58 protein-coding genes and 1 pseudogene (1 of these 59 cut by a window edge) are annotated in these 48,885 nt (G+C 60.2%); 39 read left to right on the forward strand and 20 right to left on the reverse strand.

Annotation, left to right across the window (positions count from 1 at the left end; translation table 11 throughout):
- From J1N02_RS31165 to J1N02_RS31240, 16 genes are all read left to right on the forward strand, one after another.
- Nucleotides 1–216, forward strand: partial view of a hypothetical protein gene (locus tag J1N02_RS31165; protein ID WP_421148267.1) — the 3' portion only. The gene continues 27 nt to the left of window position 1, outside the view; 216 of the gene's 243 nt are visible here — the last part of the coding sequence; the start codon falls outside the window, past its left edge; the stop codon is at nucleotides 214–216.
- A 126-nt stretch (nucleotides 217–342) separates the two neighbouring features.
- Complete coding sequence (locus J1N02_RS31170; RefSeq protein WP_421148268.1) at nucleotides 343–987, forward strand: hypothetical protein; 645 nt, start codon at nucleotides 343–345, stop codon at nucleotides 985–987.
- Nucleotides 988–989: 2 nt separating this feature from the next.
- On the forward strand, nucleotides 990–2,063 hold the full coding sequence (locus J1N02_RS31175) for an ImmA/IrrE family metallo-endopeptidase (protein WP_421148269.1): 1,074 nt from the start codon (nucleotides 990–992) through the stop codon (nucleotides 2,061–2,063).
- 108 nt (nucleotides 2,064–2,171) lie between these two features.
- Complete coding sequence (locus J1N02_RS31180) at nucleotides 2,172–2,495, forward strand: DUF2388 domain-containing protein (RefSeq protein ID WP_421148270.1); 324 nt, start codon at nucleotides 2,172–2,174, stop codon at nucleotides 2,493–2,495.
- A gap of 81 nt (nucleotides 2,496–2,576) precedes the next feature.
- A complete protein-coding gene (locus J1N02_RS31185; RefSeq protein WP_421148271.1) occupies nucleotides 2,577–3,050 on the forward strand; it encodes a hypothetical protein in 474 nt (157 codons plus the stop codon).
- Nucleotides 3,051–3,282: 232 nt separating this feature from the next.
- Nucleotides 3,283–3,693: a VOC family protein gene (locus J1N02_RS31190; protein WP_421148272.1), complete on the forward strand. Its 411-nt coding sequence runs from the start codon at nucleotides 3,283–3,285 to the stop codon at nucleotides 3,691–3,693.
- A gap of 171 nt (nucleotides 3,694–3,864) precedes the next feature.
- Nucleotides 3,865–4,116 carry a DUF1654 domain-containing protein gene (locus J1N02_RS31195; RefSeq protein WP_286800639.1) on the forward strand — a complete coding sequence of 84 codons (252 nt, stop codon included), beginning with the start codon at nucleotides 3,865–3,867 and terminating at the stop codon, nucleotides 4,114–4,116.
- A gap of 798 nt (nucleotides 4,117–4,914) precedes the next feature.
- On the forward strand, nucleotides 4,915–5,352 hold the full coding sequence (locus tag J1N02_RS31200; RefSeq protein ID WP_421148273.1) for a hypothetical protein: 438 nt from the start codon (nucleotides 4,915–4,917) through the stop codon (nucleotides 5,350–5,352).
- Complete coding sequence (locus J1N02_RS31205; protein ID WP_092489166.1) at nucleotides 5,349–5,540, forward strand: hypothetical protein; 192 nt, start codon at nucleotides 5,349–5,351, stop codon at nucleotides 5,538–5,540. The genes J1N02_RS31200 and J1N02_RS31205 overlap by 4 nt, the downstream gene beginning before the upstream one ends.
- Complete coding sequence (locus tag J1N02_RS31210; protein WP_092489167.1) at nucleotides 5,537–5,731, forward strand: hypothetical protein; 195 nt, start codon at nucleotides 5,537–5,539, stop codon at nucleotides 5,729–5,731. The genes J1N02_RS31205 and J1N02_RS31210 overlap by 4 nt, the downstream gene beginning before the upstream one ends.
- 158 nt (nucleotides 5,732–5,889) lie before the next feature.
- The gene (locus J1N02_RS31215) at nucleotides 5,890–6,984 is read left to right on the forward strand and encodes a hypothetical protein (RefSeq protein ID WP_421148274.1); all 1,095 of its coding nucleotides are present in this window, start codon (nucleotides 5,890–5,892) and stop codon (nucleotides 6,982–6,984) included.
- Nucleotides 6,984–7,727 (forward strand): hypothetical protein, encoded by a 744-nt coding sequence (locus tag J1N02_RS31220; RefSeq protein ID WP_369005374.1) that lies wholly within the window; start codon nucleotides 6,984–6,986, stop codon nucleotides 7,725–7,727. The genes J1N02_RS31215 and J1N02_RS31220 overlap by 1 nt, the downstream gene beginning before the upstream one ends.
- Nucleotides 7,724–8,287, forward strand: coding sequence for a siphovirus Gp157 family protein (locus J1N02_RS31225; RefSeq protein WP_421148275.1), 564 nt, complete (start codon nucleotides 7,724–7,726; stop codon nucleotides 8,285–8,287). The genes J1N02_RS31220 and J1N02_RS31225 overlap by 4 nt, the downstream gene beginning before the upstream one ends.
- A gap of 7 nt (nucleotides 8,288–8,294) precedes the next feature.
- On the forward strand, nucleotides 8,295–8,540 hold the full coding sequence (locus J1N02_RS31230) for a hypothetical protein (protein ID WP_315413021.1): 246 nt from the start codon (nucleotides 8,295–8,297) through the stop codon (nucleotides 8,538–8,540).
- Complete coding sequence (locus tag J1N02_RS31235; protein ID WP_421148276.1) at nucleotides 8,537–9,007, forward strand: hypothetical protein; 471 nt, start codon at nucleotides 8,537–8,539, stop codon at nucleotides 9,005–9,007. The genes J1N02_RS31230 and J1N02_RS31235 overlap by 4 nt, the downstream gene beginning before the upstream one ends.
- 69 nt (nucleotides 9,008–9,076) lie before the next feature.
- A complete protein-coding gene (locus J1N02_RS31240; protein WP_421148277.1) occupies nucleotides 9,077–9,391 on the forward strand; it encodes a hypothetical protein in 315 nt (104 codons plus the stop codon).
- A gap of 24 nt (nucleotides 9,392–9,415) precedes the next feature.
- Here the strand turns inward: J1N02_RS31240 and J1N02_RS31245 are convergent, their stop codons facing one another.
- On the reverse strand, nucleotides 9,416–10,228 hold the full coding sequence (locus tag J1N02_RS31245) for a hypothetical protein (protein ID WP_421148278.1): 813 nt from the start codon (nucleotides 10,226–10,228) through the stop codon (nucleotides 9,416–9,418).
- A gap of 118 nt (nucleotides 10,229–10,346) precedes the next feature.
- Here J1N02_RS31245 and yejK point away from each other — a divergent pair, with 118 nt between their 5' ends.
- Nucleotides 10,347–11,348, forward strand: coding sequence for a nucleoid-associated protein YejK (gene yejK / locus J1N02_RS31250; RefSeq protein ID WP_421148279.1), 1,002 nt, complete (start codon nucleotides 10,347–10,349; stop codon nucleotides 11,346–11,348).
- A 37-nt stretch (nucleotides 11,349–11,385) separates the two neighbouring features.
- Here yejK and J1N02_RS31255 read toward each other — a convergent pair whose 3' ends face one another.
- Both J1N02_RS31255 and J1N02_RS31260 read right to left on the reverse strand, forming a co-directional pair.
- Nucleotides 11,386–11,637 carry a hypothetical protein gene (locus J1N02_RS31255; protein ID WP_421148280.1) on the reverse strand — a complete coding sequence of 84 codons (252 nt, stop codon included), beginning with the start codon at nucleotides 11,635–11,637 and terminating at the stop codon, nucleotides 11,386–11,388.
- A 77-nt stretch (nucleotides 11,638–11,714) separates the two neighbouring features.
- A complete protein-coding gene (locus tag J1N02_RS31260) occupies nucleotides 11,715–11,909 on the reverse strand; it encodes a hypothetical protein (RefSeq protein ID WP_421148281.1) in 195 nt (64 codons plus the stop codon).
- Between the two features lie 76 nt (nucleotides 11,910–11,985).
- On the opposite strand from J1N02_RS31260, the gene J1N02_RS31265 reads away from it, so the two are divergent.
- Entirely contained in the window at nucleotides 11,986–12,936 is a 951-nt protein-coding gene (locus J1N02_RS31265; protein WP_421148282.1) for a phosphoadenosine phosphosulfate reductase family protein, read from the forward strand.
- Between the two features lie 75 nt (nucleotides 12,937–13,011).
- Here the strand turns inward: J1N02_RS31265 and J1N02_RS31270 are convergent, their stop codons facing one another.
- Nucleotides 13,012–13,533 carry a hypothetical protein gene (locus tag J1N02_RS31270; protein WP_421148283.1) on the reverse strand — a complete coding sequence of 174 codons (522 nt, stop codon included), beginning with the start codon at nucleotides 13,531–13,533 and terminating at the stop codon, nucleotides 13,012–13,014.
- A 47-nt stretch (nucleotides 13,534–13,580) separates the two neighbouring features.
- Between J1N02_RS31270 and J1N02_RS31275 the strand changes: the two genes are divergently transcribed.
- From J1N02_RS31275 to J1N02_RS31295, 5 genes and pseudogenes are all read left to right on the forward strand, one after another.
- Complete coding sequence (locus J1N02_RS31275; RefSeq protein ID WP_421148284.1) at nucleotides 13,581–15,626, forward strand: DNA cytosine methyltransferase; 2,046 nt, start codon at nucleotides 13,581–13,583, stop codon at nucleotides 15,624–15,626.
- 231 nt (nucleotides 15,627–15,857) lie between these two features.
- Entirely contained in the window at nucleotides 15,858–16,289 is a 432-nt protein-coding gene (locus J1N02_RS31280) for a hypothetical protein (RefSeq protein WP_421148285.1), read from the forward strand.
- Nucleotides 16,290–16,312: 23 nt separating this feature from the next.
- Nucleotides 16,313–16,417, forward strand: a pseudogene (locus J1N02_RS31285) (DUF4406 domain-containing protein); the annotation flags it as partial.
- 94 nt (nucleotides 16,418–16,511) lie between these two features.
- Nucleotides 16,512–16,589, forward strand: a complete 78-nt coding sequence (locus J1N02_RS31290; RefSeq protein WP_421148296.1) for a hypothetical protein — start codon at nucleotides 16,512–16,514, stop codon at nucleotides 16,587–16,589.
- The gene (locus J1N02_RS31295) at nucleotides 16,586–16,912 is read left to right on the forward strand and encodes a hypothetical protein (RefSeq protein WP_421148286.1); all 327 of its coding nucleotides are present in this window, start codon (nucleotides 16,586–16,588) and stop codon (nucleotides 16,910–16,912) included. The genes J1N02_RS31290 and J1N02_RS31295 overlap by 4 nt, the downstream gene beginning before the upstream one ends.
- A gap of 181 nt (nucleotides 16,913–17,093) precedes the next feature.
- Here the strand turns inward: J1N02_RS31295 and J1N02_RS31300 are convergent, their stop codons facing one another.
- Nucleotides 17,094–17,864, reverse strand: coding sequence for a DUF4145 domain-containing protein (locus J1N02_RS31300; protein ID WP_421148287.1), 771 nt, complete (start codon nucleotides 17,862–17,864; stop codon nucleotides 17,094–17,096).
- Nucleotides 17,865–17,921: 57 nt separating this feature from the next.
- Between J1N02_RS31300 and J1N02_RS31305 the strand changes: the two genes are divergently transcribed.
- The 6 genes from J1N02_RS31305 to J1N02_RS31330 all read left to right on the forward strand — a co-directional run bounded on the left by J1N02_RS31305 (nucleotide 17,922) and on the right by J1N02_RS31330 (nucleotide 23,807).
- On the forward strand, nucleotides 17,922–18,194 hold the full coding sequence (locus J1N02_RS31305; RefSeq protein WP_421148288.1) for a hypothetical protein: 273 nt from the start codon (nucleotides 17,922–17,924) through the stop codon (nucleotides 18,192–18,194).
- On the forward strand, nucleotides 18,191–18,916 hold the full coding sequence (locus tag J1N02_RS31310; protein ID WP_421148289.1) for a hypothetical protein: 726 nt from the start codon (nucleotides 18,191–18,193) through the stop codon (nucleotides 18,914–18,916). The genes J1N02_RS31305 and J1N02_RS31310 overlap by 4 nt, the downstream gene beginning before the upstream one ends.
- A gap of 51 nt (nucleotides 18,917–18,967) precedes the next feature.
- Entirely contained in the window at nucleotides 18,968–19,240 is a 273-nt protein-coding gene (locus J1N02_RS31315; RefSeq protein WP_421148290.1) for a hypothetical protein, read from the forward strand.
- Nucleotides 19,241–19,462: 222 nt separating this feature from the next.
- Nucleotides 19,463–20,656, forward strand: coding sequence for a tyrosine-type recombinase/integrase (locus tag J1N02_RS31320; RefSeq protein WP_421148291.1), 1,194 nt, complete (start codon nucleotides 19,463–19,465; stop codon nucleotides 20,654–20,656).
- Between the two features lie 20 nt (nucleotides 20,657–20,676).
- Complete coding sequence (locus J1N02_RS31325) at nucleotides 20,677–22,263, forward strand: ABC-F family ATPase (RefSeq protein ID WP_027607903.1); 1,587 nt, start codon at nucleotides 20,677–20,679, stop codon at nucleotides 22,261–22,263.
- Nucleotides 22,264–22,631: 368 nt separating this feature from the next.
- Nucleotides 22,632–23,807: an MFS transporter gene (locus J1N02_RS31330; RefSeq protein ID WP_027607904.1), complete on the forward strand. Its 1,176-nt coding sequence runs from the start codon at nucleotides 22,632–22,634 to the stop codon at nucleotides 23,805–23,807.
- Here J1N02_RS31330 and J1N02_RS31335 read toward each other — a convergent pair.
- Both J1N02_RS31335 and J1N02_RS31340 read right to left on the reverse strand, forming a co-directional pair.
- Nucleotides 23,801–24,838, reverse strand: coding sequence for an alpha/beta hydrolase family protein (locus J1N02_RS31335; protein WP_027607905.1), 1,038 nt, complete (start codon nucleotides 24,836–24,838; stop codon nucleotides 23,801–23,803). The genes J1N02_RS31330 and J1N02_RS31335 overlap by 7 nt on opposite strands.
- Before the next feature lie 240 nt (nucleotides 24,839–25,078).
- Nucleotides 25,079–25,690: an FMN-dependent NADH-azoreductase gene (locus J1N02_RS31340; RefSeq protein WP_027607906.1), complete on the reverse strand. Its 612-nt coding sequence runs from the start codon at nucleotides 25,688–25,690 to the stop codon at nucleotides 25,079–25,081.
- 126 nt (nucleotides 25,691–25,816) lie between these two features.
- On the opposite strand from J1N02_RS31340, the gene J1N02_RS31345 reads away from it, so the two are divergent.
- A complete protein-coding gene (locus tag J1N02_RS31345) occupies nucleotides 25,817–26,725 on the forward strand; it encodes a LysR substrate-binding domain-containing protein (RefSeq protein WP_027607907.1) in 909 nt (302 codons plus the stop codon).
- On the forward strand, nucleotides 26,722–27,084 hold the full coding sequence (locus J1N02_RS31350) for an MmcQ/YjbR family DNA-binding protein (protein ID WP_065941321.1): 363 nt from the start codon (nucleotides 26,722–26,724) through the stop codon (nucleotides 27,082–27,084). Before J1N02_RS31345 ends, J1N02_RS31350 begins: the two co-directional genes overlap by 4 nt.
- Here the strand turns inward: J1N02_RS31350 and J1N02_RS31355 are convergent.
- Nucleotides 27,067–27,450 carry a DUF1294 domain-containing protein gene (locus J1N02_RS31355; RefSeq protein ID WP_092359431.1) on the reverse strand — a complete coding sequence of 128 codons (384 nt, stop codon included), beginning with the start codon at nucleotides 27,448–27,450 and terminating at the stop codon, nucleotides 27,067–27,069. The genes J1N02_RS31350 and J1N02_RS31355 overlap by 18 nt on opposite strands.
- A complete protein-coding gene (locus J1N02_RS31360; RefSeq protein WP_027607910.1) occupies nucleotides 27,447–28,277 on the reverse strand; it encodes an undecaprenyl-diphosphate phosphatase in 831 nt (276 codons plus the stop codon). Before J1N02_RS31360 ends, J1N02_RS31355 begins: the two co-directional genes overlap by 4 nt.
- A gap of 229 nt (nucleotides 28,278–28,506) precedes the next feature.
- Here J1N02_RS31360 and J1N02_RS31365 point away from each other — a divergent pair, with 229 nt between their 5' ends.
- The 3 genes from J1N02_RS31365 to J1N02_RS31375 all read left to right on the forward strand — a co-directional run bounded on the left by J1N02_RS31365 (nucleotide 28,507) and on the right by J1N02_RS31375 (nucleotide 31,397).
- On the forward strand, nucleotides 28,507–30,141 hold the full coding sequence (locus tag J1N02_RS31365; RefSeq protein ID WP_027607911.1) for a methyl-accepting chemotaxis protein: 1,635 nt from the start codon (nucleotides 28,507–28,509) through the stop codon (nucleotides 30,139–30,141).
- Nucleotides 30,142–30,318: 177 nt separating this feature from the next.
- Nucleotides 30,319–30,882, forward strand: a complete 564-nt coding sequence (pnuC, locus tag J1N02_RS31370; protein ID WP_414887253.1) for a nicotinamide riboside transporter PnuC — start codon at nucleotides 30,319–30,321, stop codon at nucleotides 30,880–30,882.
- Nucleotides 30,879–31,397 (forward strand): AAA family ATPase, encoded by a 519-nt coding sequence (locus tag J1N02_RS31375; RefSeq protein WP_027607913.1) that lies wholly within the window; start codon nucleotides 30,879–30,881, stop codon nucleotides 31,395–31,397. Before pnuC ends, J1N02_RS31375 begins: the two co-directional genes overlap by 4 nt.
- A gap of 93 nt (nucleotides 31,398–31,490) precedes the next feature.
- Here the strand turns inward: J1N02_RS31375 and ggt are convergent, their stop codons facing one another.
- From ggt to J1N02_RS31425, 10 genes are all read right to left on the reverse strand, one after another.
- Nucleotides 31,491–33,215 carry a gamma-glutamyltransferase gene (gene ggt, locus J1N02_RS31380; RefSeq protein WP_414887254.1) on the reverse strand — a complete coding sequence of 575 codons (1,725 nt, stop codon included), beginning with the start codon at nucleotides 33,213–33,215 and terminating at the stop codon, nucleotides 31,491–31,493.
- 92 nt (nucleotides 33,216–33,307) lie between these two features.
- Nucleotides 33,308–36,010 (reverse strand): cystathionine beta-lyase, encoded by a 2,703-nt coding sequence (metC, locus tag J1N02_RS31385; protein WP_414887255.1) that lies wholly within the window; start codon nucleotides 36,008–36,010, stop codon nucleotides 33,308–33,310.
- A gap of 156 nt (nucleotides 36,011–36,166) precedes the next feature.
- Complete coding sequence (locus J1N02_RS31390) at nucleotides 36,167–36,760, reverse strand: cysteine dioxygenase (RefSeq protein WP_414887256.1); 594 nt, start codon at nucleotides 36,758–36,760, stop codon at nucleotides 36,167–36,169.
- 16 nt (nucleotides 36,761–36,776) lie between these two features.
- Nucleotides 36,777–37,601: an amino acid ABC transporter ATP-binding protein gene (locus J1N02_RS31395; protein ID WP_027607917.1), complete on the reverse strand. Its 825-nt coding sequence runs from the start codon at nucleotides 37,599–37,601 to the stop codon at nucleotides 36,777–36,779.
- Nucleotides 37,588–38,271 carry an amino acid ABC transporter permease gene (locus J1N02_RS31400; protein WP_027607918.1) on the reverse strand — a complete coding sequence of 228 codons (684 nt, stop codon included), beginning with the start codon at nucleotides 38,269–38,271 and terminating at the stop codon, nucleotides 37,588–37,590. Before J1N02_RS31400 ends, J1N02_RS31395 begins: the two co-directional genes overlap by 14 nt.
- Nucleotides 38,261–38,986, reverse strand: a complete 726-nt coding sequence (locus tag J1N02_RS31405) for an amino acid ABC transporter permease (RefSeq protein WP_027607919.1) — start codon at nucleotides 38,984–38,986, stop codon at nucleotides 38,261–38,263. Before J1N02_RS31405 ends, J1N02_RS31400 begins: the two co-directional genes overlap by 11 nt.
- Nucleotides 38,983–40,185: an aminotransferase class I/II-fold pyridoxal phosphate-dependent enzyme gene (locus tag J1N02_RS31410; protein ID WP_092359421.1), complete on the reverse strand. Its 1,203-nt coding sequence runs from the start codon at nucleotides 40,183–40,185 to the stop codon at nucleotides 38,983–38,985. Before J1N02_RS31410 ends, J1N02_RS31405 begins: the two co-directional genes overlap by 4 nt.
- Entirely contained in the window at nucleotides 40,182–41,603 is a 1,422-nt protein-coding gene (locus J1N02_RS31415; RefSeq protein WP_414887257.1) for an FAD-binding oxidoreductase, read from the reverse strand. The genes J1N02_RS31410 and J1N02_RS31415 overlap by 4 nt, the downstream gene beginning before the upstream one ends.
- The gene (locus tag J1N02_RS31420; protein ID WP_414887258.1) at nucleotides 41,596–42,402 is read right to left on the reverse strand and encodes a transporter substrate-binding domain-containing protein; all 807 of its coding nucleotides are present in this window, start codon (nucleotides 42,400–42,402) and stop codon (nucleotides 41,596–41,598) included. Before J1N02_RS31420 ends, J1N02_RS31415 begins: the two co-directional genes overlap by 8 nt.
- Before the next feature lie 2 nt (nucleotides 42,403–42,404).
- Nucleotides 42,405–43,226 (reverse strand): transporter substrate-binding domain-containing protein, encoded by an 822-nt coding sequence (locus tag J1N02_RS31425; RefSeq protein WP_169898151.1) that lies wholly within the window; start codon nucleotides 43,224–43,226, stop codon nucleotides 42,405–42,407.
- Between the two features lie 243 nt (nucleotides 43,227–43,469).
- Between J1N02_RS31425 and J1N02_RS31430 the strand changes: the two genes are divergently transcribed.
- Both J1N02_RS31430 and J1N02_RS31435 read left to right on the forward strand, forming a co-directional pair.
- On the forward strand, nucleotides 43,470–44,321 hold the full coding sequence (locus J1N02_RS31430; RefSeq protein ID WP_370671275.1) for a LysR substrate-binding domain-containing protein: 852 nt from the start codon (nucleotides 43,470–43,472) through the stop codon (nucleotides 44,319–44,321).
- A 78-nt stretch (nucleotides 44,322–44,399) separates the two neighbouring features.
- A complete protein-coding gene (locus tag J1N02_RS31435) occupies nucleotides 44,400–45,545 on the forward strand; it encodes a MalY/PatB family protein (RefSeq protein WP_027607925.1) in 1,146 nt (381 codons plus the stop codon).
- A gap of 47 nt (nucleotides 45,546–45,592) precedes the next feature.
- Here the strand turns inward: J1N02_RS31435 and J1N02_RS31440 are convergent, their stop codons facing one another.
- The gene (locus J1N02_RS31440; protein ID WP_003173733.1) at nucleotides 45,593–45,808 is read right to left on the reverse strand and encodes a TOBE domain-containing protein; all 216 of its coding nucleotides are present in this window, start codon (nucleotides 45,806–45,808) and stop codon (nucleotides 45,593–45,595) included.
- 340 nt (nucleotides 45,809–46,148) lie between these two features.
- Between J1N02_RS31440 and J1N02_RS31445 the strand changes: the two genes are divergently transcribed.
- The 3 genes from J1N02_RS31445 to J1N02_RS31455 are packed head-to-tail and all read left to right on the forward strand — an operon-like array spanning nucleotide 46,149 to nucleotide 48,671.
- Nucleotides 46,149–47,120, forward strand: coding sequence for an aliphatic sulfonate ABC transporter substrate-binding protein (locus tag J1N02_RS31445; protein WP_027607926.1), 972 nt, complete (start codon nucleotides 46,149–46,151; stop codon nucleotides 47,118–47,120).
- Nucleotides 47,121–47,130: 10 nt separating this feature from the next.
- On the forward strand, nucleotides 47,131–47,958 hold the full coding sequence (locus J1N02_RS31450) for an ABC transporter permease (protein ID WP_027607927.1): 828 nt from the start codon (nucleotides 47,131–47,133) through the stop codon (nucleotides 47,956–47,958).
- Complete coding sequence (locus J1N02_RS31455; protein ID WP_027607928.1) at nucleotides 47,955–48,671, forward strand: ABC transporter ATP-binding protein; 717 nt, start codon at nucleotides 47,955–47,957, stop codon at nucleotides 48,669–48,671. The genes J1N02_RS31450 and J1N02_RS31455 overlap by 4 nt, the downstream gene beginning before the upstream one ends.
- The last annotated feature ends 214 nt before the right edge of the window (nucleotides 48,672–48,885 follow it).

Here is a 48,885-nt window from a genome sequence, read left to right on the forward strand (position 1 = left end):
ACCTCATGGCGAGAGCAGTCCTTCTGGAGCAAGGTTGGGGTCATTGCTTGGCTGGCGCTGCTTATGATGATCCCCGGCTACTCCGACGCAGCTGGTCTTAGCTGGAGCTCATCCGGCCGCAAGCGGGTCTTCAGCCCTGGCTTCGTTGTGCTCTGCGTTTTCGTGGCTGTGTTTGAACTGATAGCGCTGAATCACTTCTATGGCGCGCGTTTTTAAGGCGACTGTGGTGGGACAGGATCACTGAAGTAAATCCGAAAGGCCTGCGCGCTCATCGACCAGCCATTGCATGTTAATTTTTTTAACCTACAATGTAGGAAGAAAAAATTAACATCAGGTGAAAATATGTCCAATCATGCTCTCGGTATTATCGACCAGCCATACGATATTAAGCGCAGCCTTGACGCCCTGGGTCTCACCTCTGACCAGATCATCAAAATTGGTATGGCAGCAGCGAGCGCTCGATCCGAATACCTAGAAGGGGTTGACCCAGTCAACTTCCCTGGTACTCAAGCTTATCAGGCCGGGATTCGGCACCTCCGCCTAGAGACACTTCCTAGCGGTTGGAGAACTGGCAACTTCAGAAATATCGAGATTGTAGTTAATGACGACCTTGGGATCATGCTGGGTTTTCAAAACGTAGATCACGCTTGCAAGGATATCGAGCCGCAAGCGATTTCACCTAAAGGAGAGGCTACACGTGATTTAGTAGCAGCCCCTCATGCGCAAAGTCTCTTCCCTAGGGCTGATGTTGTGGACAGTCGTCCGGGTGGTAGCTTTCCGGTGGTATGGTTCATTTGCGTATCGGCTAACGCAAAACGATTGGAGGTTGAGGTATCCAGGCCAAAACCATTCACAGAAGATCACTTCGTAGGTTTCTTTGACCGAATTTTTGTTGCTGATAAAGATATCGACCTGCTGGAATTCGCGACTGCTCCCGCGGCGGAAGACATTGTCGATGAGCCAGAAATTCTGATTTCGAAAAAATAAAGATGGCGAATCTCAATCTTTCACGGCTCGACTTCGCTAGAAAGCGCAGGCAGCTTACGCAAAAAAAACTCGCAGAGCTGTCTGGAGTTACTCAAGTCACACTCTCTAGGATAGCAAAAGGGGTTACCATTGAACCCTCAACAGAAACAGTAGCCGCAATAGCGAAGGCTTTAAAGTATCCAGTTGAGTTCTTTTATCTTGACGATGTAGATGAGCTACATAGCAAGCAGGTAAGTTTTCGTAGTCTAAAATCAATGACTGCCAAACAAACAGATGCGGCATTAGCCAGCGGTGCGCTTGGGTATCTATTCAACGACTGGGTTGCAAGTAAATTTAATCTTCCCACACAAGACCTACTCGATCTAAGAGATGAAGATCCAGTTTCAGCTGCAGCATCAATTAGGCGTCATTGGGGCCTTGGGTTCCGTCCTATACCAAACTTGATCAAGCTTCTCGAATCTAAAGGTGTTCGGATCTTCACTTTGTCGGAAGGTCGTGACGTTGACGCATTCTCATTTTGGAGAGATGGCACTCCATTTATTTTTTTGAATACCATAAAGTCGTCAGAACGCAGCCGGTTCGACGCCGCTCATGAGCTGGGCCATTTGCTAATGCATGCGCATGGTTATACTGAAGGCTCTGATGTTGAGCGAGATGCGGACGCATTTGCGTCGAACCTGTTGATACCCAGGGAAGATTTGATTGCAAATCTTCCCTCAGTAAGATCCATTTCACAAATTATCGCCAGCAAGAAAAGATGGGGAGTTTCTGTACCTGCTTTGGCTCGGAGCCTTAGGGATGTAAATATTTTATCTGATTGGCATTACAGAGAGATCTGCAAGCAGATTGCAATAGCTGGCTATAGAACAAAGGAACCCCAATCTATGGATAGGGAATTCTCTGTGCTTTGGCGAAAAGTGCTTGAAGAGCTTTGGAAGGATCGCTATACGAAGGAGTCGATTGCCGATCAACTTAACCTTCCTCTCGATGAGATGGACTCTCTTCTACAAGGGGTGCTAGGAGAGCAACCCGAGCCGAACCGTCCGATAACGCCTCCTCGTCTCAGGGTTGTCTGATAAAGCCCGGAATAGGTTAAGCCCGGCCCAGCGCCGGGCCTCTTGTTTCTGGCAAGCCCCTTGCTTTGCTATGGTGGCGCCCTCTGATCGCAATGGAAGCATCGAAGAATGGACACATGGAAGATTGTAGCTGCAACCCTTATGGTATCGATCAATGCTCATGCTTCAGAGGGGTCCGATGACTCCTACAATAACTCGATGCTGTCAGTGCTAATGGCTCCAACCTACACCGTTGCGGGAACTACCGGACTTACCATGCTGGCCTCAAATAACTTCAAGCCTGCAAAGGCTGACGCCCTTGCGTTCATCGGCTCAAAAGGCGAGATTCGCGGCGCACAATTTGAACAGGCAGTACGCTTCTATCACACGACCTACGCACCACCGCTGATGACTGACCATCAACTCGCCTTAGCAATCGCGACTACGTATTGATACAGACCTTTAACCTATCCTCAGCGTCGTGATTCTTGCCGCCGGCGTAACCGCCAAATTCATCATCCGGGTCAGCCACCAATGCCTTCCATCGTCTATGCCAATGAGTTCGACATCTGCGTATCAATGTCCGATTTAGTTTCATGGGTAGGGGACGAGCACTCACCCAATGCGGATTTAGAAGCCGCTTTGATCGCCTCTGGAATCGAGCTAGACATTGCAAAACTGTACGACCACTACTTCGAAGACACACCTATTGGTGCTGGTGACGTTCATGTCTATTCGTCTGCCGTAAGCGACAGCCTGCTGGTCATAGACCTGTACCGAGATCTGACCGACCAGCTTGATTTAATTACCGTCTCGCTGAGAATTGACAAGACCCAGCTCAATTTTTCGATACCACTCCTCAGACAATTTTTTGATACCGCTGATTGCCAGGTACTTTTTAGTCAATCTACCCACTCAAAGCGATTGCGCTCACTGATAGATGAGAGCAGGTACCCGTTACTGATCAACGAGAGCGGATACCGGCAACAGATAATTCTCCATAAATGAAGTGCGCTAATTACGGGCACTGCCTTCACACCCCTTTCACAATCGAGCGCTTATGGTGATTCCAGCTCCTAGTGAATATCCCTTTAAGCCCGCAGCTCCCCATCGCGGGCTTTTCTTTGCCTGCGATTTGGAGGGCCGACACTCGCCCTCCCCGACTTACCCGACGACGGCTATACACGCCCACCTTCAAAATGACACGATAACGTCTCGCCTTCGTAAGTAGGAATACAGGATGTTCAGTCACGTAACCGTTGGGACAAACGATCTTGATAAGGCATCTACCTTCTATGACGCGGTGCTGATCCCTCTGGGGCTCTGTCGCAGGCCTGTAACGCCTGATGGCGGACCACCTTCGGCATGCTGGATTAAGCCAGATAGCGTTCTCCCTCGTTTTTATGTGTACAGCCCCTATGACCGTAATGAAGCCGGAGCAGGGAATGGCAGCATGGTGGCTTTCACCGCACCATCTCCTAATGCGGTAGACAGCGCCTATGCAGCTGGGCTTCTTGCGGGCGGATCTGATGAAGGTGAACCTGACCAACGTCCCCACTATGGTGACGGTTACTACGGTGCGTACCTACGTGATCCAGATGGCAACAAGGTACATATCGCTCATCGTGGAGATTTGGACTTGGCGGGGTAGCCGCCGCTCACCGTATTCATTTAAAGCCCGCCCAGCGCGGGCTTTTTCATGCCTACCAGAATGCACTCACCATAAAACATGCATTTATGCATGAAACTTCCTATCGCCCTCTTGCCAAGATATGTCAGTGTCAATACTGTGCATACATACAGTATTCGCAAGGAGCGACGCATGATCCAAGCACCCTACCCCACACCGAAACCGAGAAATTCCTACGAGCTTGTAGGCCATCGCCTGCAACGCATAATTGCCTCCCCCAGAGTGCAGAGGATTCAGTTGGTCGAGGTTTCCAGGCGAGACGATGAAAGCCCTGAAGCCTGGCGCCAGGTCATCCAAGACATCGGCGACACCGCGGGCATAAGGGTCGAGCACCTGGAAGACGGCGCCGTCCGGATCGGCTGGCGTGAGTACTGCGATTCCTAAATGAGCTCGCCGATAGGCGGGCTCCCTGCCCCCTCCGTCCCAATCGCCCTATAAAAACCACACAGCGTGATTCAATCATTAAAAATACAAACACGTTGCGTGTTGACACAACAAACACACTCTGTGATTATCGCCTCAAGCCAGCAATGAACGATGCCGGCCAGCAGCTAAACCTGCACCGCTCTTTAGCGACACACCTTGCCGGATCACCACCGGCCCAGATTCAAAGGCAGCGATGAACCGGCCTAAACGGTTCAGAGGGTTGGCAACTGACCCGGGCGCGCAGCGTAAAGCGCCAAGAACAGTTATCCAGCGGGAGAACAAGCCGAAAGGCCCGCGGCTGGAAGAACATTTGATTCAAGCCGGTGACCGACGCCAGTAGCGGGTCACGGCCAGATCCAAAGATTTGAATTAGCGATCCCGATAGCCTCGGCTGGGACCGCCGGACCTCATGCACCCTGCCCCACTCAATCAGGGCACTCTGAGCTGTAGCGTGCATGTTGTAAGGACCTGTGATCCACGGCGAACAGATGCTGTTTGACGCTGTGAGTAGGAAGCTCGAAGCCCGCACCCATGACGAACCGCCGACCTGCAATCAGCAGCGGGATACGCGGCGCCGCCCTAGCGCAGAGGGAGCCACCGCTGACGCAACAAGCCCAAGCCGTCGCCAGTAGCGGGCCTGGGTTCCCTTACCCACCTCTATTACGTCAGCACTCCTCCCCCGCGCCCATCGGCAACCAGCGGGAGGCATGAGTGTTGACGAATACAGGTGAACAACCCGCCACCTTGGAGGCGACCATGAACGCAGCATTGAAGATTTGTCAGGAGCGTTACGACGCTCAGTTGCCTCCAGAGGTCAGCGAGAGCGATGAGGTGACTGACTGGCTTGAGCATTCGGCGGAGCGCCTGGTGTGCGGCGTCGACATCAAGTGGAAGCGCCGCTACGGCCAGCCGCAGGTTGTGACGTTCGACCGGTTCTGCACTGTCCTGCAAGGCCACCTGAATCAGCGCCAGATCGACGGCCTGGACCAGCGTGATTCGTTTGCCCGACTGCTGCTGTCGGCAATGCTCGGCAGCCAGAGCGATACTCGGGCCCACGCCGCCGACCTGCTTGGCCAGCAGCGCCCGATTGAGGCGGTCGAGAAGATCGCTGTGGCGCTGCTGAGACCCTACGCCGAAGACGCGGTAGCAGCGGAACGGGAAGAGCGCGAAGACGACGTGGATGCAGATCTATGAGCCCGCACATCCTGATCGATGAGGCGCTGGAGGCCCTGAAGCATCCCGCCAGCGAGCCCGGCGCCCAATCCGTCGTCGTGCGGATGATCACCAACATGCTCACCGGCGACGCGATCACCGTCGAAGAATTCAACCACTACTGCCAGCGCCTGCTGAAAATCACCAGGCACCGCAAGGAGGCTGCATGACCACCGCACCGGTTAAATCGCTGATCGACGAGCAGCTCGACGACATCGAGCGCCGCATCGCCATCCTGGGCTCCGGCCGGCCCTTCAACGAGCTCATCGGCCGCAAGCGTGAAGACCTGGTGCGGGATCTGCCTCAGCGCCTGGCGCCAACCATGAAGGGTGGGCGGATTGCGGTGAGGGTTCGGCCTTGACTCCCCACCAGCGCACCAGGCGCATGCTTATCTGGCGCGGCTCTTTCTCTGCCCTCTCCCTCTTCACCTTCCTGATGTTGCTCAGCGCCCTCGCTGATCGAATCACTCAATAACCAAACACCTCACAGCGCCCCGCAAGGATGGCGCGGGAGATAGTCATGCTCGCAGCAATTGCAGATCGCATCCGTTCCAAGTCCTACGAACTTCCCCTGTCCCGCGATTATGTCCGCCACTGGGGCCTGAAAGAAGCCATACGGGAGCTGGTACAGAACGCCCTGGACAGCGAGTCGCCGTTTGAATACGCCTTCGCCGAAGGCCAACTGTTCATCACCAGCCGCTTTGCAAGACTGGAGGCCAGCACGCTGGTGCTGGGCAGCACCTCCAAGGCTGACCGCTCCGACGCAATCGGCAGCTTCGGCGAGGGCTACAAAATCGCCCTGCTGGTGCTGACCCGGAATGGCTACGACGTGAAGGTGCTGAACGGCAACAGACAATGGGTACCAGAGTTCCGGCACAGCGACCAGTTCGACGCCGAAGTGTTATGCATCAACGAGACCCCGGCGCACCGGCAGAATCAGGGTGTTGAATTCGTCGTCTCCGGCCTCTCCGATGATGACGAAGCGGAAATCCGCAGCATGTGCCTGCGCATGCAGCCACCAATGAGCGACGTGATCGGCGCCAAGTACGGCCACATCCTGCCCTCCCGGCCCGGCAAGCTGTACGTCGGCACCCTCTTCGTATGCGACACCGATCTGACCTACGGCTACGACATCCTCCCCGAGCATCTGCAGCTTGAGCGAGACCGCCAAACGGTTAGCGGATGGGATTTGAAACAGGTGTCGAAAAACGCATGGATCGACACGGGCCGCCTGGATGAAGTGGCAGAGAAGATCGAGGCAGGGATTCCCGATGTTGAATATGTCGAGTACGGCAGCACCGAGCTTGTGAGAGAGGCCTGCTACAGGTTGTTCCAGCAGAAGCACCCCGGTGCAATTGCCGTTCAATCCCAGGAAGAACTGAACAACCTGGTCAAGCAGGGAATGACCAACACCGTAGTGGTGAGCCGGACCTTCCACTCTCAGGTTTCAAACTCGACTTCGTACAAGCAGCAGGTCTCCCACGTCGTTGCCATCCAGACGCCCAAAGCCGCCCTGGAAGAATGGTATCGCGACAACAAAAAATACATGAGCAGGCTGCCGGCGGCTTCCTTCAAGGAGCTGGCCAAGCGTGCTGACGGCTGGAGGAACAAGTGATGTCCGAGAACACCAGGATATGGAATCAGGTCGAAACTACCGACCCCGAGGTCACCAAAAAATTTACGGGCGCAGGCGGTTTCAAGGGGACCGCCATCAGGCCCACTTACCTGATGCATCGGGCCACAGAGCTGTTTGGCCCGTGCGGTGAAGGCTGGGGCTGGACAGTGCTTGAGGATCGCTTTGACGAAGGCGCGCCCCTCCAGGCGCCAACGAAAGAGTGGCCTGGAGCACCAATGATCTGCGCGAAGGTGCATACCGTAAAGGTAGAGCTTTGGTACACGGGCAAGGCCGGGCAGAAATGCACAATCCAGCAGTACGGCCACACACCATTCGTATACCTGCAGCAGGGGAAAATCCTTACTGACTGGGATACGGCGAAAAAGTCCCTCACCGATGGCATCGGTAAGTGCCTGCAAGCCTTGGGCTTCGCGGCTGACATTTACCTGGGCATGTTCGACGACCCCACCTACGTCGACACCATCACCGAAGAATTCAAGATTGAGAAGGCTGAAGACAAAGACGCCGAAATTCTGCGCCAAAAACAGGAGCGCATTGACTGGCTCGCCTCGGCTGTCGAGACCATCGGCAAGGCGGTAACCGCCTACGAGCTGAAAACACTGAACGTGAAATACATTCGTGAGGCAACACGCCGCAACGAGCCGGCTTTCATCGCGCGGATCACCCGGGCGTTCGAAGAGCGTAAAGCCACCCTGGAAAAATTGACTGAGGACGCAGCATGACTCAACTCTACGCACTGACCGGCAAGCTGGCTGAGCTCCAGGCCATGGCCGACACCGATGATGAGGGGCTGAAAGAGGCTCTTCAGCACGCCATGGACGAAGTGCAAGGTGACTTCAACGACAAGGCCGACAATATCGTTATGTTGCGCCGAAACATTGAAAGCGACGTGACGGCTATCGACAACGAAATCGAGCGCCTGGCTGAACTCAAGCGGATCAAGTCCAACAGCGTGTCGCAGATAAGCGACTACCTGCGCCGCAACATGGAAGCCGCCAACATCAAGTCGATCAAGCGTCCGCTCTTCACCATCACACTGGCCATGGACAGCGAACGGGTGATCGTGGACAACGAAGATGCAGTGCCGGACGAACTGACCACTGTGAAGTCGAGCATTGCTCCGGACAAAAAGGCCATTGCCGCCAAGCTCAAGGAGATCCGCGATCACAACGAAGCGGTGCGCAAGCGCATCGCAGCCGGTGAAGACGCTGAACACGAACTTCTACCCGAACCTACCTGGGCTCACTTGGAGCGCGGCGACAGTTCGATCCGAATCAAGTGAGGTCGCCATGTACGTCAGCAACCACCTCAGCCTGGTCGAGGAACAGCGACAGCACGTTGATTCAATCGCGGAACGTACAGCGCAGTTCCTGTCCACCGGCGGAACCGTAGCGCAGTTACCAAGCCCGCCACGCAAACCGCTACCACCGCCCCGCTCCACCAAGATCGACCCCGAGACCATCCTCAAGCGCCGCAAGCCGCCCATCACCCGGGCCGAGCGTGAAGCGCTGCGCAAACTCGCGGAGGCTTTATGAGCAAGCGCAAGCCGCATAACCTGCAGGCGCGCATCGCGCGATCGTGCCGCTCGCGTCTGGCATCCAACCACGTCGCCGTGGTCAACATTGACCCCAGCGGCCGCCAGGGGATGATCAACTACAAGTCGCTGAAGAACATCGCGCCGGGGAAGATCGGCCAGGCCGTCTGCGGTATCCCCCACCGCTGGACCATCTACCTGAGCGCGCTTTGCATCGACGCCCGCGGTGACCGCTACAGCAAGTCAGTGGAGGTGGCGCCCGATGGCGTTTACCTCTCCGACCACCTGGAAGACGTGATTGAGCATTGCTACAAGAAGCTGCGCGACGAGGCCAATCAAAGCCAGATGGTGGCGTCGGGATGGATCGCCATTCCCGAAGCGATGTCGCTGGACGAGGCGCACGCCGCGCGCATCTTCGAAGCCGTCGGCGCCTGGCACCAGGTGAAGGTCGATTCATGCGCCGCGTAGCCCGCACCCAGCAACGCAAACGACAAACCTGGCTAGCACTGCCGGCCAGCGGAATAGAAGAGGTAGGCCATGGCCAAGACTGTGCAGGAACGATCGGCCAAGGCTGCGCAGAAACGCCTGGCGGTCGCCGAGAAGGAATTGCGACACAAGGTGAGGCCGGGTATCGAGCAGGCTATGGACCGGATCTGCGCCAGAGGCAAAACGCCGATCATCAGCGAGGTTCTGCAGATCGCCATCATGAAAATGGACTTGATGAGCGACGAAGAACTTTCTGCCTTCCTGAGTTATCCGCGCCACGAAATCGTGATTAGCGAAAACGTGGCGCAGTATCTATATAGTAAAGGACAACGTCTATCAGCGCGAATTGACTTAGATGAACTCTAGTAATCGACGATTGAGACCCAAAACCTAAAGATCATTTTCAGTTATAACTTTATCATCAGCGGCAGCGCGATCGCGCCGACTTTTGATAAAATTCTCGATAATCCTCTTAGCGTCGCCTCCTCTAATGTTACTTGACACCAAGAACTCGAAGACGTCGCCTTTAGTAGCGCCGTCATTCAGCATGCTAACTGCTCTAGACGTCACATGTGATAGTTGAGAAAGCTCGTTTGGGCTGTATCGTCTTTCATCTGAAGTATTCTCTAGGGCACCGATCCTGCGATTCAGCAATCGTGTAGTCTCAAGTATCTCCATCATCACATCATTCTGAGGTCGCTTCTTAACCTCAACCGCAGGATTGAGAGATACCGCCTCAGCAAAATCATGTTCAAAGCTGGGCCAGTACACCTCGAATGCACGCTGAAGGACAATTTCATCTAAGCTTCTTTCAAGCATGCATGAATTCAAAGTCTTAACCAGCTCCCACATTCCTAATTTATCTGGTTTTGTGTGGTTAAACTGGGCTAATGGATCAGTTAGATCGCCCGGTTCCAGATCAACTAAAAATGTACATACTCTGTTCCCTGTGAGTCCCTTTGCTAGCGCTCCCGTCTCAAATAATATCCATGGCTTATCTTTGTTTTCCTGAGTAAGGCATACAATTCCAACGGATACATCCCTAAGCTTTTCGTTAATTTCGGAAAACCACAATGCTCCACGGTCTATATGTTTCGTGGAAATCCATGGATCCGAGGCTTGTAGTACGCACTTTATCCATACGCTCATAAGATCTGCGACTGCTCGACTTCGATTTCCGGACCAACTGATAAAAACCTTCACGCGCCTGCTCCTTCCGGCCTCATGCCAAGCCGTGTAATACCAAAATCGCAACCAAAACGCCATCACCTGCTCGCTGCATCCGGCCACCGGAGGGCGGCGCTTCCCCGAGGAAAATGAAATGCCTGTACGCCATAGCGTCATCCACAAGATCGACAAGAAGCCTGACGGTAGCCCTGCCGTTCTGTTCCTGGGCGCATCGGAGCAGGTCGAAAGCCAGGCCCGCGACGACCTGATGAGCCAGCTCAACGAAAGCTACAACGCCACCGCAGGCAAGGGCTGGGGTTTCTTCCATCAAGAGTCAGGTGCATTCCCATTCAGCGGTTGGCTGGGCAAGTATCTCGCCGGTGTCACTAACTTCATGGCGTTCAGCACCACAGCCGTCGAGCACCTGACCAGGCTCATGGAAGAGTCGAACCTCACCACGGGTGGGCACGCCCTCTTCTGCCACTATCAGCAAGGCATGACCGATTACCTGGTTATCGCCCTGGTGCAGGAAACCGAAGCGGTGACCATGACCGAAGAGCTGGCCCTGATGACCGTGAAGCGCCTGGACCTGGATCACATCCGACTGGCCGCGCGCATCAACATCAGCGAGTGGCAGACCAACCGCCAGTCGAAACAATACATCTCGTACCTGAAGGGCAAGCAGGGGCGTCGGCTGAACGACTACTTCCGCGACTTCATCGGTTGCCAGGAAGGGATCGACGGCCCAGGCGAAACCCGGACCTTGCTCAAGGCATTCAGCGACTTTGTTGAAAGCGAGGATCTCCCAGAAGAATCGGCGCGCGAGAAGACGCACACCCTGGTCAACTACTCGATGGCCCAGGCCAAGCTGGGCGAGCCGATCACCCTTGGCGAACTGTCGGAGTTGATCGACGAAGACTGCCCGAAGAGCTTCTATGACTTCATCAAGGCGAAGGACTACGGGCTTTCCGAGACGCTGCCGCCGGACAAGAAGACCCTCAACAAATTCCGGCGCTTCACCGGGCGGGCCGAGGGCATGTCGATCAGCTTCGAAGCGCACCTGCTGGGCGACAAGATCAAGTTTGACGAAGCCAGCGGCACGCTGACGCTGCGCGGGCTGCCCACTCAATTGACCGAGCAGCTCAAGCGCGCATAGAGCGAAGCCCCCCAAGGGCCTCTCAGGGAGAGGTTAATTAGTATCCCCGTTTGACCTCTCTTTGGAATCCGCCGCCCGGCCCGGATGGATAGAGACTGAAAGATGCGATGTTCGCATTCAGAAAATCTTTTATAGCCTCCACCTCTTCCATCGAAGAACCGGGTGTCACCTCAAAGACTGCGGGGTGATTTGGCATACCTTCAATCAAAGCATCTACCCACATCTGAATGTTTGGTGTTCCACCTTCCTGCTCACCGACAGTAAATGTGACGCCTGTTGAATTGATCATCTTCTGCTCCTTGATCCGGCTCCATGCCGGTCACCCGTAATACCCCATATCAACGAATCACGCCAGCCGCCAGCGCCCTATCGCCTTCCGTTCGTATCGGGAATAAAGCTACCCAAGAAAAAGACAGTTGCAGGCCCTATGAGCCAAGCGGTGGTCGTTCCTGGACTGAAAAATGGCACGGCAATAGCAATTGCAAACAGCCCTATGCCTGCCCATAACCGCTTACGCGGCGTGAACCACTCGCGGAACGCTTCAAGCTTTTTACCGGCCATTACCACCTCCTTGTTTGATAAGCAGCAAAGCATATCACCCACTTCAACGAATCACGCCAGCCGGCGAGGATCCCCTATGCCTACTCACAACATCGTCAGCATGAGCGGCGGTAAAGACAGCACCGCTACGCTGCTGGTCGCCCGCGAGCTGGAGGTGCCGAACCTCAGCGCTGTAGTGGCTGACACCGGGCATGAGCATCCAGAGACGTACGACTACCTCCACTACCTGGCCGAAGCCACTGGCGTTCCCATCCGCTTGGTGAAGGCTGACTTTTCCAGGCAGATCGCCGGCAAGCGCAAATTCATCGAAACGAAATGGCGCGAAAAGGGTGTTGCGGAATCCGTGGTGCTGGGCGCTCTGGAAGTCCTGCACCCAACTGGAAACCCGTTCCTGGATCTGTGCCTCTGGAAAGGCCGATTCCCCAGCACCAAGGCGCGCTTCTGCACCGATGAACTCAAGCGCAATCCAATCATCGAGCAGGTATACCTGCCGCTCATGGACGGCGAGAACATGCTGCTGTCCTGGCAAGGCGTTCGGGCTGATGAGTCGCCGGCCCGCAAGTACCTACCAGAGTGCGATGAGGTTGGAGGCGGCCTGTTCAACTACCGACCAATTTTGAAATGGACGGTTGATTCGGTATTCGAGGCTCACCGGGCCGCCGGCATCAAGCCGAACCCGCTGTACTTGCAAGGCTGCAATCGCGTTGGCTGCATGCCCTGCATTATGTGCGCGAAAGACGAGCTCCGGCAGATCGCGGCCAGATGGCCAGAGGAAGTAGACCGGGTGCGCGAATGGGAGCGGCTGGTGAGCATCGCCAGCAAGCGCGGGGCCGCCACGTTCTTCGCCACCGTCACAGACCCCACCGTCAGATCGGATGACAAGGTGAGCGCCGTAACGCACGGCATTGACCGAATCGTCGACTGGAGCAACACCGCGCGCGGCGGCCGCCAGTTCGACATGGTCGACCTCATCGCACGCACCGACAGCCAGAACAGCTGCTATTCAGCCTACGGGCTTTGCGAATAACTCGAAGGCAAACTCATTGGAGCTGAGATTACGTAGGTGCACAAAAACAGAGTAAAGCTTGAGCGAACCAACAAATCAGTATTTTTTGATCAGGGCCTCCACTGCTTCCTGCGCAATCTGAACGTCCATAAGACAACTCTTGCAACGCTCATAGTGGTGACCGTTTTCGAGCAAAATGCTGATATCTCCAGGTGATGAGGTGCAGAGGAAATCGTCGATCTCAACGGCACACTCTTGAGCAAGCCTGAGATCCGCAAGCATGTGATGCTCAACGCCCACAAGTGAGCCGGCAGAAATATCATTTAGCGCCTTACCAACGATTTTAATTCTTCTGCTGTTTGCACTTACGCTCCACTGACGGTGTGAATTCTCCTTCACCAAAGCCTCAGACAAGCCTTTGATCAACTGCTCAAGAGTAAAAGCAGCATAGCCAAGCGTTCTCAGCATGTTTTTCCGTTCACGACCTTCCCGTCTACGTTCATGCGCAACTGGAAAGTACCCCGCGGCCGCGATAGCAATTACTGAAAAAATCGCCTGAATCCATGACGCCAGACCTGGATGACTTTCGATCCAGCAAGAAACGACTTCCCAACTCATAACCCACTCCCCTGTAGATCCCGGAACTATACCGGCGAGGATCCCCTATGTCCGCACAACAGAAGAAACACCCCTTCGATTTCAAAACCCAATACGGACTCGGCTTCAACCCTCAGGACGATGAGATCGTTGTCGACTTCTTCTGTGGCGGCGGCGGCGCTGGCACCGGGCTGGAAATGGGCCTGGGCCGCACGGTGAACGTGGCGAAGAACCACAGCCCTCAGGCGATCAGCATGCACACCGTGAATCATCCGGGCGCCCGGCACTTCACCACCGACGTGTTCGAGGGTGATCCGGACACCGAGTGCGGCGGCAAGGCCGTGGGCTGGTTCCACATGTCCCCGGACTGCACCCACCACAGTCAGGCGGCCGGCGGCCAACCGCGCAAGCGTGAGATCCGCAACCTGTCGTGGATCGGGCTCAAGTGGGCAGGCATGAAGCGTCCCCGGGTGATCAGCCTCGAGAACGTGAAGCAGATTCTGCAGTGGGGCCGACTGATCGCCAAGCGCGACGAGGCAACCGGCCGCGTGGTGAAACTCCGCGGCGAAGTTGCTGCACCTGGTGAGGTTGTGCCGGTGGGCCAGCAGTTCCTGATTCCTGACCCAAAGCAGCGCGGCCGGACATGGCGCCGCTTCGTGGCCCTGTTGGAAGGAATGGGGTACGTCGTTGAATGGAAAGTGATCCGGGCTTGCGACTTCGGCGCGCCGACCAGTCGGGAACGCCTGTTCATGATCGCACGGTGCGACGGGCAGCCAATCGTGTGGCCCGAGCCAACCCACGCCAAGAACCCCACCAAGGGCCAGCAGAAGTGGAAGACCGCCGCCGACTGCATCGACTTCACTGATCTGGGTAAAAGCATATTCGGCCGCAAGAAAGACCTGGCCCCGGCCACCCTGCGCCGCGTTGCCAAGGGCATGAAGAAGTTCGTCATCGACAGCGCGTCACCGTTCATTGTGCCGATTGCCAACTGGTCCGGCGAGGCAGTGCAGTCAGCCGATGAACCGCTGCGCACAATCACCTCCTACCCAAAGGGCGGTGCCTTCTCGGTGGTCAGCCCAATCATCGCACCGGCAACGCACCAGGGCAGCGACAGAATAAATGACCCGCTCGACCCGCTGCCGACAGTGACCTGCGCGAATCGCGGCGAGCTGACGCTGATCAGCCCGTTGATGGTTGGGGCCGGTGGCCCGGAGTACTCAGGAAAGCCGGTGGGCATGGACCAGCCGGTGGGCACGCTGATGACCCAGAACCACCGCGCGATCGCTGCGGCACACCTGGTGAAGTTCCGCTTCAATGACGCGGGCAAGGCGCTGGATGAGCCATTGCCAACCATCACCAGCGGCGGCAAATATCAGCGCCCGGCCGGGGCCACACATGCCATGGGCATCTCCACGGTGTTCATGGCCCAGATGAACGGCGGCTTCAACACCACCGCCGCCAAGAGCATCGAAGACCCGATGACCACCGTAACGAACACCGGTAGCCAGCAGCAGCTGGTGGCGGCGAACCTGGTGCACCTGCGCGGCAACTGCGATGCACGGGACGTTAACGACCCGCTGCACACCGTCAGCGCCGGCGGCCAGCACCACGGGTTGGTCAGCGCATTCATGGAGCGGGCATTTGGCGGTAGTGTTGGTCAGGGCCTGGACGATCCGGCACCGACCATCACCGCCGGTGGCGGCGGCAAGAGTTCCTTGGTGTCGCTCACCCTGTCACCGGAACACGAAGCCGGTGCCCTGCGGGTCGCGGCGTTCCTGATCAGCTACTACGGCACCGAGAACATCAGCGCTTGCGATGCGCCCGCGCCGACAATCACCACCAAGGATCGCCTGGCCATGGTCACAGTGATGGTGAAGGGCACGCCCTATGTGATCGTCGACATCTGCCTGCGGATGCTGAAACCGGCCGAGCTGTATAAGGCCCAGGGCTTCCCCGCCGACTACATCATCAGCCACGGCGCCGATGGCAAGCCATTCACCAAGACCCAGCAAGTGCACATGTGCGGCAATAGCGTCAGCCCGCCGCCAATGGCTGCGCTGGCACGTGCCAACGATCCATGGCGCACGGAACAACGCCAAGCCCGAGCGGCATAACTCACCCCAGCGGAATGGCCGAGACCCACTCGGCCAACCAGTTGAGGCCGCGAAAAATGAGTTCGATCAGGACTTGGTACATCAGGTCAGCGACCAGCTGTTTCATGTGGAACCCCAGTTTTTGGCAAGTAGGGGCCCATCGTGCGGCATGCGTTCAAGACCGTAGTGTGATCTCGCTTTTTTCTGAATTCACCACTCCACCGCCCGGGCATGGCCCGGCAAGGACTCCCCATGCCTACAGAAAACAAACTCGCCCTGAAGCAGAAACGCACCGAACAGGTGAACCAGGTGATCCGAATCATCGGTGCTCACGGCCGCCGGTTCTTCTTCAACCAGGTCGCCGATCGTTACGCCAGCATGGAAGTGGATCACCGCGGCAAAGTCTGGTTCATCGATGACTACAGCGCCCGGCGGATCTTCACGCACAAAACAAACTGGGGTGGCCGGTGGCGCGGGTTCAGCCATGGGGGCACGCTACGCTCGCTCGTTGAGGCGTTCCGGGATTACATCCGCACCGGGGAGCCAATGCACCCTGGTTACCTTGGGCCTGAGCAGTTCGGCGACAGCAACATCTGGGGTTACGACGCCGAAGGCATGAAGTCAGTGCGCGAGCAGGCCGACGCCCTTCCGGTGTTTCGCCAGCCAGTCGCGGAGGTCGCATGAAACGCATCTACCTCAGCGGCCCCATGACCGGCCTGCCTGACCTCAACTTCCCGGCGTTTGCCGCGATGACCGACACCCTGCGCGCCGGCGGCCACACCGTAACCAACCCCGCCGAGCTCAACCCGGACGGCGGCTCCTGGAATGACTGCATGCGCCGCGACATTGTCGCCCTGATGGAATGCTCCCACCCTGCCCGGCTGGGAGCATTCAAAGGGTGCACGCCTGGAAGTCCTGATCGCCGAACGCCTCGGCATGACGGTTGTGAATGCCCATGATCTGGTAACGAGGGAGGCTGTATGACCACCAACCAAACGATTCCCGGCGGCCCGGGCGAGCAAATGGCATGCATGCCGGTTGAACGCAGCTACGACGTCCGGGCGAAGATGATCATAGCCTTCAACGAGGCCAAGAAGGCAGGCGGTGATTTGGATGACGCGCTCGACGCCGCATACAAGTCAGCCCTCCGCTATTCGCCTAACCCACTGAGCGCCGAGCAACTCGCGCCGGCATCGGTTGCTATGCCTGTCGATCCTGAGCGCGAGCGCCTGATGGAAATCGTTCAGCAATACCCAAACGTCGATCCGCTCAAATACGACGCCGCAGTTCGAACACTCCGCAAGTAACCCCTCCCCCTTCAAAGTCAGCCGCTATAGCGGCAAGGACGAAGTCATGCCTTTTTTTGCCATCGCCTACATGGCCTGGCTCATCTACAAAGGGGCGCGGTGATGATGGTGGATACCAAAAGCTAAGCGATCATCAACCAAAATACGAAGGCGCCAGAAACGTGGCTTCCGAAGCACTTTTTTAGCTCTCTTTTAGAATCATTCTATGTAGCCTACCCAATGGACCTTTTCGATCATTAATAGCGTCCGCGAGCTTTTTAAGGGCCGCTCTGCGCTTGCCGAAAACCTCCTCAAGCAGATATTCCATCATCTCTAACGCATGCAGCGCATCGTCAGGCTCAATCTCGTTTCCAGGGTGACTGCCATGATTTCCTAACCAGCGCAAAGCGCTAAATAGCTCTTTCACAGATTTTTGTTCTTCTGAGAGTTGCTGGATTCTTTTTCCAAAGGAAACATATGAATCTCCATCTTTCTCAGGAATACCCAAGTGATTCAAGACTTGTTCAGCCGCAATTCTGATGTTATTGCAGCATGAGGCCGGACTTGCGAAATACAAACTTGAAGCAACTGCCAAAGGAGAAACTACCTCCGCAGGTGCATTTGCGGGATAATCAATTAGTTGAAGTGCTGGATGAAAAAAGGTAGGGGTGTAGTATTCGACGTAGTCGCGATGCCACTCGCCATCGTCATCGACTCCAACCTCTTCTTCTACGACCCCATTGCCTACAACAAACACAAGCTCACGACATGTTGTGCACTTTAAAGTGATATTGAACACCAGCCGAATCATCTCTGGCTCCCACCAGTCTTCATTGTGTTCGGTACTTGAGACTTCTGTTTCTTCAGAGTTGAACTTCCCTTCAAGGCGAAGTAACCCTGCATAGCAGCGCGGACATTTGTAATCAAATACTTTTTCTTGAGTGAAAGCGCCCTTCAGAATTTCCTTGTTCATCCTTTTCTCCATGCAGTACTGACGATCAAGATCCAATCTTAATCTCGAGACATACTTATGCCCATAGAAAACCGTAAGCTCGGAATAAATACTTACCGACACGCCTTCGCAGCCGTCTGCCCGTCGGACGGCGAATTGATCATCTATCAGCTGGAAATCCGGTCGCCAGCGATGATCCGCGTCGAGCATATCAAGGCCGCAACAGCGATCATCAAAAAAGGCTGGCATGAACAGATTGCCGACCGCCTGGCCGAGGATATCGGCGGCGATCAAACGATCATCGCCACGCACCAGGGCGTCGAAATCGAAACAGTGAGGCTCAGCGGATGATCCATTACCACGGCACGCCTGTCGGCGGTAAGCGCGAGGACGCCGCTAAGTTCCTGGCCGGCCGGCACGCGCTGGTGCCGTTCCCACGCAAGGACGACATGGGCATCGTGGCGGATGTCTGCCAGTCGTTCGTATTCGACAACGGCGCGTTTTCGGTTTGGAAGAAAGGCGGCAAGCTGGATGTTGATGGCTACACCGCCTGGGTTGAGCAATGGCACCGGCACCCAGGCTTCGACTGGGCACTCATCCCGGATGTAATTAACGGCGACGAGGCGGCCAACGATGCGCTTCTGGAAGCCTGGCCCAGAGAGTTACGCGGTGTGCCGGTCTGGCACCTGCACGAGTCGTTGGAGAGGCTGCAGCGCCTCGCCGTCGGTTGGCCGACGGTGGCCATCGGCAGTTCGGGTCAATGGGAACACCCGGGGACAGCGGCCTGGTGGAAGCGGATGGGGTCAGCTATGGATGCAATCTGCGACGACCAAGGCCGACCAGCATGTCGCCTCCACGGCCTCAGGATGCTCGACCCCGCGATATTCCAAAATCTGCCGTTCGCATCAGCCGACAGCACGAACGCCGCGGTGAACGGTGGAAGCATCAGCCGGTTCGGCATGTACGCCCCACCAACTGCCGGCCAGCGCGCCAACGTCATCGCCGACCGCATTGAGTCGCACAACAGTTCCCCGATCTGGCAGAGAGAAACCCAGGCCGAAATGGCGCTGTAACCCCAATCCCCCTACATGCCTGCCGGTGAGCGGCGGGCGAGGTATTCGTGCATGACTGAAAACAAATTCCCCTACGAGGCATGGGTGCTAACCGCCGGGTTTGCGCCGAAAAAGGTCGAGATCGTGGGTATCTACAGCTCGGACGGCTGGATGCGTGCCCAAAGCCGGAAGACCTACCACCAGGTGGATCTGTTTACCTCCAAGGAGAAAGCCATTGAGGCCGGATGGCGCCGACTGGATGAGCAGTGGAGCGCCCTCCAGAAGCGCGCCGACGCCATCGTAAAGAAAAAGGCGATGCTAACCAAGCACACCGCCAAACCCTAACCCACCTTCTGCCGCCCAGCGCGGCGCGGAGAGAACAATGTCAGCAGCCGAACAGCTCAACGACGGCATCACGGGCGACAAGGTCCCCGAGGCGAAAATGGCCGAAATCCTCGGCACCACCCTCGCCGCCTTACGCTCCAAGCGAGCCCGAAACCAAATCCCACTCGGCGTGTGGAACAAGCAAGGCAGCCGGGTCATGTACAGCATCAGGAGATACTACGAATGGCTCGAAAGCCAATGGGTCTGCCCGCAGGAATGGACCTCCACCACGGATCGATCCGCATCCGCTTTATGTGGAACGGCAGCCGGCGGAGTGAAACGCTCCCCTATCCCCCGACACAGAAAGGAATCAAGTCTGCCTCACAGGTTGTTGATCAGGTAAAGGGGCTGATCAAGCTGGGGCTGCTTGACGACGACAAGTACGCCGAGCTTTTCCCCAGTTCCAGCAACCTCGCCGGCGGCAAGATCAACTTCGGCGAGTACGCGCAGCTCTGGCTGGATAGCCGTGAGGTGGTGGCCGGTACGAAGGGGAACTACAAGGGAGCGCTGAACAGGTACTGGATGCCCGGCCTTGCCCTGGTGCGGATCGACCTGATCACCACCACGCTGCTCCGCCGGGTTATGGCCGCCAATGAGTGGAAGTCGCCGGGCGTTAAGCGCAACGCCATCTCGAAGCTGTCCACCATCCTGAACTCAGCCGTATCCGAAGAGCTGATCCCGAAGAACCCAGCGGCAATTCTCGAACTGCCCAAGCGCAGCAAAAAGGAGATCGACCCCTTCACGCTGGAAGAAGCAGACCAGATCATCGCGAAGATGTACGAGCACGATCACTGGCCCAGTACGATTTATGCGGCATTTTTTGAGTTTGTGTTTTTTACAGGGATGCGTCTATCTGAAGCCCTGGCGATGCGCTGGGATGCGGTAGACGAAGAGAAGAGGACGGCCCACGTATGTCGCGGGATCGCCTTGGGGGAAGTGGTTGAGCGCACGAAAACGGGCAGTGACCGCTTCGTTTTGTTAAATGACCGCGCCCTGCATGCCCTGAAATTTGCCAGGGAGTACGCGGAGCGTCGGAAAAATGGTAAAGGGAAAGTGCTGAAAACGCCCTTCATTTTCCCGCCATCAAAGAACTCGGAGTACGTGAAGCAGACGTCGGACCTGCATAAGCAATGGGTTCCGACGCTGAAAGCTCTGAATATCCGTCGTCGGCCGCCATACAACTGTCGTCACACCTATGCGACAATATGCATTATGTCTGGCATGAACCCCGCCTTCATTTCCCAGCAGCTCGGCCATAGTGTGCAGATGCTGCTCTCGACTTATGCGCGTTGGATCAACTCAAGCTCGGACTGGAGCGAAATGGAAAAGCTCCAGATTGGTCCCAAATTGGTCCCAGCTCAAATAAGCGCACCCTAAGCTATTGATAGGTAAAGTAATTGATCTCCACAGCTAACATCACCATGCAGTTCGGCGCCAAGCCGCTCTTTGAGAACGTCTCGGTCAAGTTCGGCGCCGGCAACCGGTATGGTCTGATCGGTGCCAACGGTTGCGGCAAGTCGACCTTCATGAAAATCCTCGGCGGCGACCTCGATCCGTCCGGCGGCCAGGTCATGCTGGAGCCGAATGTGCGCCTGGGCAAGCTGCGCCAGGACCAGTTCGCCTACGAAGAATTCACCGTGCTCGACACCGTGATCATGGGCCACGAGGAGCTGTGGAAGGTCAAGGCCGAGCGCGACCGTATCTACTCGCTTCCGGAAATGAGCGAAGACGACGGCATGGCCGTGGCCGAGCTGGAAACCGAATTCGCCGAGATGGACGGCTACACCGCCGAATCCCGTGCCGGTGAACTGCTGCTGGGCCTGGGTATTCCCCTGGAACAGCATTTCGGCCCGATGAGCGAAGTCTCCCCCGGCTGGAAACTGCGTGTGTTGCTGGCCCAGGCGCTGTTCTCGGACCCGGAAGTGCTGTTGCTCGACGAACCGACCAACCACCTGGACATCAACACCATCCGCTGGCTGGAAAACATCCTGACCCAGCGCTCCAGCCTGATGATCATCATCTCTCACGACCGTCACTTCCTGAACAGCGTGTGCACCCACATGGCTGACCTGGACTACGGCGAGCTGCGCCTGTTCCCGGGCAACTACGACGAGTACATGACCGTGGCGACCCAGTCCCGCGAGCAACTGCTGTCGGACAACGCCAAGAAGAAAGCGCAGATCTCCGAGCTGCAGTCCTTCGTCAGCCGCTTCTCGGCCAACGCCTCGAAAGCCAAGCAGGCCACTTCCCGCGCCAAGGCGATCGACAAGATCCAACTGGCCGAGGTCAAGCCTTCGAGCCGTGTGAGCCCGTTCATCCGTTTCGAACAGAACAAGAAGCTGCATCGCCAGGCGGTCATCGTCGAGCGCATGGCCAAAGGTTTCGACGGCAAGCCGCTGTTCAAGGACTTCAGCTTCCAGATCGAAGCCGGCGAGCGCGTGGCGATCATCGGCCCGAACGGTATCGGCAAGACCACCCTGCTGCGCACCCTGGTCAACGAACTGACCCCGGATGCCGGCAGCATCAAGTGGACCGACGCCGCGGAACTGGGCTACTACGCCCAGGACCACGCCCACGACTTCGAAGACGACGTCACACTGTTCGACTGGATGGGCCAGTGGACCCAAGGCGAGCAAATGATCCGTGGCACCCTGGGTCGTATGCTGTTCTCCAACGATGAAATCCAGAAGTCCGTCAAGGTGATCTCCGGTGGTGAGCAAGGCCGCATGCTGTTCGGCAAGCTGATCCTGCAAAAGCCGAACGTGCTGATCATGGACGAACCGACCAACCACTTGGACATGGAATCCATCGAGGCGCTGAACCTGGCGCTGGAGAACTACCCGGGCACGCTGATTTTCGTCAGCCATGACCGTGAGTTCGTATCGTCCCTGGCCACCCGCATCATCGAGTTGAGCGCCAACGGCGTGATCGACTTCAGCGGCACCTACGACGATTACCTGCGCAGCCAGGGCGTGGTGTTCTAACAGTAGCGACGTGAAACCCTGGGGAACAGGCTCGTTGTGGTGAACGGGCTTTTGTGGTGAACGGGCTTTTGTGGTGAGCAGGCTTTTGTGGTGAGCGGGCTTGCCCCGCGCTGGGCTGCGCAGCAGCCCCAATAAAAAACACCGCATTCTGCCAGGCAAAACGCGGTGTTCGTTTTCAGGGCTGCTGCGCAGCCCAGCGCGGGGCAAGCCCGCTCACCACAAAAGCCCGTTCACCACAACAAGCCTGCTCACCACAAAAGCCCGCTCGCCACAGTAGGCCGGTTTCTCAGCCAAAGTAGTTAGCCTGCTTCCTTTTCCCCCAAGCCCTTGCCATGATGCATTCACCGCCCGCCCGCGAACGAGTGCCCATGTCCAACGCCGCCCCCTCCTCCCTGTCGATCACCCTGCAGATCGTCTCCATCGTGTTCTACACCTTCATCGCCTTTATCTGCATCGGCCTGCCGATTGCGGTAATCCCGGGCTATGTCCATGAGCAACTGGGCTTCAGCGCGGTGGTGGCCGGGATTACCATCGGCTCGCAGTACCTGGCAACCCTGCTCAGCCGCCCCATGGCCGGGCGCATGTCCGACAACGTCGGCACCAAGCGCGCGATTGTGCTGGGGCTGGCGGGCATCCTGGTCAGCGGTGTATTGACGTTCTTCGCCACCCTGGTGGACAGCCTGCCCAGCCTGAGCCTGGGGATTCTGATCGTCGGCCGGCTGTTACTGGGCGTGGCCCAGGGTCTGATCGGCGTGGGCACCATCAGTTGGTGCATGGGCCAGGTCGGGGCGGAGCACACGGCGCGGTCGATTTCGTGGAATGGCATTGCCTCCTACGGTGCCATCGCCATCGGCGCGCCGCTCGGGGTGGTGATGGTCGCCGAATATGGCTACACCAGCCTGGGTATCGCGCTGTCGGTGTTGGCGGCGCTGGGCCTGATGCTGATCCGCAACAAACCCTCGGTGCCGGTGGTGCGTGGCGAGCGCCTGCCGTTCTGGGCGGTGTTCGGGCGCATCGCACCCTTTGGTGCCAGCCTGTGCCTGGCCTCCATCGGCTACGGCACCCTGACCACCTTTATCACCCTGTATTACCTCAATCGCGGCTGGGCCGGCGCGGCGTACTGCCTCACGGTGTTTGGCGTATGTTTTATCCTCTCGCGGCTGCTGTTCATCTCCGCGATCAGCCGGTTTGGCGGCTTCAGGGCGGCGATTGCCTGCATGATCATCGAGACCCTGGGCCTGACACTGCTATGGCTGGCACCGTCCACCGGCGTAGCCTTGATCGGTGCAGGGCTGACCGGCTTTGGCTTGTCGCTGGTGTACCCGGCGCTGGGCGTTGAGGCCATCAAGCAGGTGCCCAACAGCAGCCGCGGTGCCGGCCTGAGTGCCTATGCGGTGTTTTTCGACCTGGCCCTGGCGATTGCCGGGCCGTTGATGGGCGCCGTGGCGCTGAACCTGGGTTACAGCTGGATTTTCTTCTGCGCAGCGCTGTTATCGGTCACGGCGCTGGGCGTGACCTTGCTGCTCAAGCGCCGCGCTTACTGATCGGCGGTCTGCAAGCCGGCGCGGGTAGCCTGGCCGAGGGTATGGGTGAAAAAACGCCCGGCCTCGGAGATCAGGTCGCGGTGGATGCCTTCACGGTCGACGCCGTCCGCATCGGTGCAGATGGCCGGCATCGCGGCCAGTTGGTCGCTGTCGCACGGCGCCATGAACACGAAGTGCCCTGCCCCCGCCAGCAGCTTGAAGTCCGGTGGCTCCGGCAGTTTGCGTGCCAGGGCGGCGGCATTCTTGTCGACCGCCACCAGCTTGTCGCCATCGCCGCTGTAGAGCAGCACCGGCACATGCACGTCGGCCAGGGTGTGGCGGCCGAACATCAGGCTCAACGGCGCCATCAACATCAAGGCATGAATGCGCGGGTCGGATTGCGGTTGCAGGTCGTCACGGTCCACCACCAGTTCGCCCTTGGTGGTGCAGGCATCACGATCTTCGGGGCGTTCCTGGCAATAGCGGCGCAGGCGGTCGAAGTCCGGCTTGGCTCCCGCCAGGATCAACGCGGTTTCGCCACCGGCCGAATAGCCGATAACACCCACCTGATCGACGTTGACGAACGGCGACAGCATCGGGTCGGCCAGGGTCGCGGTGATCGCTTCGGAAATCTGGATCGGCCGGCCGTACAGGTTACTCACCGTGCCCAGGCGGCTGTGGTCCTTATAGTTATCGCCGGGATGCAACACCGCGACCACCACAAAGCCTTTGCGCGCCAGGGAGGTGGCCAGGTCATGCAGGGCCAGCGGCGTACCGGTGTTGCCATGGGACAGCATCAACATCGGAAAGCGGCCAATGGCGATCTTGGAATCTTCGCTGGCGGCGACGTGGTAGGGACCCAGTTGCGTGCTGTGTTCATCGTCGGTGGACGGGTAGAAGGCCACGGCTTTCATCGGCTGCAGGTCCAGCGGGTCGAGAAAGCTCATGCGGTGGAAGCCCACACTCCAATGGGGGTGTGGCGCGGGCGCGGCGTGCACTGAAATCAGGCCGCCGAGCAGGGAAAGAACCATAACAGCACAAAGACGCATCATGAGGATGTCCACCTTTGCTGCGTGACCACGTTCAACACCCGCGGCATGTCTATATGAAAAGTCCATGGTTCAAGGCACTCGCATCGGGTGATAAACCCATGCGTGCATAACCTGGGCCAAAGTAATGACCGCGGGTAAACGAAAAAACTCCGTACTCCGGTCGTTTCAGGCGACAAGAATACAGAGTTTAGGCGCCCGGCTTCGGATTGAAACCGAGCAGAGGCGAAATTTACACAAGCCTTACGCAGCTGCGAACAATTGTTCGTTGATGAGCACGTTGGCGTCGCTCAGGGATTTGCTGCGCACTTCATCACCGTAGGCCAGGCCATGGGCGCGGACGAATTCGATGTCGGTAATGCCGAGGAAGCCCAGCATCACCTTGAGGTATTCCTCGTGGGCCACACCGGTTGCCTGGCCGACATGCATGCCGCCGGAGGTGGACACAATGATGACTTTCTTGTTACCGCACAGGCCTTCAGGGCCCGCTTCGGTGTAACGGAAGGTCTGGCCGGCAACGGCGATGCGGTCGATCCAGGCTTTCAACTGGGTTGGAATGGTGAAGTTGTACATCGGCGCACCGATCACCACGGCGTCGGCGGCGAGGAATTCGGCCAGGCTGTTGGCGCTCAGGTCGGCCTCGTGCTGTTGTGCGGCGTCACGCAGTTCGGCGGCGGTGCCCAGGGCGCCCAGGGTCGCGCCGGAGAAGTGGTTGATGCCTTCGCTGGCGAGGTCACGGTAGGTCACTTCCACACCTGGCTCGGCCGCTTGCCAGGCCTTGACCACGCCAGCGCTGAGCTGCCGGGAAGCCGAGTTGTCGCCGAGGATACTGGAATCGATGTGCAACAGTTTCATGGTGGATCTCCGAGTGTGGGATCGACAGTGGCGATCAGATGGAGGGGATGCTACGCATGAAACCAATAGTCGATAAGACGCCTGAAATGCGATAGTTTGTCCCACTGACAGGACAATAGGCTGACCATGCAAGACCTCAACGACCTCTACTATTTTGCCAAAGTCGTCGAAGCCGGCGGCTTTGCGGCGGCCGGGCGGCTGTTGGGCATTCCCAAGTCGCGGCTGTCGCGGCGCATTGCCGAGCTGGAAGAGCGCCTCGGCGCGCGCCTGCTGCAACGCACCACGCGGCAACTGACCCTGACCGCCGTCGGCGAGCGCTACCTGCGCCACTGCCAGGCGATGTTACTGGAAGCGGAAATGGCCGACGAGGCCGTCGCCAGCATGTCCAGCGAACCCCGTGGGCGGCTGAGGGTGACGTGTCCGGTGGGCCTGGCGCAAAACATGATGCCGGATGTGGTTGCGGGTTTCCTGGCTGCCCACCCCCAGGTGCAGTTGGAGATGACCCTGGTCAACCGCCGTGTCGACCTGGTAGCCGAAGGCATCGATGTGGCGCTGCGCGTGCGCGAACTCGGCGATGAAGACCCGCTGCTGGTCACCAAGCGCCTGCGCCCCGCCCAGACGGCCCTGGTCGCCAGCCCGAACTTTTTGCACGGTCGGCACATCAACAGCCTCGACGACCTCAAGCAACTGCCGATACTCGGCGCGCTGGAAGCAGACCGCATGGTGCACCAACGCATCCTCGATCCCGAAGGCAACCCCCACGACCTGGTGATGGAAGCGCGCCTGGGCGTCGATGACTTCAACGTACGCAAGGCCAGCGCCATCATGGGCCTGGGCTTTACCGTGCTGCCGATGATGTACTGCGAAGAAGAACTGGCCAGCGGCCGGCTCGTACAATTGCTGCCGGAATGGTCGTTGCCGGGCGGCTGGCTGCAGGCCGTCTACCCGCATCGCCGTGGCGTGCTGCCGGCGATTCGCGCCTGGATCGATTACCTGGAAGAAGGCTTCAAAAGCTGCGGAGACCGCCTGCTATGAAAATGACCGAAGCACAGGTCGCAACGTTCTGCCTGAGCCTGCCCGGCGCGCGGGAAGACTACAAATGGGGTGGCGTGCGGGTGTTCTCGATAGCAGGCAACAAGATGTTTGCCCTGCAAAACCTGCGCGGCGACTCGCTGGCGTTCAAGGTCGACAAGGACTTGTTCCTCGGCCATGTGGACCGTCCCGGCATCCACCCGGCGCCGTACCTGGCACGCGCGCAGTGGATCATCATGAACACGCCCTACCCGCTGGGGGCCGAGGAACTGCGTAGCCTGTTGCAGCGCTCCCACCAGTTGGTGGTGAGCAAATTGCCCAAGCGCACACAGGTGGGGTTGCTGCTAGAGAACGGACAGTAGCGTGCCACCGAGGAACAACTGGTCCAGCCAGAACACCTGGTGCAACAGCACGATCACCCAGAACAGCACCTGGTAAGACACCTTGCGCGTCTTGTGCCGGAACACCTGCTGGGCAATCAGCGCCCCCGGCCAGCCGCCCGCCAGTTCCACGGCGTGGAGGATGTTCTCAGGGGTGCGCCAACTGTCGGTGCGAGCCTTGCGCTTGTCGCTCCAATACAGGAAAAACGCGATCACGCTGACCACCCCATAGGCCACCAGCGGAATCACGGTTTCGCCGCGTTGCCACACCAATACCGACCCCACCAGCGGCGCCGCGCACAGCAGCACAAAGATCGCCGCTTTCAAGCGCGGATGCTGAATCATCATGCCTTGGCCGCTGCCCAGTCGATCCAGCCGAATTGCCAGGTCGCCAGGATCAGCAGGCCGAACGCAATGCGGTACCAGGCGAACGCCGCGTAGCTATGGCTGGCGATGAACTTGAGCAAGCCCTTGACCGCGATCATCGCGAAGATGAACGAGGTGACGAAGCCGATGGCGAACACCGGCAGGTCCGCCGGCTGGAACAGGTCGCGGTATTTGTAGCCCGAGTACACCGCCGCACCGACCATGGTCGGCATGGCCAGGAAGAACGAAAACTCGGTGGCGGTCTTGCGCGACAGGCCGAACAGCAGGCCGCCAATGATGGTCGAGCCGGAGCGCGACGTACCCGGGATCATCGCCAGGCACTGGGCAAAACCGACCTTGAGCGCGTCTTTCCAGGTGATGTCATCGACGCTTTCGGCGTGCACTTCATGCTCGCGGCGCTCGGCCCACAGCATGACGATGCCGCCGATCACCAACGCGGCGGCCACGGTGATCGGGTTGAACAGGTAATGGTGGATCAGGTCGGCAAAGATCACCCCCAGCACCACGGCGGGCAGGAACGCGATCAGCAGGTTGACCGTGAAGCGTTGGGCGTTGCGCTGGGTCGGCAAGCCGGTGACCACATCGAGGATCTTGCGCCGGAATTCCCAGACCACCGCGAGGATGGCGCCCAGCTGGATGATGATGTTGAACGCCATGGCGCGTTCGCCGCCGAAGTCGAGCAAATCGGCGACGATAATCTGGTGTCCGGTGCTGGAGATCGGCAGGAACTCGGTAAGCCCCTCCACGACGCCAAGAATCAATGCCTGAATGGCGGTCCAAAAATCCATGCTTCCCCCAAAGGTCATGCGCGGTGGCATGCCTTATCAATCTTTTAATGGTTCACTGACGAGCGCACTCAAGTGCCCGGTGTTGACCATGGTCAATGCCGGTCTGCAAAAATTCTGTGAAAAATCAGGCAGTACTCAGGTTTTGCGATTTCAGGCCGAAAGCCTATCAGACGAGGCGTAAAAGTCGATGCGACGCCCACAATTATAAAAAGCCCGGAGTGACAGGACGATGAACAGTTTGCGCAATATGTCGATCAGCCGACGCCTCTGGATGATCCTGATCGTCGCCGTGCTGATGCTGATGGCCCTGGGTTTGCTGATGCTCAAGCAGATCCACGACGACCTGTACCAGGCCAAGCGCCAGCAGACCCAGCACGTGGTCCAGACCGCCAGCGGGATCCTGACGTTTTATCACAGCCTCGAAACCACCGGGGTTATGACCCGCGAAGCGGCGCAAAAACAAGCCCTGAGCGCGGTGCGCGGCTTGCGCTATGACCACGACGACTATTTCTGGATCAATGACCTCACCCCCGTGATGATCATGCACCCGGCCAACCCCAAGCTGGACGGCCAGAACCTCTCGGCCATCCGCGATCCCGACGGGTTTGCCGTGTTCAACGAGTTCGTGATCCTGGCCAAGGCCAAGGGGGCCGGCATCATCAACTACCGCTGGCCGAAGCCAGGCGCGGAGGCGCCGGTGGCGAAAACCTCGTATATCCAGTTGTTCGAGCCGTGGGGCTGGATCATCGGCTCCGGCGTGTACGTGGACGATGTGCAGGCCGAGTTCAACAGCCAAGTGTGGAAGGCCTCGCTTATCGTCCTCGGCATCGCACTGGTGATGGCCCTGCTCGTATCGCTGATTGCCCGCAGCATCGTGCGCCCCCTGCAGGATGCGGTGAACGCCATGGGCAACATCGCCAGCGGCGAAAGCGACCTGACCCGCAGCCTCGACACCCACGGCCGCGACGAAGTCACCCAGCTGTCCCAGCACTTCAACACCTTCACGGCCAAGCTGCGCCAGGTCGTCAGCCAGTTGCAGGTGTGCGCCAACGCCCTGGGCCAGTCCTCCACGGAACTGGGCAACAACGCGACCCAGGCCCACGACCGCAGCCAGCAGCAGTCCCAGCAGATGGAACTGGTGGCCACCGCCATCAATGAAGTCACCTACGGCGTGCAGGACGTGGCCAAGAACGCCGAACACGCCGCCAGCGAAATGCGCGATGCCCAGGCCCAGGCGCAGCAAGGCCAGGTCAATATCGACAGCAGCCTGCAGCAGATCGACCAGCTCTCCACCACCATCAGCCAGGCCGTGGAAGTGATCCGCACCTTGTCCAGCGAAAGCACGCAGATCGGTGGCGTGTTGGAAGTGATCCGCTCCATCGCCGACCAGACCAACCTGCTGGCCCTCAACGCCGCCATCGAAGCGGCGCGCGCCGGGGAACAAGGCCGTGGTTTTGCCGTGGTGGCCGATGAAGTCCGCCTGCTGGCCCAGCGCACGCAAAAATCCACCGCCGAGATCCAGGCGATGATCGAGCGCCTGCAAGGTCACTCGGAAGCCGCGGTCAAGGTGATCAGCGACAGCCACAGCGCCTCGCAACTGACCATCGAACAAGCCGGCCAGGCCGGTGCCAGCCTTACCGCCATCGGCCAGGCGCTGCACAACCTCAACGGTTTGAATGCCTCGATTGCCAGCGCCACCCTGCAACAGGCCCATGTGGTGGAAGACATCAACCAGAACGTCACCCAGGCTGCGAGCCTGTCCCACAGCACCGCAATGGCGGCCGAGCAGTCCAACGTGGCCAGCGTGCATTTACGCGGGCTGAGCGAGCAGCTCGACGGCCTCTTGCGCCAGTTCAAGGTCTAACACTGCTCCAAATGTGGGAGGGGGCTACACCCCGATGGCGATACATCAGTCTGCATATGTGCAGCTGACCCTCCGCTATCGGGGCAAGCCCTCTCCCACATTTGCCTTACTGTGTTTTGAAGATTGCTGGCCTCTGGTTACAATCCCCGCCCTCTCCCACTCTCCCAAGGAACCGCCATGTCCGGGCTTGAACTGTTCGCCGCCGCCCTGGGGGTGATCGCTGTCTGGCTGACGGTCAAGCAAAACCCCTGGTGCTGGCCCATCGGCCTGGTGATGGTGTTGCTGTACACCTGGGTGTTCTATGACGTGAAGCTCTATTCCGACATGCTGCTGCAAGTGGTCTACGCCGCCCTGCAAGTCTACGGCTGGTGGCAGTGGACCCGCGCCGGCGAGGTCAGGCAAGGGCGCCAGGTCACCCGCCTGGGTTGGCCGGCAATCATGATCAGCATGACCATCGGTGCGGTCGGCAGCCTGCTGCTGGGCGCTGCGATGGCGCACTGGACCGACGCCGCGCAACCCTGGCTGGATGCCGCCCTCACCGGTTTCAGCCTGGTGGCGCAAATGTGGATGGCGCAGAAACGCGTGCAATGCTGGCCGCTGTGGATTGCCGTGGACGTGATTTTTGTCGGGCTGTTCCTCTACAAAGGCTTGTACCTCACCGCTGCGCTCTATGCCCTGTTCACCGTGATCGCCGTGCAAGGCTGGCGTGAATGGCGCGCCGACCCGGCGTTGCAACCATGAAGGTGGTGGTACTGGCCGGCCCCGAATCCAGCGGTAAAAGCTGGCTGGCTGCCGAGTTGCACGCGCATTTCGGTGGGCTGATGGTGCGTGAATACGTGCGCGATTTCATGGACCGCCACCAGCGCGACACCAGCCTGGCGGATATCCCGGCCATCGCCCACGGCCAACTGTCCTGGGAAGATGCCGCCCGCGCCCGGCAGCCGCGCCTGCTGGTCCTCGACACGCACCTGCTGACCAACAAACTCTGGAGCCAGACCCTGTTCGGAGACTACCCGGCATGGCTCGACGACGAACTGCTGGCGCGTCACTACGACCTGCACCTGCTGCTGTCGCCGGATGATGTGGAATGGACCGCCGACGGGCAGCGCTGCCAACCGGAACTGGCCGACCGCCAGGCGTTTTTCCAGGACAGCCTGGCGTGGATGCAGGCGCATCGACAGGCGGTGGTGATCATCAGGGGGAGTTGGGAGGAGCGCCGCACCGCCGCCTTTGCTGCGGTAGAACAGCTGTTGTAGTGAGCGGGCTTGCCCCGCGCTGGGTGGCGAAGCCACCCCAATAAAAACACCGCAGCCTGCCAGACAGGACGCGGTGTTTGGTTTTAGGGGGGGTTAGTAGCCCAGCGACAGGCCGGTATTACGACGCGGGTCATTCGCGCCATAGAAGCGGTTGTTGCCCACCGGCTTACCCTCCAGGGACGGTGCCCCCACCAGGATCGCCGCCAAGTGGTTGGCATCCTGCGGCCCGGCAAACTTGTGGCCCCAGCTTTCCAGAATCTTCTGGGTGTCCGGGCTGACCGCGAAGGTCTCCAGGTTGGTGGTTTCCGGCATCCATTGCTGGTGGAAACGCGGCGCGTCCACGGCTTCCTGGATATTCATCTTGTAGTCGATGACATTCAGGATGGTCAGCAGGGTCGCGGTAATGATGCGGCTGCCGCCCGGCGTACCTACGACCATCACGGCCTTGCCGTCCTTGGTCACGATGGTCGGGCTCATCGACGACAGCGGCGCCTTGCCCGGTGCGATGGCGTTGGCTTCACCCTGGACCAGGCCGTACATGTTCGGCACCCCGACCTTGACGGTGAAGTCGTCCATTTCATCGTTGAGGATCACCCCGGTCTTGCTCGCCATCACGCCCGCACCGAACCAGTCGTTGAGGGTGTAGGTCACCGAGACCGCGTTGCCCCACTTGTCGACGATGGAATAGTGGGTGGTGTTGTTGCCTTCATGGGGCGACACACCGGGTTTGATCGCCTGGGAATCCCCGGCCTTCTGCGGCTCGATGGCGTCACGCAGCTTGGCCGCGTAGTTCTTGTCCAGCAGATGCTCGATCGGGTTCTTCACGAAATCCGGATCGCCCAGGTAGCTGTTACGGTCCACGTAGGCGTGGCGCATGGCTTCGATCTGGTAGTGCAGGCCCTGGGCCGAGTGATAGCCGAGGTCGGCCATCGGGTAGCCTTCGAGGATGTTCATGATCTGGCAGATCACCACGCCGCCCGAACTTGGCGGCGGTGCCGAGACTACGTGGTAGCCGCGGTAGTCGCACTCGATGGGCGCCAGTTCGCGGGTCTTGTACTTGTCCAAGTCGGCCTGGGTGATGATGCCCTTGCCGGCCTGGCTGGAATCCACCAGGGCCTTGGCGACCCAACCCTTATAGAAACCGTCGCTGCCCTTGGCGGAGATTTCCTTGAGGGTCCTGGCCAGGTCTTTCTGCACCAGCTTCTGGCCGACCTGCAGCGGCTGGCCGTTGTGCAGGAAGATCCCGCGCATATCCTTGTCTTTTTCGAACTCACCGGTGGCGGTGTGCAGCAGGTCGATATCGCCCTGCTCCAGGGCAAAGCCGTTTTCCGCCAGCTTGATCGCCGGGGCAATCACCTGGGCGCGCTTGAGGGTGCCGTACTTGCTCAGGGCCAGCTCCATGCCGGACACGGTGCCGGGCACGCCGACCGCCAGGTGCCCCTTGGCACTCAGGCCTTCGACCACATTGCCGGCCTTGTCCAGGTACATATCGGCGGTGGCCGCCAACGGGGCCTTTTCGCGGAAGTCGAGGAAGGTCTTGCGCCCATCCGCCAGTTGCACGGTCATGAACCCGCCGCCGCCCAGGTTACCCGCCGCCGGGTACACCACCGCCAGCGCGTAGCCGACCGCCACGGCGGCATCCACCGCGTTACCGCCGGCCTTGAGTACATCCACGCCGACATGCGTGGCCAAATGCTGGGCGGTCACCACCATGCCATTTTCACCGGCCACCGGGGCCTGGGACGCGGCTTGCACGCCGCTGACCGTCAACACCAGGGCGGTGGCAATCAGTGTGCGGCTGAAGGGTTGGTATTTCATCCATGGCTACTCTAGTTATTGAGATGCACCAAAATAGCCCGTCCCGAATTTAATCCCCAGCGCAATGGCGTTTTTATTACAGAACCTGTCGGTCACAGAACGGCACGTGCAAAGCCGCGTTGCAGATCCTCGATCAATGCCGCCACATCTTCCAGACCGATATGCAGGCGCACCACCGGGTTCAGCCCACGGTCCGCCGCACTGTCGCGGTCGCCGGTGTCGGCCACGGTGACCAGGCTTTCATAGCCGCCCCACGAAGCGCCCAGGCCGAACAGCTGCAAGCCGTCGATAAACCGCTCGACGTAGGCGGCCTCGGCATTCACCAGTTCAAACGACACCAAGCCATTGCTGCCGGTGAAGTCCCGGCGCCACAACCCATGCCCCGGATGCCCGGGCAAGGCCGGGTGGAACACGCGCTTGACCTGGGGTTGCGCCTGCAACCACAGGGCGATGTCCACGGCCTGGCGTTCGTGCACATCCAGGCGCGAGGCCAGGGTGCGGGCGCCGCGCAGGATCAGGTAGGCGTCGTCGGCACTCACCGCGTTGCCGAAGGTGTCGCTCATCCTGCCCAGCGCCGGCCAGGCCGCTGGTGTGGTGCACACACTGCCCATCATCACGTCGCTGTGGCCGCCGAGGTATTTGGTCAGGGCCATGATCGAAATATCCGCGCCCAACGCCAGTGGCCGGTACAGGTAGCCCGAGCCCCAGGTGTTGTCGACGGCGAGCAGGATGTCGCGAGGCTTGCACAATGCGGCAATCGCCGGCAGATCGCACAGCTCATACAACAGTGAGCCCGGCACTTCGGCGTAGACCAGCCGGGTATTGGCTTGCAGTTGCGCTTCCAGCCCCTTGCCATCGGGTGCGAAGTAGCCGACCTCGATGCCGAACGGCTGGAGGAATTCCCGTGCCAGCTTGCGCACCGGGGAATACACCGCGTCGGTGATCAGCACATGATCGCCGGGGCGCAGGTAGGCCAGGAACACCTGGGCCGCCGCCGCCAGGCCCGTGCCGTAGAGCCGTGTGCGAAAGCCGCCCTCCAGCTCGGTGACCAGGTCTTCCAGCGCATGGGAGGTCGGGTTGCCACGCGCGCCGTAGCTGAGCACCCGTTCGCTGTCGCGGCGGGCACGGGCGTCGCGCATCTGCGCCAGGTTGTCGAACAGCACGGTGCTCAGGCGCGTGACGGGTACGTTGACGGCGCGGCCGCCGTGGCCTTTTTCGGTACGCGCGGCATGGATCAAGCGCGTGCGCACCCGCGACACAGGTACCAGCGGCTTGAAGCTGGCGATTTCCGCTTCGCTCATTTGTGCGAGCAGGCCGATTTCCCAGGCCAGGTACTGGCGCGCGGCGTCCTTGTTGCCGCTGTGACGGTCGTGGGTGAAAAACAGGAAGTCGATGCACTCGGCGTCGGGCGGTGTCTGCGGATCTTGGTTGACCGGCAGGCCGGCCGAGACCCAGGCAGCGAAGCCACCGTCAAGCAACCTGGCCGACAGGCCTTCGGCAGCAAAGGCCGCCAATGCCGGGTCATCTGCCACCAGCACCAAGGGACGATGGTCGGTCTTGAGCCGCGCACGAATCGACCAGCGGGACCCGGCAATATGGCCCTTGCGGTAGGCCATGCTCGGGCGCAGGTCGATCAGGTTCACATCGCTCAATTCCAGCGCCAGGGCCTGGGCGCTGATCAGCGGCAACGGCTCGTACGCCACCGTCGGCAACACCGGCAGCGCCAGGCCGCTGTCGATACCACCGCTGAGCACATAGGCTTCGTGCCCGAGTTGACGCAGCCAACTGGCGACAATCGGCGCACGCACACCATCGCTGTCCACCAGCACGATGCGTGCCTGGCGCACGCCGATATACAAGTCGGTGGACTGGATCAACTGCCCGCCCGGTGTATGTTGCGCGCCTGGCAACGAGCCAAGGGCAAACTCTTCAGCGGTGCGCACATCACACAGGAACAGGCTGCGTTGCGCGTCCTCGGCCCATTGTCGAACCTGATCCGCCGATACCGTCACCACCCCTGACCGCTCTGCCAATTGCCGCGCAGCCAGGCGCTGCCGAGCCAGGTCAGTGCTGACCTGATCGGCATAGCGCCGAGTACTGCCATGTTCCAGCTGGAAATCTTCCAGGTACCAGCCCTGGGTCCCGTTTTCCAAGGCATAGACAGGGTTTTTCAGGCCCAGGTTGATCAGGGTCTGGGCGCCGATAATGCTGCGGGTGCGTCCTGCACAGTTGATAACGACGGGCGTGCTTTCATCCGGCACCAGGTCCTGTACACGGTAGCCCAGCTCACCGTTGGGGCAGCAGATGGAACCGGGGATGGTCATCTTGCGGTACTCCTCGAACGGTCGTCCGTCGAGCACCACCAGCGGCTCGCCGCGCGCCTGCCAATCCGCCAGCTGCCGCGCAGTGACATGGGGCGTGTGACTGGCCTCTTCCACTAACTCACCAAAGGCCTTGGACGGTACGTGCACACCGGCAAACAGCTGCAACCCCGCCGCCTGCCAACCCTCGGCACCGCCCTCCAGCACATGCACGCGGCGGTAGCCCAGCGCCTGCAAACGCGCGGCAACCAGCGCCGCCACCTCGCCGCCATCCTGGTCATAGATCACCAGCCGCACCTGCGGGTTGGGCGCCAGGCGGCGTACTTCCAGCTCCAGGCGGCTATAGGGCAGGTTCACCCCATGGAACAGGTGGGCTTCGCCGTATTGCCCGTGCTCGCGCACGTCGAACACGGCGATTTCCTGCCCATCGAACAGCCATTGCTGCAGTTGAAGTGGGGTGATGGTCTGGCTCATGGAAGTCCCAACAATTAAGAGAAAAGTGACTGCAACACTAACTGTGGGGGGGGGGCTTGCCCCCGATGAGGGCGTGTCAGTTAATCCATCCGGTGACCGGCACTCTGCCATCGGGGGCAAGCCCCCTCCCACATTTGATCCGGTTGCACCCCGCGATCAGTAAGCGCGAATAGACGGCGCCATCTGCGAGGCGTTGTAGTTGAGGATGCGGCCGTCCGCGTCCACGCCGTAGCGGCCATTGAGGGATTCCAACGGCAAGCCATACAGGTGGAAATGCAACGTTGCCTGCTCACCTTCAACCTTGATGCCATGCAGGTCTTCACCGAGGAACGAGATCGACGTGCCTGGCTGCACGATCACTTCTTTCTCCAGGCTGAGGGTGGTGAAGCCCGGTTCGCGGCCTTCGTCATTGCGTGCATAGACGTAGTTGATCTCCTGGCCTTCCACCGCGCTGATGATCGCCCAGGTTTCGTGGTTGTGCGGGAGCGTGCTTTTGCCCGGCAACAACGAGTTGAGGTACAGGGTCGGCGTATCGCCGTCGTCGTTCAGCCGATAGCGGAATGCGCTGCTGCCCTGCCCTGGCACGGGTGCGGGGAATGCCTCGAAGTTGAACAGGTCGCGGCGCTCGGCCAATTGCTCCAGCAGGCCGACGATGTCCACCAGGGCCGCACGGTCTACGCCGCGCTGGTTGATGACGCGGATCTGCTGCAAAAACGCCTCGATCACGGCGGCACGGTTTGCGTTGCTCATCACGGTTTTCCTCTTATCAGACTGACAGGCTGTAACGGCTCAAATGGGTCAACAGGTACGGGTCATGGTGGATGGGGCCACGGCGCCCCGAGTCGCCCAAGGCATGGCGCAGGAACGTCTGGGTGCGTTCGTTGCCAGGGTTCTGGAAGATCTGCGCGGCGCTGCCATGCTCGACAATCACGCCGTTTTCGGTGAAGTACACGACGTCGCTGATCTCTTCGGCGAAGCGCATTTCATGGGTGACCAGCACGCAGGTCATGCCCTCTTCGGTCAACTCGCGGATCACCGTCAGCACTTCGCCGACGGTTTCCGGGTCGAGCGCCGAGGTCACTTCGTCAAACAGGATCAGCTCCGGGCGCATCGCCAGGGCGCGGGCAATCGCCACGCGCTGCTGCTGGCCGCCGGACAACTGGCCCGGGTACGCATCGGCCTTGTGCTCCATGCGCACCTTGGCCAGCAGCGCCCGCGCGTCTTTTTCCGCATCGGCACGGCTGCGACCGAGCACCTTGCGCGGGGCGATCACCAGGTTTTCCAGCACCGACAAGTGCGGGAACAGGTTGTATTGCTGGAACACAAAGCCGACGCGCTTGCGCAACTCGATGCGCTGGGCTTCCTGGACCAGGCTGTCGACCTGGGTCTGGTCCACGCGAATGCTGCCGCGCTGGGGCTGCAACAGCCCGGTGATGCAGCGCAGGATCGTGGACTTGCCCGAGCCCGACGGGCCGATGATCGACACGGCCTGGCCGCGCAGCACGTCGAGGTCGATGCCCTTGAGCACCGGGTTGGCGCCGAACGACAAGTGCACATCCCGCAGGCTCACCAGGGGTTCAGTAGAAGGCATAACGGCGCTCCAGGTGTTGGGTCAGGCGGGAAATCGGGTAGCAGTACGCAAAGAACAGCACCAGCAGGCTCAGGTAGATCACCACGGTAAAGCCGGTCATGTTCACGGTGTTGCTGGCGATCTGCGCGGTGTCGATCACATCATGCACGCCCACCAGCGAGGCCAGCGCGGTGCCCATGGTGACCACCGCGTAGAGGTTCATCCACGGCGGCAACATGCGCTTGAAGCACTGCGGCAGGATGATCGAGCGAAACAGCTGGCCACGGGTGAACGCCAGGGACCGCGCGGCTTCCCATTGGGTGCTGGGGATCGAACCGATGGCGCCACGGAAGATTTCCGCGACATTGGCGCTGGCCGGCAAGGCCAGGCCGATAGTGACCTTGACCCAGTCGGGGAACGACACGTAGCCGCTGCCGATCCGGATCTCGAACGGGAACACATAGGTGGTGAAGTAGATCAGCACCAGCCATGGCGCATTACGAAACACCTGCACCCACAGCCGCGCCACAAAGCCCAGGGGCGACAATGCCAATGCACCGATCAACAGGCCCAGCACCGAACCAATGCCGATCGCCAGCAGGCTGATCAGAATGTTCTGGCCAAAGCCTGCGACCAGCGCCGGCGACCATTGCCACAACGCCGACAGCACGGGAAATGAATCAATGGCCATAGCCGGGCATCCTCAGGCGCGCTTCAAGCCAGCGTCCCACACAATTGACGATAAAACTCAGCAGGCCGAAAAAGCTCAGGATCAGGAGCATCAGCTCCAGCACGTTGTCACTCTGGGTCCAGATCATGATCGCCGCGTAGGTGATGTCGCCCACCGCAATCGCGGAGGCCACGGCGGTCATCTTCACCAGGTCGATCAGGTTGTTGATCAGCGATGGCAAGGCAAAGCGCAGCGCCAGGGGCAACTGCACATTCCACAGCAACTGGCGGCGACTGAAGGCCAGGGAGCTGGCGGCCTCCAGCGTGACGGCCGGCACCGCTTCGATGCCGGCGCGCAGGGCCTCGGCATGGAACGCGCCCTTGTGCAGGGAAATCACGATCACCACCCAGGCAAACGGCGTCAGCGGATTGGCCGCGCCGACCGCCTGGGTCAGCAGCATGTTCAACACCAGGAACGCGCAATAGAGCTGCACCAGCGTCGGCGTGTTGCGCGTGACTTCCACGAACACCCGCGCCGGCTTGGCCAGCCACGGGTTGCCTGAGGTCAGCATCGCAGCCAGCGTGATCCCCGCCAGCAAGCTGCCGAGGATGGTGAACAGGCACAGCAGGCCGGTGGTCAGCGCGCCCTGGACCAGGCTGCCGCGCTGATAGGCGTCGAGCAGGAAGGTGTAGTTCAGGCCGATACGCGCGGCCCAATCGACGAAAAGCTCCATCATTGCAATTTTCCGCAGGCTGTCACGATACGCCGCCCGGCTTCGGCAACGCTGTCGGTCGCGGTGGCGATGGACAGGCGGAACCACGGCGACAGGCCATAGGCACTGCCCGCCACGCCGGCCACGCCTTCCTCCAGCAACCAGGCCACCACATCGGCGTCATTGTCGATACGCTGGCCGTCCGGACGAGAACGCCCCACCAGCCCGGCGCAACGCACGAAGACGAAGAAGCCGCCTTGGGGCTCGAGTACGTCCAGTCCATCGATGTTTTTCAGCGCCTCGACCAGCATGTCGCGGCGCAATTGATAGGCTGCGACCTGCTCCGCGAGGAAGTCCAACCCGCCGGTATACGCCGCCAACGCTGCCGCCTGCCCCACCGATGAGGCGCCGGAAGTGGATTGGGATTGCACCACCGCCATGGCGTCGGTGAGGGTTTTCGGCCCCGCCCCAAAGCCGATGCGCCAGCCGGTCATGGCGTAGGTCTTGGACACGCCGCCCACCAGCAGGCAGCGCGCCTGCAAATCCGGCGCGACATTCAACAGGCTCTGCGCCGGGCGACCATCGAAGCGGATGTGTTCATACAGCTCGTCCAGCAGGATCAATACGTGGGAATGACGCCGCAGCACCTCGGCCAGCGCCTGCAGCTCGGCTTCGCTGTACACCGCGCCACTGGGGTTGCCGGGGCCATTGAGGATCAGCCAGCGTGTGCGTGCGCCGATGTGCTGCTCCAATTGCGCGGGCAGCAGCTTGCAGCCCTGCTCCAGGCCGCATTCGATAAACACCGGTTCGCCGCCATTGAAACGCACGCTGTCCGGGAAAGACGGCCAGTACGGCGTCGGCACCAGCACTTCATCACCGTCATCCAGGGTAGCGGCGAAGGCATTGAAGATAATCTGCTTGGCGCCATTGGCGATCACGATGGACGCCAGCGGGTAGTCGAGTTGGTTTTCTTCGGCCAGCTTGCGCTGCACCGCGACGCGCAAGGCTTTAACGCCCGGCGTCGGTGTGTATTTGGTCGCGCCGGCAGCGATGGCTGCGCAGGCGGCCTGCTTGATGTGCTCGGGCGTGTCGAAATCCGGCTCGCCGGTGGTGAGGTCGAGGATGTCGCGACCGGCATCGCGCAATTCAGTCGCGCGGGATTTGGCCGCGGCGTTGGCGGACAGCGACACTCGCTGCACGCGCCGGGACAGGCGTACGGTCATGGCTGAACCTCGAGGACTTTGCCGGGGTTGAGCAGGTTGTGCGGATCCAGCGCCTGCTTGATGCGGCGCATCAGGTCCAGCTCCACCGGGCTTTTATAGCGGCCGAGCAGGCCGACCTTGCGCTGACCGATGCCATGCTCGGCGCTGATCGAGCCGCCGTGGGCGTTGGCGCTGTCATGCACCAGCGCGCTCAATTGCGCGTAATGGGCCATATGCGCCTCCACCGTCGAATCCAGCGGATGGGCCACGTTGTAATGCAGGTTGCCGTCGCCCAGATGGCCAAAGGTGAAGTTGCGCACGCCGGGGAAATGTTCCTGGAGCACTGCATCGGTGTGGGCAACGAAGGCCACCACCTGAGAAATCGGCACCGAGATGTCGTGCTTCATGTTGCCCCCGGCACGTTTCTGCGCCTCACTCATGTTCTCGCGCAGCAGCCACAAGGCGTCGCTTTGCGCCAGGCTTTCGGCGATCAGGGCGTCGGCGATCAATGTGTGCTCGAAGGCTTCTCCGAGCACGCGCTCAAAGGCCTCGCGGGCATGGCTCTCGCCATGGTTATCCGAGAGTTCGATCAAGGCAAACCAGGGTTGGCGCGCGCTGCTGAACGGCTGGGGACCGTCAGGGAACTCGTCGCGCAGCAAGGCCAGGCAATCGGCGCTGAGCAATTCGAAAGCGGTGAGATTGGCGCCAAAACCGGCACGGGCGTGGGACAGGAACGCCACCGCCTGGGCCAGCTCGTCAAAGGCCAACAATGCGGTGGCCTGGGCCTTGGGCAGCGGGAACAGCTTCAAGGTGGCGGCAGTAATAATGCCAAGGGTGCCTTCGCTGCCGATGTACAGGTCGCGCAGGTCGTAGCCGGTATTGTCCTTGCGCAAACCGCGCAGGCCATCCCATATCTCGCCTTCGGCGGTGACGACCTCCAGGCCCAGGGTCAGCTCACGGGTGTTGCCATAGCGCAGCACGGCGGTGCCGCCGGCATTGGTACCGAGATTGCCGCCGAGGGTGCAACTGCCTTCGGCGCCCAGGCTCAACGGAAACAGACGGCCGGCCTCGCGGGCCAGGTCCTGGACGTTTTGCAGGATGCAGCCGGCTTCTACCGTGAGGGTGTCATTGTCGGTATCGACATTGCGTATACGGTTCATGCGGTCGAGCAACAGCAGCACCGAGCGCCCGCTGGCATCCGGCGTCGCGCCGGCCATCAGGCCGGTGTTGCCGCCCTGCACCACGATGGGCGCTTTCAACGCCACACAGGCGCGCACCACCGCGGCAACTTCTTCGGTATTCCCTGGGTGCACCGCCGCTACCACCCGCCCGCTATAACGGCCCTGTTTATCGGTGAGGCGGTGCGCCGCCTCATCACTGGTTTGTACATGGGCCGTGCCGAGCAGTTGTTGCAAGGTGGCGAACAGCGCATCACTCATGGCTGAACTGCTCATGCAGGTCGCGCAAGGCCTGGGACGGTGCCATGCCGGTGCGCTCGCCGAGGGCGATCAGGAAGCCGCTTTTATGCCAGCCCTTCACGATGGCATCGAGTCTGGCCTGGGTGTCGTGTTCGCCCTTGCGAATCCAGATCACCGATTTCGACGGGATCAAATCGCCAGGCAACGGGATTTCATAACCGGCCCACTCGGCATCGCTGAGCAGCGCATGCATGGTCGGGCTGACATGTACGGCGGCCACGCAACCATTGCCACGCAGCGAGAGCAGCGATTCGGATTGGCTGCGGAACGCCTTGATCTGTGCGCCGTAGGTCTCCTGCAAAGGCTTGATGAAGTTACTGCCCTGGGACACGCACACCGGCTGGCCCTTGAGGTCGGCCCACTGCTGGATGCCGGCGCCTTTGCGAATCAACGCAGCGCCGCCGACTTCTTCATAGGGCGTAGGCACGTAGTCGAGGATTTCGGCGCGCTCTTCGGTGAACTGCATATTGGCGATCAGAATGTCGACCTTGCCCTGTTGCAGGAACTGCACGCGGTTGGGCGCCAGCACCGAGACAGTCTGGGTCTCGACACCCAGCGCCTGGCCGATGCCTTTGGCCAGCTCGACGTTGTAGCCCAGGTGTTCGCCGGTCTTGGGATCAATGGTGCCGAACGGCGGACCGCTGAGGATCACGCCGACGCTTACGACGTGGCGTTGCTGGATCTTGTCGAGGGTGGCGTCGGCATGGGCGAGGCCCGCGCACAGGGCCAGGCCGAGTGCGGTGAAGGTTTTCAGGTTCATGCTCAGGCGCCCTTGAACTGTTTCTGCAATTCCACCAGGGCCGGTGATGCCGGGCTGATGCGGTTGCGGGTCTGGGCCTCGATCAGCCAGCCGCTGCGGTGCAGTTCCTTGACGATCGGGTCGAGCCTGGCCTGGGTGTCATTCTCGCCACGACGGGTCCAGATCACCGACGGTGCCGGGTTGAGTTCCGGACCAAGGACGCGGTAGTCCTTCCATTCGGCACTGTCGTTGATCAACGGGTTGATCAGGGTAGAGTCGTGTACCGCCGCGACGCAGTTGTTGCCCCGCAGGGCCAGCAGCGATTCGGACGAGCTCTTGAACGCCTTGAGCTGCGCGCCGAACCCGGTCAGCGGCTTGACGTAGCTGCTGCCCTGGGAGGTGCACACGGGTTGGTCCTTGAGGTCTTCCCAGCGGGTGATCTGGCTGTCTTTGAGCACCGCAGCCGCACCGCCGACGCGGTAGAACGGCGTCGGCACGAAGCCGAGGATTTCACCGCGTTCGGCGGTCCATTCCATATTGGCGATGAGCAGGTCGACCTTGCCCTGTTGCAGGAACTGCACGCGGTTGGCCGGCAATACCGGCACCAGTTGCACTTCGGCCTTGAGTTGACGGCCCAGCTCATTGGCCAGGTCGACGTTCAAGCCCTTGGGCTGTTGCGTGGCCGGATCGATGCTGCCAAACGGCCCGCCGGACAACAACACGCCCACCACCAACACATGGCGCTGCTCGATCTTGTCCAGGGTCGCATCGGCCTGCGCCGCCACACTGCCGCCCAGGGCGATCATCGACCCCAGGGCCACCGGCAACCATTTCTTCAACATCATTGGACTTCCCCCTGGCGAATGATCGGCGTACCCCGACCTGATGGAGGGGCATGCTAGGGAGAGTGCGCGGGCAACGGAAATGCAAATATCTCATATCGTTATAACTTGCCGTGTCTACCCCGCCTTCGTTTTTGGCATAACCCTTTATTTATTGACCCACGCAAAAATAATCTTCAGAAAAGCATAAATATCTGTAATGTTTAACTTCACGTCCTTGATATAAAACCGCCCCTGGAAATGGCCATGTCGACCCTCGATCTTGAACTCCTGCGCACCTTTATCGCCGTGGTCGACCACCACAGTTTCGCCGAAGCCGGCACGCACCTGGCGCGCACCCAGTCGTCCGTGACCCAGCATATGCAGCGCCTGGAGCAGCAAGTGGGGGTCAGCCTGTTCGAGAAGCGCGGCCGGCAAAAACAACTGACCGAGCCCGGCCTGCAACTGCTGCGTCATGCGCGGCAGATGCTGGCGCTGAATGACGATGCCTTGAATTCCCTGCGCGAGAGCAGCCTGAGCGGTGTGCTGCGCATCGGCTCGCCCCACGATATTGCCGACACCATCCTGCCGCCGATCCTCAGCCATATCGCCCGCTCGGCGCCGCGCCTGCGCCTGGAGATCGACGTGGGCCGCAGTCCGTTCCTGATGGACGACCTGCACCGGGGCAAGGTGGACATGGTGATCTCCACCCGCGCCGACCCGAACCTGGAAGGCTTTGCGCTGCGTACGTCGCCGGTGTGGTGGATCTGTTCGGCGCAGTACATCCACCAGCCGAGCGAGCCGCTGCCGCTGATCCTGGTGGATGAGCCGAGCATCTACCGGCGCTACGCGCTGGAGGCGCTGGAACGGGCGAACATTCCCTGGCGCCAGGCGTACCTGGCGTCGAACCTGATCGGGATTAAAGCGGCCACTCGCGCGGGCCTGGGGGTGACGCCGCGCAGCATGGAAATGCTCGGCCCGGACATGCGCGTGCTGGGCGAAACGGATGGGTTGCCGAGGTTGCCGGAGGTCACGTATTACCTGTGGATTCGGCCGAATACGGCGAACCCGATTGCGCGCAAGGCGTATGACTTGATTCGGGGCAGCCAGGGCCTGTAAAGACGGGGCTGGCATCTGGATTTTATCCCGTTAGAATCATCGCCATTCCCGCCTGCCCTCCCTGACACGAGCCCCTTCATGAGCTTTGATTTCGACACGATCCACCCCCGCCTCGGCACCGGCAGCACCAAGTGGAACCGCTACCCGGCCGATGTGTTGCCGATGTGGATCGCCGACATGGACATCGCCGCGCCGCCCGCCGTGCTGCAGGCCCTGCACGCGCGCCTCGACCAGCAGATTCTCGGCTACAGCGTGGCCGGCCCGGATGTACGCGAGGCCATCGTGGCCGACCTGTGGGCCAAGTACGCCTGGCGCGTGCAGCCCGACGACCTGCTGTTCCTGCCCGGCGTCGAGCCTGGCTTCAATATGGCGCTGCACGCCTTCGTCCAACCGGGCCAGCCGGTGGTGCTGCAAACCCCCAACTACCGGCCGATTCGCCTGGCGCCCGGCCACTGGAACCTGCCGCGCATCGAAGTACCGTTCGAATTGAACAACGCTGAATACGTCACCCCCATGCCCGCCCTGCGCGAGGCCCTGAGCGGCGCCGGCGCACTGCTGCTGAGCAACCCGCACAACCCGATCGGCAAGGTCTTCCCCCGCGAAGAACTGCTGGCCCTGGCCACTGCCTGCCTGGAAAACGGCGCGCTGATCATCAGCGACGAAATCCACGCCGAACTGTGCTTCGACGGCCGCCGCCACATCCCCACCGCCAGCCTTAGCCCTGAGATTGCCCAGCGCACCATCACGCTGATGTCGGCGAGCAAGGCCTACAACGTGGCCGGCCTGAAGACCTGCTTTGCGGTGATCCAGAACGCCGAGATCCGCGAGCGCTTCAACCAGGCCCGCTGCGGCATGGTCGACAGCGTCAGCCCCCTGGGGCTGGAAGCCACCCGCGCTGCCTACAGCCAGTGCGGTGAATGGCTCGACGCGCTGAAGCACTACCTGCAAGCCAACCGCGATTACCTTCTCGACGCCGTGCAAACCCGTTTGCCCGGCGTGGTGATGCATGCGCCGCAAGGCACCTTCCTCGCCTGGCTGGACTGCAGCGCCCTGGGCCTGGACGACCCACAGCAGTTCTTCCTCGAACAGGCCAAGGTCGGGCTGAGTGCGGGGATCGAATTCGGTGACGACAGCCAGCAGTTCGTGCGCCTGAACTTCGGCTGCCCACGGGCTTTGCTGGAAGAGGGTCTGCAACGTATGGAGCGTGCGCTGCAGCAACGCTGAGGCAGGCTTTATGGATGTGGGAGCAGCGCTCCCACATCCGGTGGGCTTCACAGCTTGGCGATGGACACTTCGGTGGACTTCACGAAGGCAATCACTTCGCTGCCCACCTTCAATTCCAGGTCACGCACCGAGCGGGTGGTGATCACCGAGGTGACGATGCCGGACGCGGTTTGCACGTCGATTTCGGACACCACCTCCCCCAGCAGGATTTCCTTGATCACACCCTTGAACTGGTTGCGCACGTTGATCGCTTTAATGGTCATGTCGGCTTTCCTTTTGGCTGTTGGGTCAATCCGCACGAATGCGCAGGCCCTCAAAGTGCGCCATCACGCAGAACATTAAAAGGAATATATAACTCTTTATTTATTCCATAAAAATATATGCGCACTGTTGCCCCACCAACAGCCGATCAACAATTTGCTACCCCCGTAGCAGCTGCGGATTTGGATAAGGCGATATTTACGGTTAAGACGATCTCTACGCGGGGTAGCGGTAACCTTGGCATAGAGACTGCATATTCCTGTAAAGCATGATGAGACATTAAAAATCATCTTTCTGAATATAAGAAAAGCCTTCTCTCAACGCCTTGTCCGGAGCTGTTCCATGAAACCCTTCACCCAGCGTCTACTCGGCGCCTGCGCCCTCATCCTGAGCCTGCAGGCACATGCCTATGCCGCCGAAACCGATCCCGCCGAAGTCAACCTCGACTACGCCTACTACTCGCCGGTCAGCCTGGTGCTCAAGCACTTCGGCTGGCTGGAACAGGCCCTGCCCCACAGCAAGGTCGGCTGGGTACTCAGCCAGGGCAGCAACCGCTCCCTGGAATACCTCAACAGCGGCGGCGTGGATTTCGCTTCGTCCGCCAGCTTGTCCGCCGTGTTGAGCCGCGCCAATGGCAGCCCGATCAAATCGGTGTACGTCTACAGCCGCGCCGAGTGGACCGCCCTGGTGGTGCGCAAGGACTCGCCGCTCAACAGCGTCAGCGACCTGAAGGGCAAGAAAATCGCCGCGACCAAAGGCACCGACCCGTACCTGTTCACCCTGCGCAGCCTGCAACAGGCCGGGCTGAAAAAAGACGACGTGGAACTGGTGCACCTGCAACACCCGGACGGCCGCACCGCCCTGGAAAAAGGTGACGTGGACGCCTGGGCCGGCCTCGACCCGCACATGGCCGCGAGTGAAATCCAGGCCGGTTCGCGCCTGCTGTACCGCAACAAGGATTTCAACAGCTATGGCGTGGTGAGCGTCACCGAGCAGTTCGCCAAGGCGCACCCACAGACCATCACCAAGGTGCTCGGGGCGTATGAAAAAGCCCGGGATTGGGCGGTGAAGCACCCCGATGAATTCGCCAGGTTGCTGGCGGATGAATCCGGCCTGCCGCTGGAAGTGGCCAAGCTGCAATTGTCGCGCACCGATCTGAGCACGCCGTTGTTGAGCGCCAAGGATGTGCAGTCGTCGAAGGCGGCGGCGCCGATCCTGGTGTCCGAGGAATTGGTGCGTCGCGGGGTGAATGTGGACCAGGTGATCGATCAACTGATCGACCCTTCGTTCGGCCAAACCCTGTCGAAGCAATAAGGGGCGCGCGATGACCAGCAAAAGCCAGGCATTGCCCCTTCCGGTCCCCGCGGTCAGCCAGCGCAGCGCCTGGCCACGACGGTTCAAAGGCCTGGTCCTGCCAGTGCTGATCCTGTTGATCCTGGAAGTGGTCGTGCGGGTGGGCTGGCTGCCGTCCTACCAGATGCCGGCCCCCAGCGAGATCGCCGTGACCCTCACCGACCTGGCCGAGGGCGCCTTGTGGAAACACATCAGCGCCAGCCTCGCCCGCGTGCTGCTGGGCTTTGCCATCGGCGCCAGCCTGGCCCTGGTGTTTGCCGCCTGGGTCGGTTTGAGCCGTGAAGCCGAAGCCTACCTGGAGCCGACCTTCGCCGGCCTGCGTTCGATCCCGAGCCTGGCCTGGGTGCCCTTGCTGCTGCTTTGGCTGGGCATCGATGAAACCTCGAAGATTGTGCTGATCGCCATTGGCGCGTTTTTCCCGGTGTACCTCAATGGCGTCGCGGCGATTCGCGATATTGATCGCAAGCTGGTGGAAGTCGGGCAAATGTACGGTTTCAGTCGCCGCCGCCTGGTGCGCCGGATCCTGCTGCCCGCGGCCCTGCCCGGCCTGTTCACCGGGCTGCGCAGTGGCTTGAGCCTGGCGTGGATGTTCCTCGTGGCGGCCGAACTGATCGCGGCGACCAAGGGTTTGGGTTACCTGCTCAGCGATGGGCGGGAAACCTCACGGCCCGACATTGTGCTGGCCGCCATCATCGTATTGGCGCTACTGGGCAAGGTCAGCGACGGCCTGCTCGCGGCGCTGGAGAAACGCTGCCTGGCCTGGCGCGACACCTTCACCGGCCAAGGAGCGGAACAATGAGTACGCAGCCGTTATTGGACATTCGGGTGGAGCGTAAAAGCTTTGCCAGCACCACCGTGTTGAAAGACGTACGCCTGGCCTTGCAGCCGCGCGAAGCGGTCAGCCTTCTGGGCCCCAGTGGCTGTGGCAAAAGTACCCTGCTGCGGATCGTCGCCGGGTTGGAAAAGGACTTCCAGGGCGAACTGCGCAGCCCTGACGGCGACGTGGCGTTCGTGTTCCAGGAACCGCGCCTGATGCCCTGGCTCACGGTGGAGCAGAACATTGGTTTCAGCGATGACAACCGCTACGACAGGGCCTGGGTCACACAATTGATCGAGGAAGTCGGCCTCAAGGGCTTCGCCCAGGCGCTGCCCAAGGCGTTGTCCGGCGGCATGGCACAGCGGGTGGCGATCGCACGCGGCCTGTATTCACGTCCGCAGGTGTTGCTGCTCGACGAACCGTTCAGTGCGGTGGATGCCTTCACCCGCATGAAGCTCCAGGACTTGCTGCTGCAACTGGCCGCGCACCACGCCATCGCCCTGTTGCTGGTGACCCATGATGTGGACGAAGCGCTGTACCTGAGTGACCGGGTGCTGGTGATGGACAACCGGCCCAGCAGCATCCGCCAGGAGCTGACGATCGACCTGCCGCACCCGAGGGATCGGCGTGATCCGTTGCTGGCCCGGCTCAAGGCGCGGGCCTTGACCGAGTTGCAGCGTGCCCACGTGATCTGAGGACTACTCCTAACCTGTGGCAATCCCGCTCACCACAATAAGCTTGCGCAAGCTCACCCGATAACGCATTCGAGATTGCACCTCCACGCCCCACGTGATCTGAGGACTACTCGTAACCTGTGGTGAGCGGGCTTGCCCCGCGCTGGGCTGCGAAGCAGACCCAAAACCAGGCGCTGCGGTTTACCTGACAGAACACAGGGAGCCTGATTGGGGC

The sequence above is a fragment of the Pseudomonas sp. NFX5 genome (genome assembly GCF_049132125.1).
In the GTDB taxonomy this organism is placed as follows: Bacteria; Pseudomonadota; Gammaproteobacteria; order Pseudomonadales; family Pseudomonadaceae; genus Aquipseudomonas; species Aquipseudomonas marginalis.

Excerpts from the sequence above, each read along its gene's own strand:
- J1N02_RS31170 (WP_421148268.1), top strand. The coding sequence starts at position 343 with ATGTCCAATCATGCTCTCGGTATTATCGACCAGCCATACGATATTAAG.
- J1N02_RS31175 (WP_421148269.1), top strand. The coding sequence starts at position 990 with ATGGCGAATCTCAATCTTTCACGGCTCGACTTCGCTAGAAAGCGCAGG.
- J1N02_RS31180 (WP_421148270.1), top strand. The coding sequence starts at position 2,172 with ATGGACACATGGAAGATTGTAGCTGCAACCCTTATGGTATCGATCAAT.
- J1N02_RS31185 (WP_421148271.1), top strand. The coding sequence starts at position 2,577 with ATGCCTTCCATCGTCTATGCCAATGAGTTCGACATCTGCGTATCAATG.
- J1N02_RS31190 (WP_421148272.1), top strand. The coding sequence starts at position 3,283 with ATGTTCAGTCACGTAACCGTTGGGACAAACGATCTTGATAAGGCATCT.
- J1N02_RS31195 (WP_286800639.1), top strand. The coding sequence starts at position 3,865 with ATGATCCAAGCACCCTACCCCACACCGAAACCGAGAAATTCCTACGAG.
- J1N02_RS31200 (WP_421148273.1), top strand. The coding sequence starts at position 4,915 with ATGAACGCAGCATTGAAGATTTGTCAGGAGCGTTACGACGCTCAGTTG.
- J1N02_RS31205 (WP_092489166.1), top strand. The coding sequence starts at position 5,349 with ATGAGCCCGCACATCCTGATCGATGAGGCGCTGGAGGCCCTGAAGCAT.
- J1N02_RS31210 (WP_092489167.1), top strand. The coding sequence starts at position 5,537 with ATGACCACCGCACCGGTTAAATCGCTGATCGACGAGCAGCTCGACGAC.
- J1N02_RS31215 (WP_421148274.1), top strand. The coding sequence starts at position 5,890 with ATGCTCGCAGCAATTGCAGATCGCATCCGTTCCAAGTCCTACGAACTT.
- J1N02_RS31220 (WP_369005374.1), top strand. The coding sequence starts at position 6,984 with ATGTCCGAGAACACCAGGATATGGAATCAGGTCGAAACTACCGACCCC.
- J1N02_RS31225 (WP_421148275.1), top strand. The coding sequence starts at position 7,724 with ATGACTCAACTCTACGCACTGACCGGCAAGCTGGCTGAGCTCCAGGCC.
- J1N02_RS31230 (WP_315413021.1), top strand. The coding sequence starts at position 8,295 with ATGTACGTCAGCAACCACCTCAGCCTGGTCGAGGAACAGCGACAGCAC.
- J1N02_RS31235 (WP_421148276.1), top strand. The coding sequence starts at position 8,537 with ATGAGCAAGCGCAAGCCGCATAACCTGCAGGCGCGCATCGCGCGATCG.
- J1N02_RS31240 (WP_421148277.1), top strand. The coding sequence starts at position 9,077 with ATGGCCAAGACTGTGCAGGAACGATCGGCCAAGGCTGCGCAGAAACGC.
- yejK (WP_421148279.1), top strand. The coding sequence starts at position 10,347 with ATGCCTGTACGCCATAGCGTCATCCACAAGATCGACAAGAAGCCTGAC.
- J1N02_RS31255 (WP_421148280.1), bottom strand. The coding sequence starts at position 11,637 with ATGATCAATTCAACAGGCGTCACATTTACTGTCGGTGAGCAGGAAGGT.
- J1N02_RS31260 (WP_421148281.1), bottom strand. The coding sequence starts at position 11,909 with ATGGCCGGTAAAAAGCTTGAAGCGTTCCGCGAGTGGTTCACGCCGCGT.
- J1N02_RS31265 (WP_421148282.1), top strand. The coding sequence starts at position 11,986 with ATGCCTACTCACAACATCGTCAGCATGAGCGGCGGTAAAGACAGCACC.
- J1N02_RS31270 (WP_421148283.1), bottom strand. The coding sequence starts at position 13,533 with ATGAGTTGGGAAGTCGTTTCTTGCTGGATCGAAAGTCATCCAGGTCTG.
- J1N02_RS31275 (WP_421148284.1), top strand. The coding sequence starts at position 13,581 with ATGTCCGCACAACAGAAGAAACACCCCTTCGATTTCAAAACCCAATAC.
- J1N02_RS31280 (WP_421148285.1), top strand. The coding sequence starts at position 15,858 with ATGCCTACAGAAAACAAACTCGCCCTGAAGCAGAAACGCACCGAACAG.
- J1N02_RS31295 (WP_421148286.1), top strand. The coding sequence starts at position 16,586 with ATGACCACCAACCAAACGATTCCCGGCGGCCCGGGCGAGCAAATGGCA.
- J1N02_RS31300 (WP_421148287.1), bottom strand. The coding sequence starts at position 17,864 with ATGAACAAGGAAATTCTGAAGGGCGCTTTCACTCAAGAAAAAGTATTT.
- J1N02_RS31305 (WP_421148288.1), top strand. The coding sequence starts at position 17,922 with ATGCCCATAGAAAACCGTAAGCTCGGAATAAATACTTACCGACACGCC.
- J1N02_RS31310 (WP_421148289.1), top strand. The coding sequence starts at position 18,191 with ATGATCCATTACCACGGCACGCCTGTCGGCGGTAAGCGCGAGGACGCC.
- J1N02_RS31315 (WP_421148290.1), top strand. The coding sequence starts at position 18,968 with ATGACTGAAAACAAATTCCCCTACGAGGCATGGGTGCTAACCGCCGGG.
- J1N02_RS31320 (WP_421148291.1), top strand. The coding sequence starts at position 19,463 with ATGGCTCGAAAGCCAATGGGTCTGCCCGCAGGAATGGACCTCCACCAC.
- J1N02_RS31330 (WP_027607904.1), top strand. The coding sequence starts at position 22,632 with ATGTCCAACGCCGCCCCCTCCTCCCTGTCGATCACCCTGCAGATCGTC.
- J1N02_RS31335 (WP_027607905.1), bottom strand. The coding sequence starts at position 24,838 with ATGATGCGTCTTTGTGCTGTTATGGTTCTTTCCCTGCTCGGCGGCCTG.
- J1N02_RS31340 (WP_027607906.1), bottom strand. The coding sequence starts at position 25,690 with ATGAAACTGTTGCACATCGATTCCAGTATCCTCGGCGACAACTCGGCT.
- J1N02_RS31345 (WP_027607907.1), top strand. The coding sequence starts at position 25,817 with ATGCAAGACCTCAACGACCTCTACTATTTTGCCAAAGTCGTCGAAGCC.
- J1N02_RS31350 (WP_065941321.1), top strand. The coding sequence starts at position 26,722 with ATGAAAATGACCGAAGCACAGGTCGCAACGTTCTGCCTGAGCCTGCCC.
- J1N02_RS31355 (WP_092359431.1), bottom strand. The coding sequence starts at position 27,450 with ATGATGATTCAGCATCCGCGCTTGAAAGCGGCGATCTTTGTGCTGCTG.
- J1N02_RS31360 (WP_027607910.1), bottom strand. The coding sequence starts at position 28,277 with ATGGATTTTTGGACCGCCATTCAGGCATTGATTCTTGGCGTCGTGGAG.
- J1N02_RS31365 (WP_027607911.1), top strand. The coding sequence starts at position 28,507 with ATGAACAGTTTGCGCAATATGTCGATCAGCCGACGCCTCTGGATGATC.
- pnuC (WP_414887253.1), top strand. The coding sequence starts at position 30,319 with ATGTCCGGGCTTGAACTGTTCGCCGCCGCCCTGGGGGTGATCGCTGTC.
- J1N02_RS31375 (WP_027607913.1), top strand. The coding sequence starts at position 30,879 with ATGAAGGTGGTGGTACTGGCCGGCCCCGAATCCAGCGGTAAAAGCTGG.
- ggt (WP_414887254.1), bottom strand. The coding sequence starts at position 33,215 with ATGAAATACCAACCCTTCAGCCGCACACTGATTGCCACCGCCCTGGTG.
- metC (WP_414887255.1), bottom strand. The coding sequence starts at position 36,010 with ATGAGCCAGACCATCACCCCACTTCAACTGCAGCAATGGCTGTTCGAT.
- J1N02_RS31390 (WP_414887256.1), bottom strand. The coding sequence starts at position 36,760 with ATGAGCAACGCAAACCGTGCCGCCGTGATCGAGGCGTTTTTGCAGCAG.
- J1N02_RS31395 (WP_027607917.1), bottom strand. The coding sequence starts at position 37,601 with ATGCCTTCTACTGAACCCCTGGTGAGCCTGCGGGATGTGCACTTGTCG.
- J1N02_RS31400 (WP_027607918.1), bottom strand. The coding sequence starts at position 38,271 with ATGGCCATTGATTCATTTCCCGTGCTGTCGGCGTTGTGGCAATGGTCG.
- J1N02_RS31405 (WP_027607919.1), bottom strand. The coding sequence starts at position 38,986 with ATGATGGAGCTTTTCGTCGATTGGGCCGCGCGTATCGGCCTGAACTAC.
- J1N02_RS31410 (WP_092359421.1), bottom strand. The coding sequence starts at position 40,185 with ATGACCGTACGCCTGTCCCGGCGCGTGCAGCGAGTGTCGCTGTCCGCC.
- J1N02_RS31415 (WP_414887257.1), bottom strand. The coding sequence starts at position 41,603 with ATGAGTGATGCGCTGTTCGCCACCTTGCAACAACTGCTCGGCACGGCC.
- J1N02_RS31420 (WP_414887258.1), bottom strand. The coding sequence starts at position 42,402 with ATGAACCTGAAAACCTTCACCGCACTCGGCCTGGCCCTGTGCGCGGGC.
- J1N02_RS31425 (WP_169898151.1), bottom strand. The coding sequence starts at position 43,226 with ATGATGTTGAAGAAATGGTTGCCGGTGGCCCTGGGGTCGATGATCGCC.
- J1N02_RS31430 (WP_370671275.1), top strand. The coding sequence starts at position 43,470 with ATGTCGACCCTCGATCTTGAACTCCTGCGCACCTTTATCGCCGTGGTC.
- J1N02_RS31435 (WP_027607925.1), top strand. The coding sequence starts at position 44,400 with ATGAGCTTTGATTTCGACACGATCCACCCCCGCCTCGGCACCGGCAGC.
- J1N02_RS31440 (WP_003173733.1), bottom strand. The coding sequence starts at position 45,808 with ATGACCATTAAAGCGATCAACGTGCGCAACCAGTTCAAGGGTGTGATC.
- J1N02_RS31445 (WP_027607926.1), top strand. The coding sequence starts at position 46,149 with ATGAAACCCTTCACCCAGCGTCTACTCGGCGCCTGCGCCCTCATCCTG.
- J1N02_RS31450 (WP_027607927.1), top strand. The coding sequence starts at position 47,131 with ATGACCAGCAAAAGCCAGGCATTGCCCCTTCCGGTCCCCGCGGTCAGC.
- J1N02_RS31455 (WP_027607928.1), top strand. The coding sequence starts at position 47,955 with ATGAGTACGCAGCCGTTATTGGACATTCGGGTGGAGCGTAAAAGCTTT.